We start from the raw sequence: 57,671 nt of genomic DNA, 5'->3' as shown, positions 1-57,671 counted from the left end.
TATCTGGTTGGCCGACGGCGAGGGCACCGGTACATTTTCAATTACAAGCGGTTGTCCAAACTCGTGCACAACCGCGGCCTTCATTGTTTGAGGTATCATATTATAAAGCAAATAGAACAACCATGGTTAAATGAGCCAGTATGCTTACAGCAAAAAGTGCTAAAAGTGTACGGATACTTGCACCGCCCATACCTGCAATTATATTAGAGAAGAATAAGCCAAGGGTTACTGCCAATACCGCTAACGGCGCATCAAAATAGTAAAGCAATACTGCAGGCACCGGTAAAAACAGCACGCCTTGCGCTATTAAGGATACCATGAACCACATGGTGCGGTTAGGCGCTTGTTTATCTGCCCAGGCTGTAAGCTTATTAATTGAAAAACTGTTGTTATTGGCGGCCACTGTGGTTTTCAGTGCAGCGGTAGTATTTGTTAAAGTTGCCATATCATTAATTTTATACAGCAAAGTTGCCCTAAATACTGCTGCCTCGACATGACATCAGACGGTATAAAATGTGATGCTGGGCACCTTTTCAGCTTAGTGGCAAATGCTTACGCCCATGTCTTTTATCAGCGGGCTCAGGTAGGGGATATTCAGCCCGGCGCCGCGTAGTACAAACCATACGCCAAGCAGCAACATGAGGTAGGGCATGGTAAGGTTTATGCGACGGCGTGTGCCCTGGCTTAACAAGCCAATACTTAAGGACATAGCCAGCATCAGGGGCATTGTACCGGCACCAAACCAAAACATAAAAACCCCGGCCTCAATAGGTTTAGCCGTAGTAAGCGCGCCAAACATGGCTATATAAACAAACCCACAAGGTAAAAGCCCGTTAAGCATACCTAAGATAAAATGCCCCGCCCGGTGCCGCACCGCAAAGCCGATCAATTTATGGAGTGGAATCCAGGAAAAGCCTGCCCGGAAGCTTTTGGGGCGCCAAAGGCGCAACAGACCGGCAAAAAATACAATGGCCCCACTTATGATGCTGATTGTTTGCTGTAACCCGGCCAGCCAAAACAACTTGCCTGCGTAGCCCAATAACATGCCTAAAGCTGTGTAAGTAGCAACCCTGCCAATATTATACAACAACTTATCGGCAAACAGCTGCCAGCGGTATCTTGCTGAAGACGGTATGCCGAATGCCAGCGGCCCGCACATACCTACACAATGCACGCTGCCTGCCAGGCCCATCAAAAATGCAGTAAGGTTAACGCCCGTCAACATAAAGCTCCTGCTTAAACAAATACTGTTTGTTATTGCTGCTCCAACTGACTATTGTGTTCCACTGCCCGGGAGCAAGCTTATCGGCAGCCTTAATTGTCGCGATGTTACTGGTGCCGGTAGATAATTCGAAAACGCGATCTTTATCGGCACCAAGGTTACTGATAAATTTGATAGACCCTACTGCAGGTTGCTTAAACTGCACGGTAATAACGCCACCTGTCTGCTTAAATGATGGCTGGGCCTTATCAGCCACCACCAGTTGCTCGCGTTGATAATCCTTATCAAAGGTGAGGCCCTTTTCATAGTATTGATGGTCGTAATCGTCCTCGGGCATTTTAAACATATATACACTAAGGCTTACAATAAACGCCATAAATATCAGCATCCCTATTACCAGTCCTTTTCCCCAATTCATTTTATTAATTATTTACCGGCCCGATAAATGATGTGCTAACCGTTTCCATCACTCTGCCGTTTGTTATCAATTGTAGTTTTATATCCGTTTTAGGCGTTTGGATAGCTGTACCGGGCAGCATCACAAAAAATACCGTTTTAACCGATCCGCCCTTATCAATTTTACCCGGGGCCTGTATGTACTTGATCCTGATTGCCGGATCTGTTGCCCGGATGACAATATTTTTGGCCTGATCAGATTTATTAATGATCTCGGCATTGTAAATATTGCTGATGTACCCACCCGGCTGCTCCTGATAAAGGATGCCCGCACTGCGCATCACGGTCATATCAAGCTCGCTGCGGCTGAAAATAAAATAGCCAAGCACACCAATCAGCACTGCAATTACCACGCTGTAGCCTGCCATACGCCAGGTAAAAGCCGGTTTACGATTCTGGCTGATCATGTTCTCTGAGTAATACCCGATCAGATTAAGCTGCTTATTGATCTTTTGCATCACATCATTACAGGCATCTATGCAGGCCGTGCAGTTGGTACATTCCAGCTGTGTACCTTTACGTATATCTATCCCGGTAGGGCAAACCGCTACACAAAGGTTACAATCAATACAATCACCTTTTACATCCTGCTGCTCATCTTTCCTGATCTTACCGCGCGGCTCACCTCTTACATCGTTATAGGCTACTACAATGGTGTCTTTATCCAGCAAAACCCCCTGTAACCGGCCGTAAGGGCATATTACCGTACATACTATCTCACGCACCTGGCTGTAAACAAAGTAAAATACACCGGTAAAGATCCAGATACTGATAAACCCGATAATGTGTGCCCCGATAGGCTCCGTTACAATTTTCAGCAAATTTTCGCTACCGATGACATAAGCAAGGAATGTGTTAGCGATAAGGAACGAAAGCAGTATAAAGATCAGGTGCTTTGAACCTTTCTTCAGCAGCTTTTCGTTGGTCCACCCGCCTGCATCCAATTTGCGGCGTCTGTTAGCATCGCCCTCAATCCAGATCTCGATCTTACGGAAAACCATTTCCATAAAAATGGTCTGGGGGCATATCCAGCCGCAAAACACCCGACCAAAAACGATAGTAAACAGGGCAATGCAAACCACAAAAACCAGGGTTGCCAGTACAAATAAAAAAATATCCTGCGGCCAGAAAACCTGCCCTAACAGTACAAATTTGCGCTCAATAAAATTTAATAGTAATAACGGCTGACCGTTTATCCTGATAAATGGCCCTGCAAAGAAGAATAGCAAATATACATAGCTTATTGCCGACCGCCATTTGTATAGCTTACCTTTGCGTAAAGCCGGATACAGCCACTGCCTTTTCCCTTGTCCTACTGCTATTGTAGCTGTTCCGTCCATACGTTTACTTTGATGCTAATTTTTCTGCTGTTTCTTTTTCTCCCTGCGGCTCTTTAGCGCCTGCCGGATGACTTCCCTGTAAAGAAAGTATGTAGTTGGCCACATCGGCTATTTGTTTAGGCGATAGCTGTTTCTCCCAGGTAGGCATACCTTTTGCCTGTACACCGTACTTAATTGTTTTAAACACATCGCCAATTTTACCGCCGTGCAACCAGTATTCATCGGTAAGGTTAGGGCCAACCAATCCCTGTGCATTTTCGCCATGGCAAGGGGAGCAGCTTTGTTTAAATACCGATTTACCTTCGGCCAGCATAGCCGGATCTGTAGCCAGCTTTACCGAATTTTCATCAACGCGGTTAGCCGCTTTGCTCAGGTAAATTTTTTTCTCTATCTCGGCCTGGGCCATTTCTGTTTTATACTCGGCGTATTGCAGCTGCCCGGTTCCAAATACGTGGTAAATAAGCAGGTAACTTACCGCAAACACAATGGTAGCGTAAAACAGGTACATGAACCAGGCAGGGGTGGGGTTATCCAGTTCCTGTATGCCATCGTAATCATGCTCAATCAAAATATCCTTTTCCTGAGACAGTGGCTTTAATGAAAGCAGCTTGTTCCAAACTTCACCTTTTTCTTTTTTGGGTTTTTTGGCAGGCTGCAGCTTTTCGGTTATCTCGGCATCTGTTAAGCCCTCAGAGCGTAAAAGCACCCGCGCCAGTACCCTGAAGGTTCTGAGCAAAACCAGCATAACCACAAGGAAGAGCACTAACATGGCGATAATTAAACCATAACCTATGTAGTTTTTGGTTTTGTCAGATAGCATGCTATCGCTTTGAGCAAATGAGCTTTGGCTTAAAAAAGATAAAATAAATAGGGTTAAAGCGCCGCGTTTCATAGTGATAAGTTTTGGGTTGTATCAGTTTCATTTCCATCCAGCGGCAGATCGCTCATGTGCCGGATATGGCTTTTTCCTATCCTGAAGAGCAGGAGCGCCACCACTATAAAAAATACCAGGAAGATGCCCAATGAGCTTAGCAGATATACCTGGTGGCCGTTTATATTTTCTGTGAATTGCTTAAACATGGTTGCTTTATTTATTTGCTGTTTTACTGGTTTTAATATCGGTACCCAGGCGTTGCAGGTAGGCTATAATGGCTACTATCTCTTTATCGTTGGTTACCTTGATCTTGTCTTTGGCAAGGTTTTGAGCTATGGCGCTGGCCTGTTCATTCAGGTCGTGGTTGGCACGCGCTTCATATCCCTCAGGGTACGGAACACCCAGCTTGCGCATAGCGCTTACTTTAGCCGCGGTTGTAGTGGTATCCAGCGTTTGGGTGATCAGCCAGTCGTAATTTGGCATGATACTGCCCGGCGACATCAGGCGCGGGTCCATCAGGTGATTGTAATGCCATGCGTTACCATATTTCTGTCCTTCGCGTGCCAGGTCCGGCCCGGTACGTTTAGAGCCCCACAAGAAAGGGTGATCATATACAAACTCACCGGCCTTGCTGTATTCGCCATAACGTTCAGTTTCAGACCGGAAAGGCCTCACCGTTTGTGAGTGGCAGTTTACGCAACCCTCACGTATATAAATGTCACGGCCTTGCAGCTCCAGTGGTGTATATGGTTTTACACTGGCTATGGTAGGCACATTAGATGATATGGTCATGGTAGGCATCAGCTCTATTATTGATCCGATAAGTATCACTATCAGCGCAAGTATCATCAGTTGTACCGGTTTGCGCTCCAGTTTACGGTGCCAGCCATGCTCGGCAGCTGCGTTAACAGGCTCTAAAGGCATCGCCTCTGCAGCATCGTTGGCAACCAACTTGCCCTGCGCCATGGTGCGCGCCAGGTTATAGGCCATCACAATAACACCCAACAGATACAGCGTACCACCAATAGAGCGCATCACGTGCATCGGGATAATGCGCAGGGTGGTTTCCAGGAAGTTAGGATATTTCAATATCCCTTCCGGTGTAAACTCTTTAAGCATCAACCCTTGTGTAAACCCGGCCCAGTACATTGGTATGGCATAAAACAGTATACCCAATGTGCCTATCCAGAAGTGGAAAGAGGCCATCCTTTTTGAGTATAGCTCGGTCCTGTAAATGCGAGGTATCAGCCAGTAGAGTATGGCAAAGGTCAAAAATCCGTTCCAGCCAAGGGCTCCAACATGTACGTGGGCTACTATCCAGTCGCTGAAGTGGGCAATACCGTTTATTTGTTTGAGCGATAGCATTGGCCCTTCAAAAGTGGCCATACCGTAAGCTGTAAGGCCTACCACCATAAATTTAAGCACCACATCGTCGCGCACCTTATCCCAGGCACCCCGAAGGGTAAGCAAACCATTGATCATTCCGCCCCAGCTTGGTGCTATCAGCATGATAGAAAATACAACGCCTAATGATTGCGCCCAGCCCGGCAGGGTAGTATATAACAAGTGATGCGGGCCAGCCCATATATAAATAAATATCAGCGCCCAAAAGTGCAGGATACTTAATTTATATGAGTAGATAGGGCGGTTAGCCATTTTAGGCAAAAAGTAATACATCATGCCCAGGTATGGCGTGGTTAAAAAGAATGCGACCGCATTGTGCCCGTACCACCATTGTACAAGTGCATCCTGCACCCCGGCGTATACCATATAGCTTTTAAAAGCTGATACAGGCAACTCAAATGAGTTTACAATATGGAGCACCGCTATAGTTACGAATGTGGCAATGTAGAACCAGATGGCCACATACAGGTGCCGTTCGCGACGCTTGATAATGGTACCGAACATGTTTATGCCAAACACCACCCATATCAGGGTTATGGCTATATCAATAGGCCATTCCAGTTCAGCATATTCATGTGAAGTGGTTAAACCCAGGGGCAGGGTAATAACAGCCGATACGATGATCAATTGCCACCCCCAGAAATGGATACGGCTTAACACATCGCTAAACATGCGCGCCTTTAACAGGCGTTGTAACGAGTAATAAACGCCCATAAAAATGGCGTTACCAACAAAGGCAAAAATAACGGCGTTGGTATGTAACGGTCGTACACGGCCAAAGGTGGTGTACTGGTTGCCCATGTTCATGCCGGGTTTAAAAAGCTGGATGGCGACTATAAGGCCCACCGTCATGCCGATAATGCCCCATACAATGGTGGCTATACCGAAATTCCGGACGATTTTGTTGTCATAGTAAAATTTTTCGGGGTGCATAGTGGTCTTGTATTATGGGTGTAAAATTATTCTGAGATCACGGGCTGCAGAATGATCAGGATATGGTAAAATTGTGATAAGGGTCACTTATTCTTTACGGTCTTCAGCATCTTCATCAAGTAAGATCCTGACAGAAGGTGTATACAGGTCGTCGTTCTGTCCGCTGCGCTGCGCCCAGAAAAAAGCGGATAAAAAAGCGAGCGCCAACACTACGCTGCATCCAATTAAAAAGTAAATAATGCTCATGCCAGGTGCCTCCTTTTAGCAGCGATGTGCGTAGCTATTGTAGTAAACGATATAATGGTGGCTGTACTCAACGGCATTAGTATAGCTGCCGTTAGGGGTGATAATTTCCCGGTAACCGCATAACTTAAACCAATGAGGTTGTAGGTAAGGGATATCAGGAATGAAATATGAATAATGGTCACCGTGTTTTTTGAAAACTTCAGAAAGTCGGGCAGTTTACCAAACGACTTACCATCCAGTATGGCGTCGCAGCCGGGCGAAAAGTTGTTTACATTATCGGTAACAGCAATACCCAGGTCGCTTTGCTTTAAGGCGCCTGCATCATTGAGGCCATCGCCTATCATCATTACCTTATTAGCCGGGCTTTGTAAATGCTGTATCAACCTAAGCTTATCCTGCGGCGACTGGTTAAAACTCATGCAGCCCTGCTGTTTAAAATAGGGCAACAGATCGGCCCTTTCATGGTCGTTATCGCCCGAGATCAGGAATAGTTTGTATTCATCGTTTAATTGGGCAACCTTGCTTAATCCGTTGCGGTAATGTTGCTTAAAGGTGAAATAACCCAGGTACTGGCCATCAATCATCAGGTGCACACGTGTAGCACCGGCAGCCTCCTCGTAATCGTTAAACATAAAACTGCCGCTACCTATTAATACATTTTGGTTGCCAATAATAGCGCTGATGCCTTTGCCCGGTATTTCCTGGTAACTGCTTACATCAAGCTTTGCAACATTACCCAGGTATTCGCATATCATCCGCGATAGCGGGTGATTAGAGTTTACACAAGCGCTGTAGGTCAATTGGGTTTCTACGGTGTTTAGTTTACCATTTAGTAAAACACGGTTATCAGCGGCATTGGTTATAGTGCCTGTTTTATCAAACACGACAGATTTTATGCGTGCCAGCTGTTCAACAACCGCGGTGTTTTTCAGGTAAAACAAATTCCTGTCGAATATGCTGAGCGCGGCCGACATGGTAAACGGCGTACTCAAGGCAAGGGCGCAGGGGCAGGCTACAATAAGTACAGCGGTAAATGCTGCAATACCCCTGTTAATATCTGCAGATGCCCAGTAGAGTAAAGCCCCAAAGGCAATCAGCAGCAATACAATGGTGAAATACTTGCTTACCCGCTCGTTAAAAGTTTGCATGCGGTTATCCTGATTGCGTGTAAAGGCTTCGTTATTCCACAATTGAGTGAGGTAACTTTGAGAAACCGGCTTAACTACTTCCAGCTCTATGGCCTCGCTGGTTTGGCGGCCGCCTGCATAAATTATTTCGCCCAGCGTTTTACTTACCGGCACCGATTCGCCGGTAACAAAGCTAAAATCAATCAGGGCCTCGCCTTTCAGAAGGATGGCATCAGCCGGTATTATCTCATTATGCCTCAATAATATCCTTTGGCCAACCTTCAGATCGGCTAATGGCACAGGCTTTTCTCCCGCCCCGGTAAGCACCTGCACAGCAACCGGAAAAAAAGAGCGGTAATCGCGTTCGAAAGAAATATGGTGATAGGTTTTGCGCTGCACAAACTTACCTACCAGCAGGAAGAACACCAGCCCACATAAAGTGTCTGCAAAGCCAGCCCCGGTATGATAAGCTACCTCTAACAACGTGCGCAAAAACAAAACGGCTATGCCCAACGCCAGTGGAAAATCAATGTTAAGTATCTTATTGCGGATGTTATTCCAGGCGGATACAAAATATTCCCAGCCGCTGTAAAATACAACCGGTAAGGAGAACAGCACGTTTAGCCATCCAAAAAAATGTTTAAACGATTGTTCAAACTCAGATAAGCCAAGGTACTCAGGGAAACTAAGCAGCATTACGTTGCCAAAACAAAAACCGGCAACGGCAATACGCTGTACAAGGTTGTCCCTGGTTTGGTTATTCTGCTTTTTTATAACATCCTGCAGGCTGATCAATGGCTCGTAACCGATATCAAAAAGCAGTTCGGCCAGCTGCCGTAAGCTTATCTGCCGCGGGTCGTATTTAACGTTGACCTGTTTTTTCAGAAAGTCGATACGGCTGTATAAAATTCCGGGGTTAAACTTGTTAAGTTTTTCCAGCAGCCAAATACATGAGCTGCAATGTATGTGGGGGATGTACAGGGTTACAATGGTCAGGCTGTCATCTTCATAATCAACCAGCTCTTTGATTATTCCTGCATCATCCAGGTACTCAAAGCGCTTATCAGTACGTAAAAGGGTAGCGCCGGGATGATCGTTAAAAGTATAATAGCTGCAAAGGTTGTTTTCAGATAATATCCTGTAAACGCTTTTACAGCCCTGGCAGCAAAACGTTTTATCTTCAAGCAGGTATCTGGTGGTTAAACACTCGTCGCCGCAATGATAACAGGTTGTTTTTTCAGTAATAATTCTCTCCGTCATCTGCAAATATTTGTTGTTTCAAAACTGCTGGCTTTTGCCTGCCTAAATAATGATGACTGATGTTTGAAAAAGTGACGGTCGTCAGTTTTTGCAAAGCAGCGGGCCGGTACTTTTGGCACATGAGCCACACCTTCCATATACCCGTTTTAGGATTAGGGTTTTCTATAGATACACCGCTTAAAGTAGCCCGCTATGGCATATCGTCAGTCATGTCCATAGTTGATGACGAGTTGATTGAGCGCATGCGCCAATACCATTGCAAAGCCAACGGGCTACCCTATACAGCTATTAAAAAAGGCGAGAATGATCATCGTGCGAGACGCATTACTGCTTATCTGAACCTGGTGAAAGAACTCGCCGACCAGCAGTTTGAATGCCTGAAACAACAGCCTTTCGAAGCAGGGTCAGATCTGTGCCGGTACTTTGAACTTCTGCCAGAAACATCGGTATTAAGGCAGGGCTATGACCTGATGATGGAGTACCCTGAAGGGCAGCGGAAGGACATATTTAAATCTATACTTATAAACAGTATCAAACAAGGTTCCATTGATGTTAACCTGATGGCTAAGGTCGATAAAATGAACTTTGATGCAAATGGTTACTACACAGGTGACGAAAATACCGATGCACTGGCCGCCCTTCGCGGCTATGCACTGAGTAACCTTAACTCGGCCATTGTTTTATCTGCCGGGATGAACCCCAAACTTTACAGCTATTTAGAAAATTTCAGGGATTTTTTCCCGGATGAGAACGGGCATATCAATAAAAGAATCATTTTAAAGGTAAGCGATTTCCGGTCGGCATTTATACAAGCGAAGTTCCTTGCAAAAAAGGGATTGTGGGTATCCGAATTCCGGATTGAGTCGGGCTTAAACTGCGGCGGCCATGCTTTTGCCACCGAGGGCCTACTTTTAGGGCCGATACTCGATGAATTTAAACTACGCCGTACTGAAATGAAAGAAGAGCTTTATGGCCTGTACGATGCCGCCCTGATACAAAAAGAAATTTTTACCACTAAAATTCCGCCACAGCGTATAAGCGTGCAGGGAGGAATAGGAACGGCAGATGAAGACAACTTTTTAAGAGATTATTACGACCTGGATGCTACTGGCTGGGGCAGCCCGTTTTTGATGGTACCTGAAGCTACAAATGTTGACAATGAAACACTGCAGCAACTGGCTGATGCTACCGAAGATGATTTTTATACAAGCAATGCCTCGCCGCTGGGTATACTTTTTAACAATTTTAAAGGTAGTAGTATCAACCAGCTGCGGTTGCAGCGCATAGCCCAAAACCGACCGGGCAGCCCCTGCACCAAAAAATATTTATGCAGTAATACTGAGTTTACTGCTCAACCCATCTGCACAGCTTCGCGCGAATACCAGAATTTAAAACTAAAGCAATTACAAGAACAAGAACTGCCGGAGGCGGCTTACCGGGACGCAGTTGAACATATTACCGAAAAGATATGCCTTTGCGAAGGCCTTTGTTCATCCGCATACCTTAAAAACGATATAACCAAACCAAAGGAAAACAATGCTGTGGCTGTATGCCCCGGGCCTAACGTAGCCTACTTTAAACGGCCCTATTCGCTTGATGAAATGGCAGCGCATATTTATGGCAAAACAGATCTGCTTAAAAACATTAAACGACCCCACCTGTTTTTAAAAGAGCTTGACCTGTATATTACTTATTTAAATAAGGATGCCAGGCAAAACCTGGCCGGTATAACTGATAAAAAACCAAAGCAGCTTCAAAACTTTAAATTACAGTTACTTAAGGGTATCGACTACTACCGAAACCTGTTTACAACGGTGCTTACCAATTTTCCGGATACTATTGATCAATTAAAAGCCTTTGAAGATATTTTAATGAAAGAATTAGCGTTTTAATAAGATGACGGCAATCATTTTTTTGAGGTCGGGCGATCCATAATTTTGAACATAAACCCCAAGGCCATGAAAACCATACGATTTAACTTTAACCACCCGGTGCACGGCAATGCTACTTTAACACCAGTAAATTGCATTGGCAACTCCTGCCAGCGCTTAAAAGTTAATAGCACTACAGACAATGAACTGGAAGTGCCGGTTACTGATTGTAATGCAGGTAAATGGCGCCTAACGCTCGACTGGGAACACGAAGGCCGGATGTTTACCCACCAGGAAGATTTTGAAATAAAGGAATAAGTTTACGATAGTATTGGCCTGATTACTTATATCACAACAACAATGGCATTAATCCTTTAAGCAAAGGATTAATGCCATTGTTTGTCAATCGGCAGTTACCAAACGAATGTCCCTACCGCGCCGGCATCAAGCGAGCAGGTTGCTGCTTTTGATTGATGGCTGATATTAAACGTCGCTTTGTTTTTACCGTTATTAATTACAATTAATACCCTTTTACCTTCCGGAGTTTTAAACGCCGCATTTGCCAGGTCTCCGTTCAAATTCGAAGCAATACGCGTTGAACCGGCCGGTACAAATTTGGAAGCATGGCCAATTATATAGTATGCAACGTTACGGGTAATAATATTCTGTATGGTTATGGCGCCAAGGCATTCTGTACAGCCTCCTGGTGTGTGTGGCAGGTTACCGGCGTCTGCAGCCAGGTTCCACTCAAGCACAGTACGGGCCCAATTGCGTGTTGCCCCAATAATCAGGTTATTGATATGCCAGTTTAAATTGCTGGCAAAGTCGCCTGGGGCGCCAACCCATTGTTCGGTAAAATAAATGTTCTTTTTAGGGAAAGCATTGTGTACCTCGTTAAGCGCCTCAATTTTTCCGCCGTATAAGTGAAATGCAGATCCGTCAACATATTTTCTGGCTTCAGGATCTTTTAATATATCAAGCGGATAGTCGGGCCTGTCGGCGTTATGATCATAAGTGATTATCTTGGTTTTTAATCCTGCTTTGCGGAATGTTGGCCCGAGGTTATTTTTAATGAAGGTTGCCTGCTCTGCAGCTTCCATTACCATGCTTGGGTTGTTCTTAGGGTTCAGGGGTTCATTTTGCGGGGTAATGGCATCCACCGTAATCCCTTTAGCCTTCATTGCCAAAATGTACTTGGTTAAATATTGTGCATACACCTGGTAACAATCCGGCTTTAAACTGCCACCTTTTGACGAGTTATTGGTTTTCATCCATGAAGGCGCTGTCCAGGGGCTACCCAATATTTTGATGCGAGGATTAATAGTCAGTATATCTTTCAATAACAAAATAACACCGGCATCCTTATCCAAACTAAACTTGTTAAGTTTCGGGTCGGTTTCACCGTCAGGCATATCATCGTAAGTAAATACCTCTGCGTTAAGGTCTGATGCGCCTATGCTTATACGCAGGTAACTTACGCCAATGCCATTGCCTTTTGTAGAAAACAGCTCCTGCAACAAACTTTTTTTATCCGCTGCCGGAAGTTTATTGATCAATTCGGCACTTCCGCCTGTTAATGTATAACCAAAGCCATCTATCTGCTGATATTGCCTGCTATCATCAACCGTTATGGTTGGATAACTGTTATCAGCACTGCCAAATGCAATGGCTGGCTGTCTTTGCAGTAAGGCCGATCGGTTGGATTGTGTTATCCATGAATCAATCTTTTTAGTTGTATGATTCTGCCCGTACGATGTGCTGCAGGCCAGCGCAGTAAGTGCTGCAACCGCAATAAAAAATCTTTTAATCATAAAATATCATTTCATTTAAAGCTAAATTAAAAAGGCGGGAATATCCCGCCTTTTTATCAATATCCCGGGTTTTGCGTAAGCGCCGGATTACGGTTACGCTCTGTTTGAGGTATTGGCAACAATTCCTTTTCCTTAGTCATGTTGTAGTTTACCTTTTGGCCGGTAACCAGGTTGGTTTCATTCAATGAGTTCATCACCGTTTCAGCGCGGCCGTAACGAACCAGGTCGTCCCAGCGCTGGCCTTCCTGCGCCAGCTCTAAACGGCGTTCCTTTTCTATAGCCAGTGCCATATCGGCCTGTGTTGTTGCCGGCGTGTTGCCAAGGCCTGCACGCTTACGTATAATGTTTACCTGGGTTGCGGCTTCATCTGTACGGCCTAATGCGTTAAGCGCCTCTGCCTTCAGCAGGATGACATCTCCTAAGCGAAGCATATATTGCCTGCTGGTACTGTTACCGTTTGTAAGGTTACGCTGTTTGTACGGGAACGGCACCCTGCCATTAACGGTTGCCGACCAGTATTCATCCACCCATGGCGCTTGCTCAAATATCATGGTTTGGTTTTTACGTACTACATCACCTTCGTCGTCAAACGCCTTTGCAAGGTCTTTTGAAGGGGTAATGAATTTACGCCATGTAGTATTGGTAATAGATGGAGGTAATAACAACGATGGCGACCAGTTACCGATAGTAGTACCGTTAAACTGGGCTTCTAATATAGACTCCGCGTTGTTGTAATGGTTGCCATCAAAAAGGTCGCTGTAGCTTACCAATGTATAACCAGCAGGGCTGTTAATAACCGCATTGGTATAAGTAAGTACTTTGCTGTAGTCGTGGTCTGGCTTTTGGGCATAAACTTTAGCTAACAGCGCATTGGCCGCTCCTTTAGTCGCCCGGGCTTTGTTAACGCTTGCATCACCACCATAGGTATCAGGCAATGCGGCAACAGCATCGGTAAGGTCGGTGATGATCTGATTGTAAACCTCATCTACCGATGCACGGGGTGTATTGATATCAGATGGCTCGGTAGTGCTTACCGGCACCAACACCAATGGTACACCACCCCAGTTTTTCACCAGCTGAAAGTAATGATAGGCGCGCAAAAACTTGGCTTCGCCTACAATTTGGGTTTTGCGGCTATCCGTTAAACCCGGATCTGTTATTTCTGGTACCCGCTGTATTACGGTGTTAGCTTTTAATATGCCGTTGTATAAATTACTCCAATCACCATAAACCTTACTGTTAGTTGCAGTCAGCCTTAAATTGTCGTACTGAAAAAAGTCGGGATTATCGCCGCCGGCATAGTAGTTATCAGATCTTACATCACTGGTAAATGTATTATCCCAGATATAGTAGTCGGAAGATACGAAAGTATTATAGGCACCAGCAAGCGCTGCTTCGGCCTGCGTTGCCGTGTTGTAAGAGTTATCTACTGTAGCATCAGATATCGGCTGCAAATCAAGCGATTTTTTACATGATGTTGCACTGACAGCCAGCGCGGCTATCAAGGCATATCTTAATATATATTTTGTAGTCATTTTTTGTTGCTTTTAGAATGATGCATTTAAACCAAAAATCAAATTGCGGGTCTGCGGATAAGTACCGTAATCGATACCAAAACCGCCATTGGTAGCAAGGCCGCCGCTTGATGTGAATGCGTTAACTTCCGGATCATAACCAGAATATTTGGTGAACGTTAACAGGTTTTCACCGGTAGCATAAACCCTTATGCTGCCAAGCTTCAGCTTACTGGCGATTGCTTTAGGAAAATTGTAGCTAAGCGTTGCTGTCTTAACCCTTAAGTAAGATCCGTTTTCAACAAAACGGGTAGATATCCTTGAGTTATCTGTATTGTTAACTGACGCCCTTGGGATATCGGTTTCCTGTCCGGGTGCTGTCCACCGCCTTAATACAGCGGTAGATTGATTTTGCGGACCAGTCATACCTTCTGTTTCAATACGAGATGCGTTGAAGATGTCGTTACCCTGCGAACCCTGTAAGAATATATTCAGGCTGAAGTTTTTATAACTGAAGGTGTTGGTTAAACCATATATAAAATCAGGATTAGGGTTGCCTATTATCCGGCGGTCATCGGCAGACGGAGAACTGGTTTTCTCGCCTGCGTTATTTAAATAAAGCGCATTCCCGGTTTGCGGGTCAACTCCTGCATAAACATAGCCATAGAAAACGCCAAGCGGCTGTTGCTCTCTTACTAAAGAAATTTCGCTCCTGCCTGATATAGTATTGCTGAAAAATTGCTGCCCAACCAGATCAATTACGTTGTTGCGGTTAAACGATATATTGAAATCGGTATTCCATGTAAAGTTATCGCCCTGGATGTTTCTTGAGCTTACCATAAACTCTAAACCTTTGTTGCGTAGTTTACCAACGTTTTTGCTTACCACATCATAACCGGTAGATCGTGGAACCGGGTACCCAAGTAAAAGGTCTTTGGTATCTTTTATGTAAGCATCGGCACTAAAGGTTAAACGGTTATTCAATATGGTTAAGTCGATACCGATATTGGTTTGCTGCGTTTCTTCCCACTTAAGATTCCTGTTTTGTATGGTTGATGGATAAGTACCAGGTATTACGTTACCGCCAATAATATAATTGGCTCCGCTGCTAACCTGGCCAAGGTATGAATACACGCTTCCAGACAATCTGTCGTTACCTACCACACCAAAGCCTGCCCGCAATTTTAAATCATTAATAGCGGTAATATCTTTCATGAAGTTTTCTTCAGATATTCTCCAACCGGCAGATACTGAAGGAAAATAACCCCACCTGGTGTTATTACCAAATACCGAAGAAGCATCAGCACGGAAGTTGGCTGTTAACAGGTACTTGCCAGCATAATCATAATTAACACGCCCTATTACCGAATTGTTGAACCGCTCTGATTTATTGTTATATGCAGAACCTATCACTGAACCCGCATTGGTTGTAGGAATGGTATTACCAGAAAATCCGGTTGTTTGGATGTAGGTGTTCTCGTAACGATACTTTTGAGCGATAAAACCACCTAATACGGTAAAGTTATGTTTACCTATGATTTTGTTATAAGTTAAGGTATTATCTGATGTCCAGTAATTTGTTAAGTTAGTTTCATTACGGGCTATACCATTGTTCTGACGGCCGTAAGAAGTCAGGTACGGATCCAGGAAGTAATCATTTACCGCGTTAATGTAGTCGATACCTAAGCTGCTCCTGAATTTCAATTCAGGGGTAAATTTTATCTCGCCATATACATTGCCCAGTAAACGCTGATTTTTGTAAGGCCTGGTAGATCCGTAAATGCTTGCCAGCGGGTTTTCCCATTGCTGAAAAGGGTTGCTGGTATAAGTACCGTTTGCATTAAATATACCGATATTCGGCGGGGTAGTTAATGCGCCCAATACCACACCACCTCCGTTAACATTGGTATTATCGGTGATACTTACATCATTATAACGTGTATAGGCTACATTGGTACCTACGGTAAACCAGTTATTCACCTTCTGGTCAAGGTTAACCTTAAAGTTGGCGCGCTGCATCAACGAGTTTTCTATAACGCCTTTCTGCTGTGTCCAGCCACCAGATATATAGTAATTGGTACCTTCGGTTTTACCAGAAACGGCTAACTGGTAGTTTTGCGAAGCACCGTTTCTGAATATTTCATCCTGCCAGTCGTTATTTGCGGTATACTGGGTCCAATCCGTACTATAACCTAATTCGGTAACCAGTTGGCGGTATTGCTCTGCATTAAGTACGTCAAGCTTTTTTCTAACTGTTGAGATACCTGCGTAGGCAGAAAAATCAACCTTAGGCTTTGCTGTTGTACCGCGCTTGGTAGTGATCAGTACCACACCATTTGAACCTTGCGAACCGTAAATAGCCGCCGAAGATGCATCTTTAAGAACGGAGATAGTTTCAATATCAGCCGGATTTAAAGAGCGGGTATCCTGAGCCGGTACACCGTCAATTACATAAAGGGGATCGGTACTACCCGTTATGGTGTTGGTACCCCTTATTTTGATACTTAGAGAAGCAGAAGGGCTGCCTGATGGCGCTAAAACCTGCACACCGGCAGTTTTACCCTCTATCAGGTTACCTATCTGGGTATTCGGACGCTGATCGAGCTCTTTTTTTCCTATAACAGATACGGCGCCTGTGATATCGCCTTTACGTTGTGTACCGTAACCCACAACAACAACTTCGTTAAGTTGCCTGTTATTCTCTGCAAGCACTACGTTGATATCAGTCCTGCCAGATACCGGCTGCTCTTGTGTGGCAAAGCCCAGATATGAAAAGACCAATGTACTGTTCGCGCCGGTGCTGATGCTAAAAGCTCCGTTAACATCGGTAGCTGCACCGGCATTGCTGTCTTTTACTTTTACACTTACCCCTGGAAGACTTTCTCCCCTGGAATCTTTCACTGTACCTTTTACGGTAATATTCTGGCCATATGCCCAAATATTTGCCAATAGAAATGCACAGAATAAAGTAATTCGTTTTTGCATAATTAAAAATTGAGGTTATTAACTGGTATCGCAGGTTATAAGAAAACCCAACGAGTGGACAAAGGTGGTTGCAATACGGAATATTTGCAAGCAAAATAATTGCTAAATTGCTGAATAACAGACAATTGTAAATAATTTAATACGCTTTACTACCACAATAAATTGATTCAATTAACATTGATAATCAGACAGAAGCGATAACCTGTTTACGCTATTTGCGCAATGCCTGATACGCTAAAATGCCGTATGTTGTGATATATTTTCTTACATTAAGATGGCAAATAGCCGAGGATTTTATTCTAAAACCAATTTGCTCCAACCGCCTTTTGAAGTTTCTTTGAGCTCCTTTTTCCGGCCATCCATCAGCTTTTTTATCTTGTTGCTGTAAGACCAGCAGGTACCTTGCCTGATGTCAAGAATTTCAGATAGCTTATGTGATGATATCTTTCCTTTGGTTGAATATATGAGGAAAAGCAGGTAAAAGGCTTTGGTAATAGGTATACGCGAATTTTGAAAGATGGTATAAGCAATAACAGATTCTTCGTAATCGCATTTGGCACACCGGCGGCTGTGTGGAACGTGGCCTGCAAAATAATGCTCGTTACCGCATTTCCGGCAATGGTAACCTGCATTCCATTTTAGCTGCGCAAGATAAGCGAAACAACTCTCGCTATCAGGGTAGATCTTACTGAACTCACTGAAGTCAACCTCTTCAGACATGATGCGCGACCGGGTGATCTGCACAACATTGGTATGCAGCTCCTCATTATCTTTTTCAAGCAGCACATTCATCCGGGAAATTTCCTCAGACTGCCGAAGCAGTAACCTGTTCTTTTGCTCTAAAGCCACATTCTGAGCTTCTACCAATGTGGTTTGCTCTTTAAGTTCTTTTGTGCGCACTTCAACCAGTTGTTCCAGCTCTTTATTCAGCTTTTGTTCAAGGGCTCGGCTCTTTTTCATCTCCCTGATCATTTGCCTTTGCGCCTTGTCGCGGGTGCGTTTTAACTCGCTTACCTGCACAGCAATAGCAATAGATAAAAAGATCATTTCGGCAATAAAGCTGATGGTTAAACTATAATAAGTGGCTGCCCCGATATTCAACCAATCGAAGTGCAGCATGATCAAAACTTTGTATATAAAGCCAAAGCACAGGCAGCCATAGCCTATAATGAAGTACAAGGCCGGCCGGTATCCTTTGCGGTAAACCACTATACCTGCAGTAAGCGCAAGCACTAACGGGATAAATTCTATGAACTTATAATTGAAAAGATCGCGGTTAAATACAAAGCCGCAGATTAAGAACAATACCCGGCAAAGCAGAACACCAACAATCACCCTATCTAAAACAGGCACTTTAACCGATGTGCGCAACAATGCCCGTGTAAACAATAAACAAAACACACTTATGAGGCATAGCGCTATGGCAAACGCGTATTGGTTAAATGCAGGGGCCGATGGCCATAAATACTGGAAGGCCAATCCATCGGTACACATTTCATACAATCCTATACTAAAAAGGTAAAGGGTGTAATAGAGGTACTGCCTTGACCTTACAGCCATGAACATCAGCAGGTTGTAAAAGCCGAAAATCAGGATCATACCATAAAATATTCCGAAGGAGAAATATTCGTCATTGGCGTATTGTATGAACCAGTTTACCGAGCGCAGCACGATTATGATATCGGCCGGCTGATGGGATTTGATCCTGAAATAGTAAGTCCCTGAAATATCGGCTTGCTTTAACGGTACCTCAAAATTTTTATGATGAACCCGGCGATTGGTAAACTGATAAGCATCTCCAAACCGTTGACTATAATAGCCGCCCTTACCATCGGGCAAATAAGCGGTTATATCATCAATAGTCTGATCAAAAAACTCCAGCAGCCACTGCTTACGCACATCACTCTTTGGTTTTATTGATATCTTATACCAATAAACTCCGTTAAGGATGGTGTTTTGTGGAGTACTGCTTTTGCTTGCGGCAAAAGGCCGGTTCCTGATCTGATCAAAAGAAAGTTTTCCGGAGGCATCATATAAACCCTCTACTTCTTTAAAGGTAAAAATATGCTGAAAATCCGTGTCGCTTATAACCACCGGCTGCTGGGCAGATGCCTGCAGAGGTGCTAAAAAGAACAATAAAATAAACGACACCCAAACACGGCGATATACAACATCCATCAACACAGGCGATATAATACTAAACCTGCAAATATCGGCTTTATTGTTTTTAGAATTCGTTTTATAATGTAAAACTACCGCAAGGTTTATAATAGCCTGTAGTTATGCCTGTTTGTTGTAACATCCGGCGCATTGCCGCGCTATTTCAAGCTCCTCATTAGTGGGCACAACCAATATACGCACTTTCGATTGAGGCAAACTAACATCACGTGTATCCTTCTCTCTAACAGCATTTGTCTCAGTGTTCAGCATGATACCGCAATAGTCCATATCCAGGCATACCATCTGGCGTATCAGGGCATCGTTTTCGCCGACACCGGCAGTAAATACCAGGGCATCCAGGCCGTTTAAGGCTGCTGTATAAGCGCCTATATATTTTTTGATACGGTAAGCATACATTTCATAAGCCAGTTTGGCATCTTCATTACCCGCCTCTATCGCCTTGGTAATATCGCGCATATCACTAAAGCCCGTTAAGCCCAGCATACCGCTTTTTTTATTCAGCAGGTTGCTAACCTGTGCCTCATCATAGCCTAACTGGTTAACCAGGTAAAAAATTACGGTAGGGTCAATACTGCCCGAACGTGTACCCATGATCAAGCCATCCAGCGGGCCAAAGCCCATACTGGTATCAATAGCTTTGCCATTATTGATAGCGCTCATACTGCATCCATTACCTAAATGCACGGTGATCAGCTTTGCATCGGTATGCCCTAAATATTGATAGGCCAGCTCCGACACATATTTATGGCTGGTGCCATGAAAGCCGTACACACGTATGTTTTGCTGGTTATAATAGCTTTTAGGTATGGCATATCTGAAAGCTTTCTCGGGTAGTGTCTGAAAAAACGCGGTATCAAACACGCCGATATGCGTCGCATTTCCAAACACATTTTCGGCTACCTCAATACCCCGATAGGCAGACGGGTTGTGCAGCGGTGCAAGCTGAAAAGTAAGCTTAAGTTTTTCTTTTACCTCTGGTGTTATTACAGTAGTATCAACAAAATACTCCCCGCCGTGCACTATGCGATGGCCAACAAGCTGCACCTCGCCCGTATCCGTAAGTACCCCATTCTGGCTGTCTGTCAGTAAGCGGTTAACAGCTTGCAGGGCCGCGTCATGGTCCGCGATGTCATCCGTTTCCGTTATAACCTGTTCTCGTCCTCCAATGAAAGTTTTATGCGTGATCTGGGCGTTTTCCAAACCGATACGGTCAACCAGTCCGGTGCATACCGGGCTTGGCGATGGCCAGTTGAAAAGTTGATATTTTAAAGAGCTGCTGCCCGAGTTAATAACAAAAATGTACATAAATAAATATTAAGCGGTTTCCTGGCACTGTATGGCAGTAATAATAACGGTATTGAACACATCATCAACGGTACACCCCCTGCTAAGATCGTTTACCGGCTTGTTGAGTCCCTGCAACATAGGGCCAATAGCTAAAGCCCCGGTTTCGCGCTGCACGGCTTTGTAGGTATTGTTGCCGGTATTAAGATCCGGAAAAATAAGCACGCTTGCACGGCCTGCCACCTCCGAGCCCGGCATCTTACTACTGCCCACAACCTGGTCAACAGCCGCGTCGTATTGTATGGGGCCTTCTATTTTCAAGTCGGGCCGTTTTGAGCGCACAATCTCTGTGGCCCTTCTTACTTTTTCCACATCTTCGCCTTCGCCGGATGTTCCTGATGAATAGGATAACATGGCCACTCTTGGCTCAATACCAAACTTTACGCTGCTCTCTGCCGATGAAATAGCGATCTCTGCCAGTTGTTCGGCAGTAGGGTTGGGGTTTACTGCACAATCTCCAAATACGGATACCCTATCCGGCAAGCACATAAAAAACACCGATGATACCACCGAAATGCCGGGCTTAGTCTTAACAAACTGCAATGCCGGCCTGATGGTGTGCTGAGTAGTATGTACGGCGCCCGAAACCATACCATCTGCATATCCTTTATATACCATCATGGTACCAAAATAAGATACATCGGTCATCATATCGCGGGCCATTTCCATGTTCACGTTCTTGTTCTTACGCAACTCATACAGTGTTTCCACATACTCGTTGTAATGCTCGTCTGTAGCAGGGTTTACAATTTTTATCCGGTTCAGGTCAAGCTCGATATTATGTCGCTGAATAAGTGTATTGATCTCCTCGCGGTCGCCAAGCAGTGTAAGGTCAACAATATCCTGCTTTATTAACCTTGCGGCCGCTTTAAGTATGCGTTCGTCGGTCCCCTCGGGCAGTACAATATGTTTTTTATTGCTTTTTGCCCTACTGGTAATCTGGTACTGGAACATCCTTGGCGTTATGCCCGATGGTTTAAATGTTACAATGCGTTTATCCAGATCGGGCAGGTTAACATGGGTATTGAACGTTTCAATAGCCAGTTGGATCTTTTTGGGGTCTACGGCCGATATTTTAGACCGTATGGCACCAACTGCATTGTTCGTTTCAAATGTACCGGTTTGCACCGCAATAATAGGCACTACGGTCTGCAAACCTTCTATAAGCCGGGTAATAGGCTCTTCGGGTTCATATCCGGCGGTAAGTATAATACCTGCTACCTTAGGATAGCTGGATGAAAGATTGGCCTGTAAAGCGCTGATTACGATATCGCCCCTGTCGCCAGGAGTAACTATCAATACATTGTCTTTCAGGTAATTTAAAAAGTTGGGCACCTGCATCGCCCCGGTTACAAAATGATCAACGCGGTTGGTAAGCTGCTCGGCGCCAAACAAAAGTTTGCCGTTCAGTTTTTCGTAAACCTCGCGCATGGATGGGTTTTGCAGGGTTTTATCTGCCGGAATAACAACCAGCATGGTATCAGGGTCAAGCTGCTTCTCTAAAAGCTCCTTTACATCCGCAACGCTGGCTGGCGGTACCTTATTGGTAACAATAGCCAGCACCTTGATCTCCCGGGCTTCAAAATTATTCAATGTGGTTAAAGCGCCGTTTACAATTTGCGCCGTGCTTTTTCCCTCGCCGGATATGACGGCTATCACCGGCGCGCGCAGGTTTTTAGCTATCTGGGCATTCAGGTCAAACTCAAAAGCATTTCCCTCGCCATGGTAATCAGTTCCTTCAACAACTATAAAATCGTATTTTTCTTCCAGGTTCTTATACTTGCGGATGATAATATCCATCATATCGCCTTCGGCTTCCGACTCCATGTGCAGCATAGCTTCCTGCCAGTTGAGCGCATAACTGTCCTCGTAAGCTATAGGCAAATCAAAGTGCGATATAATGGTATCGATATGATCGTCCTTTTTATCAGGCCCTTTCGCGTTGATGACCGGTTTAAAAAAACCTACTTTCTGGGCTTTGCCTAATATCATATTAACAAGCCCTATAGAGATAACAGATTTGCCGCTGTAACCCTCGGTGCTTGCAATAAAAACCGTTTTAATCATAATGGCGAATGTTTGTATGTTATAACACTGTTACAAATAACAGGTTTTTTTATGAGCTAATTACCCAAAAAACAAACATCTATTACCATTGATTATTACATTGCAGGAATCATTACGCCTATTAAATGATCCGTTTAACTGCCGGCACAAGCAAAACAGCCCAGGCCAGTAAAAAGCTGCCGGCTACCCCAAGCGGAGCAACCACTAATAACTTTATCGCCGGATCAACCGCCCAGTTACGCAAAATTAGCGACAAGCCTATCAGCGGCAGCGGGTGCAGAATATAAACGGCAAAAGCCTTTCGGGATAAGATATTTAATATGTACGACGATGTATTCCAATATCGTTTGCCATAAGTTAGTATAGCGGTTATTATAGCAAAGCCTATGCACTGCTCCCAAACAGCATACAGCAGTGCCTGCCAGTGAAACCCGCCGGAATACCAGGCGATGGGCATATTCAGCTTTGTCCTGATGATAAAGAAAACAGGAAAGAACCAAAGCGCGTACAAAGCAACCCGAAGCATCTTTTGGCCGGTTTTGAAACTAAGCTGATGCAACCAATTATTTTTTGATGCCAGGAGCCCGATAATAAATAAGGCGATATATTGTGAGAAGTGGCCGGGTTGAAAGCCTACCGGACGAAGCACCCAACCAACCGGAAGCTTTATCCTTATCAAAAAGCTGATTACACCGATCGCTATTGAAAACAGGAAAATCCCTTTTGTACCTGGTGTTGGTAATGGGGCTTTTGTAAATGGTATAAATAATTTCCTGCCAAAGATATATGCTAGCGTAAATAACAACAGGGCAGCTACAAACCATAACACGCCAAACTCTATCCAGTTATTATAGCCGCTAAGATATTGCCAAAGGCTGATAGGGCTGCCTTCCGCGAAATAATAGACCAGATAACTGAGCACCGGTGAAAATATGAACGAGTAAAATATCAATGGTATGCCCAACCGCACAAGCCTGTCGGTAAAAAAACGAAGAGCCCCTTTGCGATGGTAAGAGGAGTAAGTAAAAAAGCCGCTTAATAAAAAGAAGAAGCCCATAAAAAATGATTGGTTGAGGCTGACAAACATCGTCATGGGGATGAGTGCCCCTACTGTGGCGGTTTGTTCTTTGTAATACCAGCCGCCCGGGGCGCCGTAGCAAACACAGGCATGGTGCAGGATAACAAGTATAGTTAACAGTATCCTGATATTATCAATGTAAAAAAGCTTTTCGGTTTTGGCTTGGGTGGTAATAGTTGGCGGGGTTAAAGCGGGCATGGTTTGATTTTTATGTTGCTGCAAACCTACACTGCGATAAAAGTTAACTAAAGCGGCTTGTTACGAATGGCAAAACTTTGTGATGAGCAACAAATCAACCGGCTGCAACTTCAGCCAGTTGTTCATACAGCTGTTTAAATCGGTCTACCTGCGCCCTTGATACCGGGATGCTTTCGTCTGTTGCATTTAAAGAAAGTGTATAACCCAGGGCATTCCCCGAAACGGCTTTTACCTGTGCTAAGTTGACCAGGTAAGCACGATGGCACCTCAACAAATACGGGCAGCCGGTAAGCTGCGCATCAAATTGCTTTAGCGAAATCCTTTTTAATTCGGTTGTAACTTTAGCATTGCTTAAAACCGTTAACTCGATGTAATTGCCGTCGGCTTTGGCAAATAGCAAATGTTGCGGGTTGAAACTGAAGTCATCCTGCTGCACCTGCGTTTTAATGAACAGGGATGTACCTGCGCTTAAGGCTTCCGGATTATTGCTGTGCATTGCAGCGGTGCCGGGGTAATCATTGTCCCGTCTTTTTTCCCGCTGAAAGTACGAGCTGGCAAAAAGCAAAAAAATGTACAGGAATGTGCCTGCCAGGTAACAGTTCCTGATCTCCTCCCATAAGTAACGTACCGACCAATTGTAGGGATTGTTATAGATAAAGCTCCGCAGTAAAAAACTGGCAATACCGGTTAAAAGAAAAACAACGGCCAGGTGAGCATACTCTCTTGACAGGGTCCATACCCGGGGCTTAAGCTGCTTGTTGTTTACAAAACAAAGTGTAGTGAAATAGACATAGATGATCAGCGATGGGAACAACGCATGAAGCGCGCATATAAAAAAATAGTTGATCCTGTGCTCTGGTTCGTAAACGCCGAATGGCTTAAATAAAAGCAAAAAAACAAACACAAGGCAAAACTGAATAGCCACCGTTTTGCGGATTCCTCCCTGCTTAAATCTAAGCGGATATTCGGCCTCGTTGAATAAATGTTCTTTAATATTGCTGATCGGCATGCTGTCAGATTGCAAAGATGATAAGTTTCATTGTAAATCTGCAACATATCAATGCTTAAAGAACCTTAAAACCCTTACGATACCGCCTAAGCAAAATGGTTTCAATACTCAGTAGCGCCTATGTCAAACGCACTTCCTGCTGGCCTTGTCTTATCATAAAAATCTGTAACAACACCATAGTTAGCTGTATTTAACCCTGCGTTGATAAGCGGCGATGATACCTGCAAATGAAAATCGCCCTGGTTGTAATTTACAAATTTACAGGCGGCCACCTTTGTATTAATATAATTGTTTGATGAAGTAAGCTTAACACTGCTGTTCATCCTGATGATAGCATTGCTGCCTGATGCCCCTATGATAACATTGTTGATAACCACATTCATGGGGATGGTTACCGAATTCATTTTGATGCCCCCAAGCTGCGAGTTAACAATGGTATTATTAACAAACTGAAAATAAGGGCCGGGCGTATAGCGCGAATCTGCAAAAATGCCGTAACTGCCCGAGTTAAGTATGATGTTGTTAAACACCTGGTTATCGCCAAGGCCAAGTACAATAATGCCATTGCCCGGCGCATTGCGTACCAGGTTGCCATAGCATTTGCCGCCTGTACCTTCGCCTATTTGTATCCCGTTGTTCTGGCCGCTGGCAAAAGGCGCCAACCCAGGGTACGACACCCGGTTTTTGTAAACCGCACAATCTGCAACTGCGCTGCCCACCTGTATGCCCTCGCAGCCGGTAGAGTCTATACGGTTATTGTAAATTTGGAGGTTATTTACATCATGCGGCAATACCTTACCGCAACTTACCGATACGCCCTCGGCATAAAAGGAATTGCCTACATAAAAGCCTTCGCCACCGGTTTTGTGCACATAATTATCATGCAGGCTCACGTTCTTCATGGTAAAGTTGCCGCGTTGGGTGGCAACATCGCAGGTAGGGTCGGTTTTGGCCATAATGCCCGCGAAGCCTGCCCCAACCACTTCAACGTTTGATACTTCAAAGTCCGAGCTCAGGTCATCCATTGTCATCCCGATGTTTCCGCCGCTAACGGTGATGCCATAAGTAATATTCGGATCGCCATTTCCACGTACCTCAAAATAACTGCAGTTTTGCGTTTTAAACCCATAAGAAGCAGTGGTTGAAGTAGACAGGATGGCTTTACCGCCTTTATTTACAATGATGATCGGATCTGCCTCTGTGCCTTTAAGATTTTTAAATAATAAGGCGCCCCTTGTACCGGCAGGAATATAAATGATTGCCCCGGCAGGGATGTTGGTACCATCAACATACCATTGCGAGGGCTGTACGGTATAAGTATAGGCAGCCACGGCGTTAACATGGCTTTGCGACGTTGAATCTTTAGCGGCGGTTGTACCGGGCACCTCCGCATCAACCGCTGGTTTAACGCACATGGTGAACGATGACAACACAACAAAACCAATAATTGTGCGGACAAGAGTATTTAAAAAGGTCATAACAGTTATATATAAGTACGGGGTATTGGTTGTTGTACGGTTTTTTTACAAAAATGTTGCTGTAGATTTAGTGATTTACAACTTTGGGTTATACGGCGGAATACTTGGTTTGTATATTATCTAGTATTATATTTAGATAGCATTACAAACCTCACAAATAGATAGCATGACTATACACTTGGCTTATACCGCTCGCTTATGGAAAACAGCAGCAGATATTTTGATAATTTAAACGCGATGTTACGAATGCTTTTTTGATTTATATTTCTCACCACTAGTATTGCCTTTATTGAATTAGGTCGTTATGATATCCATAAATATTATGACGTGAGCAGTTCTTTTTTCCAAAATTATGACGTTAAGCGGCGTTACATTATATTTGTCGTCATTTAACGACACAATGAATTTACGACGAGATATCTTTCAAGCCATTGCTGACCCTACAAGGAGAAATATACTCATCTTGCTGGCTTCACAAACCATCACTGCCGGGATGATAGCAGAAAAGTTTGAAACAGCCAGATCTACTGTTTCTAAGCACATTCAGATACTTGCCGCATGTGATTTGATTGAGGCAAAGCAACAGGGTCGTGAGATATATTATCAACTAAAGATTGACAAAATGCAGGAAGTCGACCTTTGGCTAGATCAAATCAGGATGATTTGGGAGAACCGGTTTGATAACCTGGACAAATACTTAGAAAAAATTCAAAATAAAAACCAATAAGACTATGGGAAATGATGCAAACAGAGAAATGCGAACCACAAGGATTTTTAAAGCGCCCATTGAACTGATGTGGGAAGTCTGGACTGATCCAAAGCACATTATTAACTGGTGGGGGCCAAATGGATTCACAAATACTATTCACAAGATGGAATTCCATGAAGGCGGAGAATGGACTTTAACTATGCACGGGCCAGATGGCACCGATTATGCTAACCGAAGCATCTTTAGGGAAATAATTTTTGAAAAGAAGATAGTGTTTGAGCATTTCAATCCGCATTTTATCACTACTGTTATATTTGAGGCCAAAGGGAACGAAACGCTGATTGATTGGACACTTTTGTTCGATACTGCCGATATGCGAGAAACGGTGATCAAAGCGCATAAAGCAGACGAAGGACAAAAACAAAACTTGAATAAACTTGAAAAGTATCTTTCTGCCAGGTTGAATGAATTAGCATAGTTACTCGTAAATTTAAAAATGTTGTAATGACATTTTATAGCAAGAACAAAATATACAGTGACTTTATGGGTAGTAAAACGCCCTCCACATTACGTAGAGGGCGTTTTTTTTCAGCGGAAAAACACCGCCTATTTTTTGCGTAGCCCCGACGAGAATCGAACTCATATCTAAAGTTTAGGAAACTTCTATTCTATCCGTTGAACTACAGGGCCGGATTTTTTTGAGTACGCAAATTTGCACATTTTACCCGACCCTGCCAATACCTCCGGCATTTAATAAAAATTTATTTAACTATGGCAATTTAGCGTCCTGAGAGGCAAAAGCAACAAAGGCCCCTACAGCTATTGCACCAGCCGCAATCCCAATAGCATTGCTGGCCCCGCTTGCTTTTGAATTAATAAAGTAATCGCCGCGCTGCCGGCTATAGTCAGTCAGCGTATTCGGGTTCCTTGAAGTTTTAATTGAGCGCGATATAAAAAAATGCTGTTCATGCACTACCGGTACCGGCTTATTATCTACCAGTGTGTACATGGTTATATAACTCCTGAAAGCTAAAGGCGTACAGGTAGGTGTAAAATTAGCCGACTTAACGCTGATAAGATGGTCAGAAGTAGCGTCAGCACTGCGCATCCTGGTTTTCAAAAACTCGTTATCCGGAATTTGCAAAAACCCTTTGGTCAGGTAAATGCCGGTATTGTTACTTTCTGCATGCGGCGGTAAAAAAGTGGTTGTTTTTGGCAGGTCGGCAGTTCCGTTGATAGTGCCGGTAGTGTAGGTAGGGTTGGTTGTTATACCATTGTTATAAGTGTTGCGGTATTTGTATGATGCTGTATTGATATCACCGTTAAAAACAACGCTGTTGGTCGCATAACTTGTAGCCCTATCGCCAATTATAAGGGCCGATTTTTGCCAGTCAACATACAGCGGCTGGTTTAATTTGTTATAAATGCTGATACTAACGGGTGCGTTTTCCCCGTAAAAAGAATACGTTATACGCACTGTATCGTTATCAAACTGATAGTCACCGGTTTGCGCGTCCGGCGTTTTATCAACACTGCTAACAACATTTAACTGGTAAGTTTTGCAAGATGAAAATAGTGCGCAGCAAGCGAGGGCAGCAAGTAGAAGCTTTCTCATGATAGTTTGGGTTATGGTTTTTATTTGTCTGACCCAACTATCTGTTAAAAGTTTAAACCTGCATTTGTAACATTCTTATCGCACAACCGATCCGTTAGGCATCTCATCAGCGGGGGCCACAAAGCTCAGCTTGCCTTCGGCATTTTCGGCCATCAGGATCATCCCCTGCGACATGATGCCTTTTATCTCTCTCGGCTCCAGGTTAACCAGAATACTCACTTGTTTGCCAATGATAGCCTCGGGCTCGTAATGCTCTGCAATGCCCGATACAACCGTGCGTTGATCAATACCGGTATCAATAGTAAGCTTTAGCAGCTTTTTGGTTTTGGCTACTTTCTCGGCAGTAAGGATAGTTCCTGTGCGGATGTCCATTCCCACAAAATCATCAAAGGTAATATTTGCTTTTGCAGGTGCCACAGGCGCCTGTTGAGGGGCTACCATAGCTGCGGCTTTTTTATCGGCCAGTTTTTGTATTTGTTTTTCAATGGCTTCATCCTCTACTTTTTCAAACAGTAAAGCCGCTGCATTTAATTGATGACCGTTGGTGAATTCCACTTCCTGGTCAAGCGCTATTGGCGTAACATTCAGCATACCGAATATCTTTTCGGCGGTGCGTGGTAAAAATGGCTGCAGGCAGGTAGCCAGGTGGCCAATCAGCACCAGACTGTTATGCAAGGCATTTTTGGCAGCGGCAGGGTCTGTTTTAATGGTTTTCCACGGCTCCTGTTCTGTTAGGTAGCGGTTACCCAGGCGCGCCATATCCATTACATTCTGCAGGGCCTGCCTAAAGCGGTAGCTCTCCAGGTTTTTGGCCAACTCGTCGTAGTACTGGCCGATCTCGGTGTTAAGGCTTTCGTCAGTCAGTTTTATGCCGCCGGTTTCGCTTTCTACCTTGCCATCAAAAAATTTATGCATCAGTATCATTACGCGGTTTACGTAATTGCCTAAAATGGCTACCAGTTCGTTGTTTACGCGTGCCTGGTAATCTTTCCAGGTGAACTCGCTGTCGCTGGTTTCGGGCAGTATTGATGTCAGCACGTAACGCAATTCATCCTGCTTGCCCGGAAACTCTTCCAGGTATTCGTGCAGCCAAACGGCATGGTTACGTGATGTTGAAAGTTTATCGCCTTCCAAATTTAAAAACTCATTGGCAGGAACATTTTGCGGCAGTACATATTCGCCATGCGCCTTTAATATCGCCGGGAAAATAATGCAGTGGAATACAATATTGTCTTTGCCGATGAAGTGCATCAGGCAGGTATCGTCGGCGTCGTTTGCCTGTTTTTTCCAGTAAAGCTGCCAGTCTTTATTGTTATCAATAGCCCATTGCTTGGTGGCGGATATATAACCAATCGGAGCATCCATCCAAACGTAAAGCTTTTTGCCTTTGGCTTCTTCCAGCGGCACGTCGATACCCCAATCCAAATCGCGGGTCATGGAACGTGGCTGCAGGCCCGATTTCAACCAGGAACGGCACTGTCCAAAAACATTCACTTTCCATTCGCCTTCTTTCTCGTCTATCCATTTTTCCAGCCATGGCTGGTACTTGTCTAACGGCAGATACCAATGTTTGGTTGGTTTTAGCACAGGTGCTTTGCCGCTTAAGGTAGATATAGGGTTGATGAGGTCTGTAGGGTTTAATGATGTGCCGCAGTTTTCGCATTGGTCGCCATAAGCCCTGTCGTTACTGCAAACGGGGCAGGTGCCGGTGATATACCTGTCGGCCAGAAACTGGTCGAAATCTTCATCGTAGTATTGTTCTGAGAACTTCTCAATAAACTCATCTTTCTCGTATAAGTTCAGGAAAAATTCCTGCGAAAGATCATGGTGTATAGCCGATGATGTTCGGTGATAAATATCAAACGACATCCCAAACTCCTCAAAGCTTTCTTTTATCTGCTGATGATACTTATCGATAATAGCCTGTGGGGTAGTCCCTTCTTTCTTTGCCTTGATGGTAATAGCTGCTCCATGCTCGTCAGATCCGCAGATGTACACCACATCTTTTTTTAACAGTCGCAGATAGCGCACAAAAATATCAGCTGGCAAATAAGCGCCGGCAAGGTGCCCGATGTGGAGCGGCCCGTTTGCATAAGGCAGCGCAGAAGTGATGGTGAATCGTTTATATTTATTAAGTTGCGACATTAAACAGCGATGTTTATTAATTTGCAAAGATAAATCTTTTATGTCAGAAAGTCGGGAAGACAGTTGTTGGAATGACCGGAAGACAGAAAGCATTTTTAGTAGCAGCAAACCTGATCTGACTTATGTCTTACGAACGTTCGTGCATCACACCTCCTTACCTGCAAAAAGGCGACAAAATTGCCATCACCTGCCCGGCTAAAAAGCTGCCTATACCTATGACGGATGCAGTGGCTCTGCTGACTTCATGGGGGCTCGAAGTAGTTTTAGGCGATACCGTTAACGCCGAATACTACCAGTTTGCCGGTGATGATAACTTTCGCGCGGCAGACCTGCAACGGTTTATCAATGATGACAGCATAAAAGCGATAATCTGCGCCAGGGGCGGCTATGGCACCATCCGCATGGTAGATCTGGTTGATTTTAGCGCGCTTGCTCAAAACCCTAAATGGCTGGTTGGCTTCAGCGATATCACCTTGCTGCATTCGCACGTTATCAATAACTATGGGCTTGCTTGCATCCATGGGCAGATGCCGTTGAATATTCCGGACGCTTCCAAATACTCATTAGAGACCCTAAAAATGGCGCTCTTTGGCGAGCAGTTGAGTTACAGGATTGGTGCCAACACAATGAACCGCGCGGGGCAGGCAAAGGGTGTATTGGTGGGCGGCAACCTTTCGTTAATGGTGGCCGTATCAGGCTCGGTAAGCGATGTAGCGTATGGAGGCAAGATCTTGTTTCTGGAAGATGTAGGCGAATACCTCTATGCTGCCGACAGGATGCTGCGCTGCCTGAAAAGAGCAGGTAAATTGAAATCTCTTTCAGGACTGATCATTGGCGGCTTCACCGATATGAAGGATAACGATATTCCGTTTGGCCAAACGCTGCCAGAGCTTGTCTTGGACGTTGTGGCAGATTACGATTATCCGGTATGCTTTGATTTCCCGGCAGGCCATATACCTAACAATTGCAGCCTAATATTAGGGCGAACTGTTAACCTTGATGTAAGTGCAGGTGGCGCCCATATCTACTACGATATTCAAACTAAACTATAAAAAATGGCTTATTTAAGTAAACTAAACAATTACCGTAACACGGGTCTGCTTATTATAAGGGTAGGGCTTGGTGCTATGATGATCTATCATGGTTACCCTAAAATTATGGGTGGCCCCGGGTTGTGGGCCAATGTTGGCAGCGCTACGCATTACATCGGTATAAATTTTCTGCCTGCGGTTTGGGGTTTCCTGGCAGCGCTGACAGAGTCATTAGGCGGCTTTTTAATACTGATAGGCCTGGCCTTCAGGCCGGTTGCTTTACTAATGGTAATCAACCTGATAGTGGCGGCCGCTTCTCACCTGGGCGAGGGCGATGGTTTAATGGGCGCCGCACACGCCATTGAGCTGGCTATTGTATTTGCCGGGTTGATATTTGTTGGGCCTGGTAAGTATAGCGTGGATAAAAAATAAAGGCCATAGCAATCCTGCCAGGGCCTTTATCTAACTAATACTAACTAAACTAACTTCTACATCCCTTAACAGGGTTGTGTAAGACTTATTTTTATGAACGGGTTAACTACTCCCTGTAATAAGTGCTGCAAATATCAGATTAAAGTACCGTAATTAAAAATTTGAAGGCTATGCTGTGTAAAAGTTACATTATGGGGATAACTAATTCACCATTTTGCCGCTGATATCAACCGCCCTTGCAAAGGGATTAAAAAACCGGTTGGCCAGCACAGCAAATTCACGGCGGGTAACAGGGCGGTCGGCCTTAAAATCAGATGGGAACTTGTAATACGTCTTCCATGTTTTCTGCAACGCATCGCGCAGGTTTTCCGGATCGCGCAGATTAAGTTCGCTGATGAAAGATATGATATTGTTAACTGTGAATACCTCTCCCGGCTTTTCTTTGTTGAACCAGATAAAGGCCCGGGAATAGATCTCTTCTAAAAAAGGTTTTATTTCAGCAGTATAAACTACCGAATCGGGCACAAACAGCACCTGTGCTTTGTTACCCTGCACTTTTTGTATGCCTTTTAACAAGCCGGTAGCGCCCACCTGTTGTATGGCCCGCCACGCCGGGTCGGTTTGTTTGATATCCGCAAAGGGCATCAGGTATCCTTTAAAGTCAAGTATCTCGTTTTGGATGATCCTTGGTTTAAGGTTTTTGGTAGTTGTCTCAAAAAATGCGCAATAGGCGGCAGTTGCCCCAGCGCCCTGCCCTAAAGTCATTTGCACAGATGGATAAGTAATTCCACCGTTGACGAGGTGCGTTACCGACATAGCTTTCTCTGTGACCAGCAGGTTTTCCTGATCTTTTACTACAATCGCCCCTAATGGAATGGTATACGCCGGGTAAGGCGGATAGTTTATCTTAGGCACCCCAGCTTCGCTATAGTGCTGCCCCGGCACCGCGTCACCAACGGCTATAGATGTACGGTACAACTGAGAGCCGCGCTCGTAAGGCGTATAAACATCATCCAGAACCATGCGCACAACGCCCGCCGCACGCCTGTTTTCGCGGATAAAAGGCATGTATGGCAAATGGTCCGCTGTTTTAAAATCGTCGGTCAAACCAAGGTTTTTATATCCTAATGCTGTTTGCAGGTAATAAATAAGCCCTAATGTATGTAAGCGTGCTTTTCTGAAAGTTTCTGCACGTGTTTCGGGCTTCAGGTCGTCGCTGGTTACCGAGTACTGGCTGGCACAGCCGCCCCAATTGATCATATATTTATCATTTGGCAGCTTTGCCGCGTTTAACAGTCGTTTAACGTCTGTGCCTTTAATGCAGTTATAAACGGCAGGGTTGTATCCTTCAGGTTTGGTGATTGTCCGGTCGGTATTCCGGCCGTAGTCTTTCAAAATAGCAATGTAGCTAATGTCCTCTATCTGGTTTGTGGCATTCTCAGGCGCCGGCGCTTCTTTGGTATCGGCGCGGTTATCAAACCCAGCTGTCATCAAAACCCCGGCTTTACTTACAATATCGCCTAATTCAGTAGCATCTATCAAAACTTTAGCTTTTATAGTAACCGTTTCTTTATTTTGCAGAATTGTTACTTCCCATCCCGTCCCGTTCTTTTTTACATCAGTAAAGGCTGTGTTCAGTTTAACCGTCAGGTTTTTTACCGTGTCAGTAATTTTTTTCAGGATGTTAGCGCCAGTACCAGGCTCAAAAGCCAGGATGGCATTGTAAGTGGTATCATACCCAAGCCTTAGCTTATAATAATCCTTAACATGCTGCCTGAATTCTCCATAAATGCCTGATGGAAAGTTCCTGTTGGCATCCAGTACGCACATCCCACCGGCTGTCATGCTGCCACCAAGCCAGGGGCCTGTTTCTATCAGCATAGTGCTCACTTTACTGCGCGCGCTTTGTATAGCGGCCGCAACGCCGCTTGCCCCGCCCCCAATTATCAATACATCGATTTTTATCGTTTCGGCGTAACTGCCTGAAAACTTTAACAGCAAAAAAAACAGAAGCAACTTTTTTATCATGGGCGAAGCAAAATACCACTAAAACGCTAATTTAGCCCGAATACTTATCCAAGTACAAAAATATATTATACCATATGGCTTTAACAGATGAACAAATGCGCTACCCGATAGGGAAATTCATAGCGCCGGTTTCCTATACCGATCAGGATTTCAGGCACTGGATACATGATATCTCCACGTTGCCCGGAAGGATCAGGGAAGCAATTATCGGTTTAACTTATGAGCAGCTGGACACACAATACCGTACAGGCGGGTGGACCTTAAGGCAGGTTGTGCACCACCTGGCCGACAGCCACATGAATGCGCTTTGCCGCATTAAGCTGGCGCTTACAGAAGATAACCCGACAATAAAACCTTATGAAGAAGCGGCATGGGCCATACAGCCTGATTATCGCCTGCCGGTAGAACCCTCGCTTAAAATGCTGGAAGGGATACATCAGCACATGGTGGCCTTGTATGAAAGCTTTACCGAAGACCAATGGGACCGCACCTTCGTACACCCGGCATCAGGGGCTACTATATCGCTTAAACGCAACCTGGCTACGTACGCATGGCACGGCAATCATCATTTGGCTCATCTTACAGAAACAATAAAAAAATTCAGATAGTTACATTTTCCCATGGAATCCATCAGCTGGAATGATTTTGAAAAAGTAGAACTAAGGGTAGGGACTATACTTGAAGTATCGGATTTTCCGGAGGCGCGCAAACCAGCCTACAAATTGAAGGTTGATTTCGGGCCTTTTGGAATAAAGCAAAGCAGCGCTCAGATCACAAAGCATTACACGAAAGAAGAATTGCCCGGGCGGCAGATACTTGGCGTTGTTAATTTCCCCAGGAAGCAGATCGCCAATTTCATGTCGGAGTTTTTGGTGACCGGCCTTGCTGATGAAAATGGCGACATTGTACTGGCTGCGGTTGATAAACCGGTGCCAAACGGCAGTAAACTGATCTGATATGGAAGTTTTAAATTGGCTGATAGGGCCGCAGTTGATCGGCTTGATTTTTATAGCAGCTGCTGCGATACAAAAGCGCTATCCGCCAAAAGAGATCAATGCTTTGTATGGTTACCGTACTAAACTATCTATGTCCAATCAGCAAAATTGGGACGAGGGGAACCGCTACTCAACCCGCTTATTGCTTAAGTGCGGACAAATACTGTTACTTACAGGCATCTTTATCACACCGCTTATGCAGCACATTAGCAATGTAAATGTGCGCATGATAATTAGTGTGAGTATGATAGTTTCAGGCGCAATTACAACGGTTGTTCTGCTTCATTATTTAACCGAAAGGCATTTAAAAACCACTTTTATAAATAAGACCGAATGAGATATATCACTTTTGGCGATGACCAGCCTGCCATTTCTCCTGATGAGTATTTCATGAACGAGGCGCTGAAGGAAGCCCGGGCGGCATTGAAAGAGGATGAGATTCCGATTGGGGCGGTAGTAGTTTGCAAGGGCAAAATAATAGGGCGGGGGCATAACCTTACCGAGCGCCTTAATGATGTATCTGCCCATGCAGAAATGCAGGCGCTTACCGCCGCTGCCAATTTTATCGGCGGGAAATACCTGCCTGAATGCACGCTGTATGTAACGCTTGAGCCTTGTGTAATGTGCGCCGGGGCAAGTTACTGGTTCCAGATAGGGCGTATTGTGTTTGGCGCCTATGATACGCGTATGGGCTTTGGCCGCTTAAACCAAAGTATTACTCATCCCAAAACACTGATAACCGGAGGCATCCATCAAAATGAATGCGCGCAACTGGTAAAGGATTTTTTTAAAAGCAAAAGAAAAAAGTAGCAAGGCGCATTGCAGCACCGACGCCAAGGCCCTTTAGATTAGCGGGGTGATATCATTAGTAAAAACTTGTTATTGTTAGGGTGTGGATGTATCAAAGCTTACTATTGATGCCCACTTACATTTAATCAATGTCTCCAAAACATTTAGCAACAACCAAAACGGTTTTGTATCCTTTTAGCATGGATGAAAAAACACGGTAAGATATCGGATCTGACAAAGGCAATAATAACCTTTTAACATACAGGTATGTATTCTATCAAACTGGCCATGTATCTCAACGAAATCAATGTCTCTTTTGCCATGTTTTCCGCACTTCAAATTAAGCAATCCATTGCAATCAGGAGAGGTAAAATTAATCAGGCAAATGCGCCGAGAATTGCAGAATCTACCTGGCTGTACCGGGAAACGTTGCAGGCATTTGCAATTATAGAAGGCCGTTGAAGTTATAAATAAGACAACGTTTTTTCAAAATTATAATCGTTGTTACGTACTTTAATAAAAAAATGAATCATGTTTCATTTATACGAGTAATTTTCAATTAGCATATAACAATTTATGGAGATCAAGGTCAAGTTAGACACAATAATACTTTACGTTCAAAGTGTTGACAGGTTAAAGTCCTTTTATACTAATGTTTTCAATCTGGAAATAGTTGAAGAATATGAGTCCAAATGGACACTTTTAAACACAGGTAATTGCATGATAGGCCTTCATCAAATTGGTGACAAATATTTGAATGCAAGTGAAGGTTCATTCAAGTTTGATAACAATACTAAAATCGTTTTTGAAATAAATGAAGACATTAATGAGGTTAGGAAGGATTTAATTAGTCAAAATGTAGTTATGAGGGAAATAAAAACTTTTGACAACTATGATTACTGGCTGTGCGATGGAGAAGACCCTGAAGGAAATGTGTTTCAGTTTAAGCAAAAAAAGCAGTAATATATTTGAGCGTTTTTATTTGCTTTTTTTTTAGAACACGGGCTGTTACCAAATCATTAAATGACATTTCTTTAGAACAATTAGCGCTTTGTAACCTTATATTTGCTACATCACGATTTGTTTAACCCATTAAAATCAAATATTATGGCATTTACACTACCGGCGTTACCATACGCAACAGATGCTTTGGAACCACACATTGACAAAGCCACTATGGAAATTCACCATGGCAAACATCACCAGGCTTATGTTACCAACTTAAACAAAGCATTGGAAGGCAAACCAGAGGCTGATGGTAAGATAGAAGACATCATCAAAAATATTTCTAAATATCCGGCAGCGGTTCGCAATAATGGCGGTGGCCACTACAACCACTCCTTGTTCTGGACGCTATTATCGCCAAGCGGCGGCGGCGAACCTACAGGCGCTTTGGCTGATTCTATAAAAAGCACATTTGGCTCGTTTGCCGATCTTAAAACCAAGGTTTCTGAAGCGGGTGCAACCCGTTTTGGTTCTGGCTGGGCATGGTTAATTGTTACCGCTGATAAAAAATTAGCCGTTACTTCAACCCCTAACCAGGATAGCCCTTTAATGGATATCGCCGAAGTAAAAGGTACGCCTATCTTAGGTATAGACGTTTGGGAACATGCTTATTACCTGAAATACCAAAATCGCAGACCAGATTACCTTGCAGCAATCTGGAATGTTATCAACTGGAACCATGTAGCTGAGTTATATACCAAAGCTATCGCTTAATTAAGCGCATTATACTTTCAAAAAGCGGCAGGATAAACAATCCGCCGCTTTTTTTATTAAATAACTATGTATTCAGGTGTTTTAAAAGCAACAGCACATGAAACTTGTAGTTGCTATAACAGGGATGTAGATTGACAAGAAATGAAAGCATTAGTATTAGAATCTGCCGAAAACCCGGTAGTTATAAAAGAGGTTGATAAACCCGTAGCCGGCCCGGGTGAAGTACTGGTACAAATAAAGGCCGCGGCACTGAACCGCCGCGACTGGTGGATCACCCAAGGCAAGTATGCAGGCATCAAATATCCAACAATTTTGGGTGCCGATGGTGCAGGCATAGTAGCTGAAGCAGGCGAAGGAACTGAGGAATGGCTGGGAAAAGAGGTGATCATCAACCCATCACACAATTGGGGTGAGCACGCCGCGTTTCAATCCAAAGAGTTTAAAATTTTAGGTCTGCCGGATGATGGTACCATGGCCGAGTATGTGTTGGTAAAAGCAGAATACCTATACCTTAAACCCTCGCATTTAACCTGGGAACAGGCCGCCGCTATTCCATTAGCCGGCCTGACGGCTTACCGGGCACTTTATACCAAGGCAGGTATAAAAAAGGGCGATAAGGTACTGATTGTAGGCGTTGGCGCGGGCACCGGTACTTTTTTGCTTCAATGGGCTTTGGCTGCAGGGGCAGAAGTTTTTGTAACATCAGGCACAAGTGAAAAAATACAGCAGGCCAAAGCGCTTGGCGCTGCTGCCGGCGTAAATTACAAAGCACAAGACTGGGCGCAGGAGTTAAAGCATCTGGCAGGTGGTTTCGATATTGTGGTTGATAGCGCCTTAGGGCCTGATTTTGCCAAGATACCCGACCTTTGCAACCCCGGGGCACGCATTGTATTTTTTGGCGGCACGGCCGGCAATATCCCTGAAATAAATGCCCGCCCAATTTTCTGGAAGCAGATACAGATACTGGGCACCACCATGGGTACTCAGGATGAGTTCAAAGCCATGCTGGATATGGTGAATGAGCATAAAATCATTCCGGTGGTTGATGAAGTTTACCCGTTAGATAATGCTAAGGCAGCATTTCAAAAAATGGGTGAAGCAAAACAATTTGGTAAAATAGTATTGAGTATTGCATAGATGCTGCATTTAAGAATTGATGGAATAAAGTGGGAAACGCCTGATACCGCTACTTTTTACCTGGTGGAGCAATTCGGGCGAAACATACCCTATAAGGCCGGGCAGTTTATTACCCTGATTTTTAACCATCATGCCGAAGAGATACGCCGCTCATATTCGCTAAGTTCATCGCCGGATGACGACCGGCTTGCGATCACCGTTAAAAGAGTACCCAATGGTGAAATCTCCCGCTTTTTACTGGCGAAAACCAAAGTCGGCGACCTGCTTGTGGCTACGGAACCTGCCGGGATATTCACCGTTACCAATTATGAGCAGCCTAAAGACATTATATTTTTTGCTGCCGGAAGCGGCATTACGCCGGTTTTTTCGATCATTAAGTATGTTTTAAACCGGCCGGGCCAAAGCCGGCTACACCTGATCTACAGCAGTCAGCAACGCCAATCAGCATTATTTTATAATGAGCTTAATGATCTGGCGCATTTGTTCCCTGACAGATTGAACATCAATTACCTTATCAGCAATGAAGCCATGCGCATGACAAACACAATAGTTGAGCGGCTGGTAAACGAACAGATACATTACGATAAAACCGCCGCCGAATTTTACCTCTGCGGCCCGTTTGCGTATATGCGTACCATCCGCCTTACGCTCCATTATATGGGCATAGCCGACCGGCGCATTCACCGCGAAAACTTTGTACTGGAGACGGTTCCCGTAACGCGCAGCCAAACCACTTATCCCCCTCAAAACATACGCGTTAAATTCAATAATGAAGTACATAACCTAATAGCAGGCGAAAATCAGTCTATACTGCAGGCAGCGCTCCAAAACAATGTGATGCTACCTTATAGCTGCCGCAATGGTATATGTTCTGCCTGTGTGGCCCGTTGCAAAAGTGGAAAGGTTGAGATGGTTAAAAACGAGGTATTAACAGATGATGACCTTGCCAACGGATGGATACTCACCTGCACTGGCCATGCTTTAACAGATAATGTAGAGATAGATTATCCTCAAAAGTAAGCTCAAGCACATCGCATAAAAAAGCCCCCGCTTTATCAGCGGAGGCTTATTGATATTTAAAAGCTTATAATTTATTACAGCTTACGTTTAACTTCAACGTTCTCGTATGCTTCAACTATGTCGCCTACCTCAATATTATTGTAGTTGGCAATGTTTAAGCCGCACTCGTAGCCCTGGTTAACCTCTTTAACGTCGTCTTTAAAGCGCTTAAGTGATGCCAGTTCGCCGGTATGCACAACCACGCCATCACGAATAATGCGGATCTTGCTGTTACGGTTGATCTTACCATCCAGCACCATACAGCCTGCAATGGTGCCCACTTTGCTGATCTTGAAGGTTTCACGTATCTCTACATTCGCAACAATCTTCTCTTCAAAGGTTGGTGCAAGCATACCTTCCATCGCTAATTTAATCTCATTGATAGCATCATAGATGATAGAGTATAGCCTGATGTCGATCTCCTCCTGCTCGGCCAGTTTACGGGCACCTGTTGATGGGCGTACCTGGAAACCGACGATGATAGCGTCTGACGCTGTTGCAAGCAATACGTCCGACTCGGATATCTGGCCAACAGCTTTAGAGATAATATTAACCTGTATCTGCTCGGTAGACAGTTTCAGTAATGAATCTGATAACGCCTCGATAGAACCATCCACGTCACCTTTAACAATAATGTTAAGCTCTTTGAAGTTACCTACCGCTAAACGACGGCCAATTTCATCAAGCGTGATGTGTTTTTGTGTACGTAAACCCTGCTCACGCTGTAACTGTAAGCGTTTGTTGGCAATTTCACGTGCTTCCGGTTCGCTGTCAAGCGCATTGAACTTGTCGCCTGCGGTTGGAGCGCCCTGCATACCTAACACCTGTACCGGTGTTGATGGGCCTGCCGACTCAACCCGCTGGCCACGCTCGTTGGTCAAAGCTTTAACACGGCCGCTGTAGCAACCGGCTAATATCGGGTCGCCTACTCTTAAACGGCCGGCCTGTACAAGTACGGTAGTTACAATACCACGGCCTTTGTCAAGGGCGGCTTCAATTACGGTACCTACTGCACGTTTATTAGGGTTGGCTTTAAGCTCAAGCAACTCAGCCTCAAGTAATACTTTTTCTAACAGCAGATCGACATTTAAGCCTGTCTTAGCTGATATCTCCTGCGTTTGATATTTACCGCCCCACTCTTCAACCAAAATGTTCATGGTTGAAAGCTGCTCACGCACTTTGTCTGCGTTAGCGCCAGGCTTATCAATTTTATTGAAAGCGAATATGATAGGTGCACCTGCTGCCTGCGCGTGGTTTATGGCCTCGCGGGTTTGCGGCATCACGCTATCGTCTGCCGCGATAACAATAATAACAATATCTGTTACCTGGGCACCCCTTGCACGCATCGCGGTAAACGCTTCGTGACCAGGTGTATCCAGGAAGGTGATCTTCCCTTTATTATCAGGCAATGTAACCTCGTAAGCACCAATGTGCTGGGTTATACCACCGGCCTCTCCGCCAATTACGTTTGATTTACGGATAAAGTCAAGCAATGATGTTTTACCGTGGTCAACGTGGCCCATTATGGTTACAATAGGCGAGCGTGGCACAAGGTCTGCCGGATCATCTTCCTGATCAAGGTTGGCTTCTTCATCCTGCGGTTTAACAAACTCTACCTGGTAGCCAAATTCATCGGCAACGATAGATAAAGTTTCAGCATCCAAACGCTGGTTAATGGATACGAACATACCCAGGCTCATACATGTAGAGATGATCTGTGTTACAGAAACATCCATCATCGATGCCAGTTCGTTCGCTGTTACAAATTCAGTAACCCTCAATACCTTTGATTGAAGTTCCTGCTCCATTGCCAGTTCTTCGGCACTTGCAGCAACGTCATCACGTTTTTGACGACGGAACTTGGCACGCTGGGCAAACTTACCCGACTTACCTGCACCGCTTAAGCGTGCAAGTGTTGCCTTGATCTGGTCTTGTATATCTTTTTCTGATGGCTCCTCTTTAGGGCCGGCAGGCGGCGCATTACGGTTACCTCTAAAATCGGGGCGGTTGTTGCCACCCTGCGGTTGTGGCGGGCGGTTCCTGAAATCCGGACGGTTTGGGTTTATGGTGCCGCTTGGCGGTTGTTGTTGCTGGCCACCACCTTCTTTGCGTTTACGTTTACGCTTATGGTCGGCTGCATTGCCGGCCGCGTTAGATGATGCTACCGGGCCACCACGCTTTGGCTGGTTAACCGGCAACTGTATCTTACCTACTATTTTAGGCCCCGAAAGGCGCTCGGCATTGGCGCGTATAACCTCATCTTCCTGCTCATCTGTATTAGCTTCTGCAAGAGTAGTTGCATTTGTATCCGCAGCAGCAGCTACAGGCGGCTGTACTTTTTCCTCAACAGGCGCCGGTTTTTCGGCGGCCACAGGCTCTGCCGGTTTTGGCGCTTCCTGGGGCTTTTCTGCAACAGGTTCCGGCTTTGGCGCTTCTGGTACGGGGGCAGGTACTGGTGCGGGCTTCTCTTCAACCGGCTCTGGCTTTGGCGCCTCGGCGGGTTTTTGAGTTGCTGCCTGCTTACCGCTAAGATTATTAAGATCTATTTTCCCTACTATCTTAACGCCCGGTAAAGCTTCACTACGGTCTTCCCTGTTTTGCGCAGGTTCGGCCGGGGCCGGTTTTTCAACCGGAGGCGAAGCAAAATTGCCGGCGTTTTTTATCAGTATTTCCTCATTCTCAAAATCCCTGGAACGGCGAGGCTCAACAGGTTTTTCTGTAACCTGTGAAGTTTCATCCTTCCTGATCTTGCCAATACTGATCTGTTTGGCCTCCTCCTTAATAACTTTATCAGCAGCAAATTCCTTCAAAAGTACGCTGTACATGTCGCTATCTAACTTGGCCATGGGTTGCTTTTCTACCTTGTAACCCTTAGACGCAAGAAAGTCGACAATGGTACCCATACCAATGTTCAGTTCCTTTACTGCTTTAATTAATTTAATGGATTTGTCTTCTGACATTTATTATACTTTCTCTGCTAATAATCGCAAAAATACGATTTTTAATTTGTTATTCGGTTTTATTCAAACTCGGCCTGCAGAATTGACAAAACTTCTTTTATGGTTTCTTCTTCCAGGTCTGTTCGTTTAACTAATTCGCCTACCGACAGGGCCAATACTGATTTAGCCGTATCCAAACCAATCCGTTTGAATTCGTCAAGAATCCAACTGTCAATTTCGTCTGAAAATTCTTCAATGTCCACATCCTCATCGTGTTCATCGGCCTCACGGTACACATCAATTTCATACCCTGTCAATTTACCTGCCAATTTTATATTATGGCCGCCTCGACCGATAGCTAATGATACCTGATCGGGCTTTAAATATACAGCGGCGGTCTTTTTCTCATCATCCAGCTTAATTGATGTGATCTTAGCCGGCGACAAAGCGCGCTGAATGTATAGCTGAATATTATTAGTGTAGTTAATTACATCAATGTTTTCGTTCTTTAGCTCGCGCACAATACCGTGTATACGCGAACCTTTCATGCCCACGCAGGCACCTACCGGGTCTATACGGTCGTCATACGATTCAACGGCAACCTTAGCTCTTTCGCCCGGTTCGCGAACGATTTTTTTAATCGTGATCAATCCGTCAAATATCTCGGGTACTTCAAGCTCAAACAGGCGCTGTAAAAACTCAGGCGCGGTACGTGATATGATGATCTTAGGGTTGCTGTTCATCATGTCAACCTTGCTTACAACCGCACGTACGCTATCGCCTTTTTTGAAATAATCGGCTGGTATCTGCTCGGTTTTTGGCAATAATAACTCATTTCCTTCATCATCCAAAACCAGCGTTTCTTTTTTCCACACCTGGTAAACCTCTCCGGTTACAATTTCTCCAACGCGGTCTTTATATTTTTTAAATATCTCGTCTTTTTCCAGCTCCAGAATTTTTGATACCAAAGTCTGGCGGGCGGCTAAAATGGCACGGCGGCCAAAGCTTTCCAAAGTTATCTGCTCAATAAAATCGTCGCCAACTTCCAGGTCGGGGTCAACTTTATGGGCCTCTGCCAGTTCAATCTCCAGATCATCATCCTCAGAGAAGCCGTCTTCCATAACGGTACGTGTCCGCCAGATCTCCAGGTCACCGTTATCTGTGTTCACAATTACATCGCAATTTTCGTCGGTGCCGTATTTTTTCCTGATCATGCTCCGGAAAACGTCTTCCAGCACACTCATCATTGTCGGGCGGTCAATGTTCTTGAAATCTTTAAACTCCTGAAAAGAATCAATTAGATTAATATTGCTCATCTTCTCTTTTTACTTGAATGATATTAAAACCTTTGTTTCTGTTATTTTATCTGTCGGGATAGTGCTTTCAATAATTTCCGCCTTTTTCCCTTTTTGTTTAATCGTTTCTTCTATGCTAATGGCTTCCTCTCCTGCCGCAAGCAGTTTTCCCTCGCGCTTGGTGCCATCATCCATTTTTATGCTTAATAGCCTGCCAATATTTTTGGTGTACTGCCTTGTCAGCGTAAGCGGTGTATCTATACCCGGCGACGAAACCTCTAAATTATAGGCGTTTTCTATCACGTTCTCTTCTTCCAGATGAAAACCTACATGCCTGCTTATGGCAGCACAATCGGCTATACCTATCCCGTTATCACCGTCAACTAAAATGGTCAGCTTTCCGTTGGCCTGCATTTTAACATCTACCAAAAACAGGGTGGGCATATCGGCTATTTTTTCTTCAACCAGTTCTGCTACTCTCTTTTCAATATTCATTATCGTTATGTTTTTGTCCGGCCGATTAAGCCGCGAAAAAATTGATCGATAAAATAAAAGAGGGGACAAACCGCCCCCTCTTTTTAATTTCAATGCAAATGTAATATATTTCTTGCTTTTTTCAAAGTGTTAGGGCTTAAAAATCAAATCAATAAATTGCACGTTGCCTACTCTGGCCTGCCCTTTTATATATTCGGCAAGCGATATTCCCTTTCCTAACCTATATTTTCTGACGAAATAGGTTTTACCTTTAACGAAAGGCGTATCCGGTGTAAAAATCACTGTACTGTCCTGAACCGCGTATTTGCCCGGCTGTACGGGCTGATAGTTCTTTAGGTCCGTATCAGCAGGCATTGCATACACCGCGACAAGACTTTGCCATACGGCGTTATCACTGTCGCGGGATATTTCGTTGATGATTAACTTATCCAAACCATTAAATTGAAGCGAACGATGATTATCACTCAGCTTTATTTTAATATCGCTACTGTTATGTTGGGATGATGAACAACCAAATGAAAACAATAGCAAAATGAATATCGATAGTTTCATTTGCATATTAACTTTTTGTGCCAAACCAAATCCTTATTGCAAAACAGTATAAATTAAAAATTATGATACAATTATTTCCCCTTCAGCGTTTCTTCAAACAATTTGTAAATACGTTTATACTCGTCCGTCCAACTGCTGGGTTGTTCAAAGCCATGGTCTTCAACAGGATAAGGCGCAAGCTCCCAGTTCTCTTTGTGCAGCTCGATCAGTTTCTGGCTTAAACGAACGATATCCTGGAAGTTTACATTCTGGTCTATCATCCCATGGCACATCAATAAGCGCCCTTTTAGTCCGTCTGCAAAATAAATCGGCGAGCTTTGCCGGTAGGCCTTTTCATCGGTATAGGGCTCGTTTAAGATGTTTGATGTGTAACCGTGGTTATAATGTGCCCAATCTGTTACTGAGCGCAATGCTGCACCGCTGGCGAAAACCCCGGGCTGGGTAAACATGGCCATCAGTGTCATGAACCCGCCGTACGAGCCGCCATACATACCTATATGCTTTGGGTTTACACCGTATTTTTCAACCAGTAATCTTGCGCCGTCAACCTGGTCGGTAAGGTCCGTACCGCCCATGTGCCTGTAAATGCCGGTGCGGATATCGCGCCCGTAACCCGAGCTGGCCGTATAATCGATATCCATTACCGTGTAACCGTTATCAACCAGCATATTGTTAAACATATACTCCCTGAAATAGCTGCTCCACCAGTAATGCACATTTTGCAGGTAGCCCGCCCCATGCACAAATATCACGGCAGGCTTTGCAGGGTCGGCATTTTGAGGCACATAAACCCGCGCGTAGATGTCTTTACCCAGGCGGTTTTTAAAACTGATCACCTGCGGCTCTCTCCACGGATAGGAATTAAACTCGGGCGTGGTTGAGGATGTAACCTTTATCGCCTTTGCACCGGGCTGATTAGGCTGTATATAAAGTTCCCAGGGTTTGTTGGAGTAAGAGTAGCGTATAGCAAGCCATTTTTCATCGGGAGAAAGGTCTACCTCGTTCCCACCTTTCATACCTGTAATTTTAACGGGAGTGCCACCGGTAACAGGCACTTTGTAGAAATGCGTAATACCGGGGTGCTCGATATTGGCGGTAAAGTAAAAGGTTTTCTTATCGTTTGATAGCTGCAGTGTTTGCACCTCCCATTTACCTGATGTGATTTGCTTTTTATTGCGGCTTATAACATCTGCAAGGTATAAATGCGAGTATCCGCTTGCCTCGCTCTGGTAATAAAAATGCGTATTATCCGCCCACCCTAAACTGCTGCTGCCAAACCACGCGCCGGTACCGGGACCACCAATCCAGGCATCGTCGTGCTGGCGGTCGAGCAGGGTGAGTTTGCCTGTTTGCGGGTTAAGCAGCATCAGCCAGCGGTCTTTGTTATCCTGCGCGTCAACGTTAACAACCGCATATTTACCATCGGGGCTCCAGAAAGGGCCGGTAATGTCAGCCTTTCTGTCGCTGTTCTCTTTTTTTAGCGCGGCCAGTTTATCCGGATAATCTTTATAAAAGGCTGGTATATCCTTAATTCCCGGTATGGTTTTAATATTAATCGCGTATACCGAGTCTCGCTGGGTATCAAAGATATAAAACGCTGACTCAGGCCGTGGAGCCCCTACTTTTGTACGGTTCGGGATATCCTCGGTAAAGCCGGTAGTGGTTACATAGTTAGGCACAATGGTTGCTTGCGCTCCCTCCACCGGGGATGTTAGCCTGTAGGTGATGTACCTGCCATCCGGACTAAGCTGCTGCATGTTTACCCTTTTGTTACCAATTGCTATTTCTTTAAGCTTATCTGGTTGCTCGTCCGCCCGCTCTGCCGAATCCAGCCTGCGGTCTTTATCTTTAATAATGTCAAATAACTCCAGCTGCTGTTTTTTTAACCATTCGGCCTGCTCTGTATCTTTCGGCTTTTTCTTGCTACCGGCTTCCTTTACAAAACGGGTTAACTGAACAGTCTGGCCCGAATTATATTTGATTGCGTACAAATCATTCCCACTGGTGTAAATTATCCGGCTGTCATCGCCGGTAAAAGCAGGGTTGCTTTCTGTGGCTACGGTGTTTGTCAGTTGTATCGTCTTCCCAGATGGTGCCTGCAGCAAAAAGATATCGCCGTTTTTTTCATAAACCTTAAGTGTGCGGGTTTTATTCCACTTACCGTCCGCAGGTATCATAGCGCGGCGTTCGTCGGCATTTACTTTCACCGGCTTCAGATTGGTTGGTGTGATGCTGAACAAACCGTTACGTTCTGCTTGATCAGGGTTCCAGTCGAAATAGATCTTTTTGCTGTCGTCGCTCCAATGTATGTTTGTTGGGGATATACCCATCCACTTAGGGTCGCGCATGATTTTTTCAACCGAAAGCGGACCAAGATTTTGAGCAATTGCAGATGTAGTAACTGATAAAAGAGATAAGATTAAAAGTTTTTTCATTATGAAACCGGTGATACAACCTGCAAGTTAACAGTTTGCATCATAACACACATGATGTTTTCTAACAAACAGCACTATCAACCGGTAGTTCAAAACAAAAAAGACGCTGATGCGCGCCTTTAATTGGTTAAGGTATTCAACTTTTCCCATGATCACGTTTTCATGCATCCAGGGCTTAAAACAGGTGTTTATGTGGTGACAATGTTTTGCCACCTAAATTTTCATCAGCCTGATCAACAACAAATTATGCGTGTTCACGATGTTCACTTGTGTGTTCGTGAACATTACAAATACAAAGGGCTTTATAGATAAGCAAGTTATCAGGAAACGTTACGCGGTAAAAGCATCAAGCGCATTTTCGATGCGTATGACCGTTTCACTTTCGCCCAGTAATTTAGCGATATCAAATACATGAGGGCCAAATTTACCGCCCACGAGCATTATACGGAAAGGCAGCATCACGTCGCCTGGCTTCAGGGCTTTTTGTTCGGCAAGCGCCTTAAACCTTACCTCTAACTCAGCCGCATTGTAAGTTTCGGCACCACTTAATATCGATATAAACTCTTTAAAAAAAGCTGTTTTGGCCTCGTTCCATTTGGGCTTTACCGCGTTAAGATCGTATTCGGCTGGCTGTTTAAAAAAGTAGGATGACTGCTGTACAAAATCGCCAAGCAGCGTACATCTATCTTTTACCAGGTCTATCACTTTAAGCAGATAGGATTCATCTGTTATAGCAATACCGGCGTCCTTCAGGGCCTGAGCTACATTAAGCTTTAGGGTTTCGGCAGATGAGCGTTTGATCCATTCGGCATTGAACCATTTGGCTTTTTCAAAATCAAACTTCGCCCCGGCTTTGCTAACGCGGTCGATTGAAAACTTTTCGATCAGTTCATCAAGCGAAAAGATTTCCTGGTCGGTGCCGTCATTCCAGCCTAACAGCGCCAGCAGGTTTAAAAACGCCTCCGGCAAAAATCCAAGCTCACGAAAGCCTGGTGTTAACTCGTTACTTTTTGCATCAAACCAGTTCATGGCATATACCGGGAACCCTAAACGGGCGCCATCACGTTTGCTTAATTTGCCATGTCCATCGGGTTTTAAGATCAACGGTAAATGGGCCCATTCCGGCATATCGGCTTTCCAGCCTAAAACCTCCCATAAACGGATATGAACAGGCGCGCTTGGCAGCCATTCTTCACCCCTGAAAGCATGGGTTATCTTCATCAAATAATCATCAACCACAACAGCCAGATGATAAGTTGGCATGCCATCGGCTTTCAATAACACTTTGTCATCAACCACGTTGCTGTCAAAAGTAACACGGCCGCGAATCATGTCGTCAAAAGCAATGGTTTCATCTTCCGGCATTTTTATGCGGATAACATGCGGAGTACCATTATGCAGCAATTGTTCTACCTCATGCAATGGCAGGCTTAGTGAGTTTCGCATTTCATGCCTGTAAGCATGGCTGTACTGAAAGTTTGGCACATCTTTTCTTTTCTGCTCCAATTCTGCAGCAGTGTCAAAGGCGTAATAAGCATAACCTTGTTCCACAAGCCTTTCTGCATACTCGCGGTAAAGCGGTTTACGTTCGCTTTGGCGGTAGGGTGCAAATGGGCCGCCTTTATCCGGGCTTTCGTTGGGTGTTAAGCCGCACCAGACAAGGCAATCGCTGATATATTGCTCAGCACCTTCAACATACCGGGTTTGGTCGGTATCTTCAATACGCAGAACAAAATCACCATTATTTTTCTTCGCGAAAAGATAATTAAACAATACTGTACGCACACCACCCAGGTGTAAGCCACCTGTTGGGCTGGGCGCAAAACGTACTCTCACTTTTTTTTCTGACATGATGAGGAAATTAATCCTTGTGTTAAGGATATAACGTTATTGCTGTATGTTTATATAGAGAGGATCTCTACAATTTTTAAAAGATTAGGGTTGATCTCTTCCACATGTTTGCACGCATGCTCAAATGGGGTGTAGTTAATTTCACTATGAACAATCCCTATCATCTCATTGCGGCGGCCGTCGCGCAAGGCTTCAACCGCGGCAACACCCATACGGCTGGCCAGCACCCTATCCATACATGAAGGGCGGCCGCCACGTTGTATGTGGCCTAAAATAGAAACCCGGGTATCATAATGCGGAAAACGCTCTTTGACCTGGCGGCCAATCTCAAACGCGCCACCTGCATCATCACCCTCGGCAACTATTACAATCTTAGAAAGCTTGTCTTTACGACCGGTTTCTAAGCGCTCACAAAGCGCGCCGATGTTGGTTTCAGTTTCCGGGATAACTATAGCCTCGGCACCTGAAGCAATACCTGTACGCAAAGCGATAAGCCCTGAGTCGCGCCCCATTACTTCGATAATAAATACACGGTCGTGCGACTCTGCAGTATCCCTGATCTTATCAACAGCGTCAATAACCGTATTGATAGCGGTATCATAACCAATTGTAAAATCGGTACCTACAAGGTCGTTATCTATAGTGCCCGGAAGGCCTATAACAGGTATATCATACTCATTCCCAAAAATGCGGGCACCGGTAAAAGTGCCATCACCACCTATAGCAACAAGTGCATCAACACCATGAGTTTTTAATTGATCGTAGGCTAATTTACGTCCTTCAGGTGTTCTGAATTGTTCGCTGCGGGCGGTTTTTAAAATAGTGCCCCCGCGCTGAATTATATTAGCGACAGATTTGCGGTCCATAGCAAACAATTCGCCGTTTATCATACCTTCATATCCACGGCGGATACCGGTAACTTCTATACCATAGTAATAAGCAGAACGAACAACCGCACGAATAGCGGCATTCATTCCCGGCGCGTCGCCGCCGGATGTAAAAAGTCCTATATTTTTTATTTGCGTCATTTTTTAAAGGGCGCTATAAGTTCATAAGTGTGCGGGATTCTCTATCAATCACATGTATTAAATGTGGCTTTGTAAAGTTTCCGCGAAGTTACATTATTTTTTTACTTAGTGCTATTTTTATAGGCAGCTATTCCACTGTCTAAAAATTTAATAAACTCTGATATGTTTGAGTTTGCACCTTGCGGAGGGACAAGCGTTTCGCCCTTTTCGTTTATGATAACGTAATAGGGTTGAGCATTTGAATTATATTTACTTATCTCAAAATCAAGCCATTTTCCGCCAATAGTAGTGATTTTCTTGCCTGATACTGTTGATATGAATTGTTCGTTTTGGGGCAACTCTGTTTTATCGTCAATAACCAGTTGCAGCATCACAAACTCGTTTTGCAGGCGCTTAAACACCTCCGGGTCTGGAAATACGTTTTGTTCCATTTGCCTGCAGTTTACGCAATTCCATCCTGTAAAATCAATCATTATAGGCTTATGCAGTTGTTTTGATACTTCCACCGCCTGGTCATAATCATACCAGTCGTCAATGCCTTTTACCTTTGGCAGGCGCTTAAATATTTCTTCGTACTTTTTTTCACCTACAGTGGCAGTATTCGTACCTGCAGATACTGTGGTTGTTGAAACACCTCCTGCCGAAAGATCAAAATCCTGTGTACTTAAAGGTGGCAGCAATGCACTGATGGATTTTAATGGCGCTCCCCACAACCCAGGTATCATATAAACTGTGAAGGCAAATGCCGCCATTGCAAAGAAAGTACGCGTAACAGTAAGATGACTAACATCGCTATCATGAGAAAATTTAATCTTCCCTATAAGGTATAAACTCATTAACAAGCCTATTGCTATCCAAATGGATAATACCACTTCGCGGTCAATTATATTCCAGTGGTAAGCCAGGTCTACGTTTGATAAAAATTTTAAAGCAAATGCAATTTCAATAAAGCCTAAGATAACCTTAACGCTATTTAACCAGCCGCCAGATTTTGGTAAACTTTTTAACGCAGATGGAAACATTGCAAAAATTGTGAAAGGAAGCGCTATGGCCAGGGCAAAACCAAACATCAATATGGCAGGGCCAAGGCGCTCGCCTTTGATAAAGGCATTTGCTAACACTCCGCCAATAGCGGGGCCTGTACATGAAAAGGATACCACTACTAAAGTGGCAGCCATAAAAAATATTCCCGCAAACCCTCCTTTATCTGAGTTTGCATCAAGCTTATTAGCTAATGAACTTGGTAGCGTTATTTCAAAGGCACCAAGAAACGATGCACCAAAAACCAACAGCATCAAAAAGAAAAAGAAATTAAATATTCCGTTAGTGGCAAGCCCGTTTAATGCGGCGGGGCCAAAAACAATTGTGATCAGCAAGCCAAAAAAAACATAAATAAATATGATGGAGAGGCCATATAAACATGATTGCCAGATAGCGTTTGCGCGCGTTCCGCCTCTTTTTGTAAAAAAGCTTACTGTTAAGGGCAACATCGGATATACGCATGGCAATAAAAAGGCAGCAAATCCGCCCAAAAAGCCGATAATGAATAGTTGCCAAAGACTGGCGTTGCTGTCTTTTGAATTGCCAACTGCTTTATTTAAAGCAACCTTAGTTTTACTAACAGAATCCGCCTTTATTTTTGCTATTGAGTCGGTTTTAGCTTTTTGAGCCGCCAATTGCTGACTTGCCGATGGTGCTTCTGTAAACTCTACATCGCCGGTTGATATGGTATCAGCCGAGGGTTGCATAGCCTTTGCCTGTGGCACAAACAGCCACGAAGCAATAATCAACAGTAAAACAGAAATAGATCGGAACAAGAGGCCGCGGCCTTTAACTGGTGTCATTTATGCAGAATAAGATACTTATTTTATGGCTACGCTAAATTCAACCTCATCTGGCGGAAGGCACTTAGAATCATTACAGGTCATGAACTCTACCTTACCTTTAACTAAGGTAGCTTTGGCTGATTTAAGTTTTACTTTTTGCTGAAATATAACTGCGTTCTCAAAGTATCCTACATTCATATTAAATACCTTTTCAAACTTGGTGATGGGTTTTGGCTCAGAGGGTTTACCAGTAACTGTAAAATCTTTTGAGGGAGTAAACGTAAATTCGGTTTTAACCGGGCCGCCTTCTTTAACCGTTTGCGAATAAATATGCCATCCTGGATCGATGGTAGCCTTAGCCAGCACAACCGCTTCTGTAGCGCTGATCTTTTTGGCGGCAAAAGCCCAGGTTACGTGTGTTTCTATTTGTGCTTTTGCCCCTATAGTTATAAAAAGAGCGGTTAATGCTAAAAATAATTTTTTCATTTTAATCATCTAAAAATTCAATTTCCTTTAAATTATAGGTGTATTCCTGTCCGTCATGTTCAACCATCAGCAAACCGCCTGGCTGCACATTTTTTATAATACCTTCAAACTTCTTTTCATTAGACTTATACCAGTGCCTTTCGTTTAAACGATATAGTCGGCTAATATATAAATCCCTTACAAACTGTAATTTGCCGGCTTTAAGCTGCAGGTAATATGCCTCAATGCGGTTGCAAATTTCGGCTAATATATATTGTAAATCATAATCCTTCTGTAATATCTTTTTCAGAGATGTTGCATTTACCGCCCCGGGATGAAAATTTTCCTGATTAATGTTAATACCAATACCAACTACCGCATGCTTTATCTGCGCCCCCTGCAATATATTTTCAATAAGCATGCCTCCAAGCTTTTTATCCTGGTAGTAAACATCATTGGGCCATTTTATTTTAAGGCTGTCACGCAACAGGGGGTATAAAGCGTCATATACACCCATACTCACGGCACGGGTCAGGTCAAATTGTTGTTGCGCCGATAAAAACGTTGGGTTAAGCAAAATGCTAAAAGTTAAATTTTTACCGGGTTCTGCATGCCAGGTATTTTCTCGCTGTCCGCGGCCCGCATATTGGTCTTCTGCCATAATGACCGTTCCCTCTGGTAATGGCTTGGAATTTGACAAAGAATTTTTGAGAAAAGTATTTGTAGAGTCAACTTCTTTCAGGACGACTAAATTTTGTCCAACAAATAATCCTGAAAATATGTTATTTTGCAACGTATAATATTATTAAACTTAAAATCGTTCAAAACTAAATCTTTTTAATGGTAAAAAGTAAAGTGATAAATGAATCCGCTTACATTTCTGAGCTGGCTATACACGGCATGCAGGAGAAAAAGGGGAATGATCTGGTAAGGCTTGATCTTAGAAATATAAATAGTTCGGTAGCAGATTACTTTGTAGTTTGCCATGCCGATTCTACCACGCAGGTAAAGGCAATTGCAAACAGTGTTGAAGAAGAAATTTATAAAGCGCTTAATCTTGAGCCCTGGCGCAAAGAAGGGCTTGAGTATGGCGAGTGGATTTTGCTTGATTATGTAGATGTGGTTATCCACATTTTCCGGACAGATAAACGCGAATTTTATGGCGTTGAGGAATTATGGGGCGATGCTGAAATTAAAAGCTATAAAAGCGCTTAAACAAAGCTCAAAAGAGTACCCTGTTGTAAATTATTGAATTAGCTTATTGAGCTTCACCAAGAAGAAATGGAAATAAAAGATAAAAGATCCGATGGTCCTAAGCCTTTACGTAAGGCTCCAAATAAAAAACAAACGCCAAAGCCCCCTAAATTTAATTTAATGTGGCTATATGCCGTTTTAATTATTGGTTTACTGGTAATCCCTACCTTATGGGCTGGCAATAACGGTAAACAAATAGATTTTCAAACCTTTAACAATACAATGTTAAAGGCGCATGACGTTGATCATATAGTAGCCTATAAAAGCGGCGACCTGGTAATGGCCGAGGTTTACATTAAAAAAGACAGCCTTAGCAAACCTAAATATGCCGATGTAAACAAACCACAACGCGGCCTTAGCATGAGTAATGATGGCCCGCAGTTTTATTTTACCGATGCCAGCTACGAAAGTTTAAAACAATCTTTAACTGCAGCAGAAAAAGATCTGCCAGACACTGAAAAAACTCCTGTTAAATATGAGCAGGGTAAAGAAAACCTGTTAAGCAATTGGTTAGTGCAGTGTATAATTATGGCGGTATTGCTTGTTGGCGTATGGCTGTTTATAATGCGCCGCATGAGCGGCGGTACAGGCGGTGGCCCGGGCGGACAGATCTTTAACATCGGCAAATCAAAAGCTACCTTGTTTGATAAAGAGGCTCAGGTAAGCGTTACCTTTAATGATGTTGCCGGCCTTGAAGAGGCTAAGCAGGAAGTTATGGAAATTGTGGATTTTCTGAAAAATCCAAAAAAATACACCAACCTGGGTGGTAAAATACCTAAAGGCGCCCTTTTAGTAGGATCGCCGGGTACCGGTAAAACCCTGCTGGCAAAAGCTGTTGCCGGAGAAGCACAGGTACCTTTCTTCTCTCTTTCAGGCTCCGACTTTGTGGAGATGTTTGTGGGTGTGGGTGCATCCCGTGTGCGCGACTTGTTCCGCCAGGCAAAAGATAAGGCCCCTTGTATTATTTTTATTGATGAGATTGATGCTATAGGCCGTGCCCGTGGCAAAAACAACATTGTAGGTGGCAATGACGAGCGTGAGAATACGCTTAACCAGCTATTGGTAGAAATGGATGGTTTTGGTACAGACTCGGGCATTATTATTCTTGCAGCTACCAACCGCCCGGATGTTTTAGACTCGGCGCTATTACGCCCGGGCCGTTTTGACCGCCAGGTATCTATTGATAAACCCGATCTGGTTGGCCGCGAACAGATATTTAAAGTACACTTAAAACCTGTAAAACTGGCAGATGGCGTTGACGCTAAAAAATTATCTGCACAAACCCCGGGTTTTGCAGGTGCCGAAATTGCCAATGTTTGTAACGAGGCCGCACTTATTGCCGCCCGTAAAAACAAAGAGGCTGTAGATATGCAGGATTTTCAGGATGCTATAGACCGTGTTATAGGTGGTTTAGAGAAAAAGAATAAAATCATTTCTCCTGAAGAAAAACGCATTGTTGCCTATCACGAGGCCGGCCATGCTATTGCAGGCTGGTTTTTAGAACATGCCGATCCATTGGTGAAAGTTTCAATTGTTCCTCGTGGGGTAGCAGCATTAGGCTACGCGCAATATTTACCAAAAGAGCAGTTTTTATATACAACCGAGCAACTGCTTGATGGGATGCGCATGACAATGGGGGGCCGCGTTGCAGAGGATATTACATTTGGCAAGATATCCACAGGTGCGCAGAATGACCTTGAGCGTATAACTAAGCTGGCTTATGCCATGGTTACCATTTATGGCATGAACGACAAGGTAGGCAATGTATCTTTTAATGATACCCAGGGAGAGTATCAGTTCAATAAGCCATACTCAGAAAAAACATCCGAGCTGATTGATAACGAAGTGAGGTCGCTGATCAATGATGTTTACCAAAGCACCAAACAATTATTAACAGAGAAACGCGAAGGGCTGGAAAAACTGGCCAATAAACTCATTGAAAAGGAAATTCTCTTCCAATCGGACCTGGAGGAAATCTTAGGAAAACGCCCGTTTGATAACCGCACAACTTACGATGAGTTTGTGAATGGGCCGGGCGAGTCGGATCAGGACCCTGCAGCCCAGGGATTGGTTCATGAAGGTGTTGTTGATCACTCGGGCACTTTCAACCGCAATCCGGAAGAAACAGATACTGTAAAAGAATAACTTTTAAGATTAAAGTATAAAGTCGTAAGTCTGATAAAGGCTTGCGACTTTATACTTTAATCTTTTTACTTTCGATTTGATATGAGGGACATCACTACATCTAAAGAAAAGCTTTTAAAAAAAGTGCGTAAGGCGCTTTTAGAAAAACGTGATAATCCGTATCCCAATCTGGAAGATATGCCAATGTATCCTCCCTCGGATGAGCTCCCGGAAGTGATGTTTGCCGAGAACTTTGGGAATGCAAGCGGGCAGTTTGTTTTTTGCGAGGACGAGGTACAATTCATAGAGAACCTGCTTGAGCTGGCCGAGGAGCGTAAATGGCATAAGATTTATTGCTGGGAACAACCCCTGCAGGACTTACTGAAACTTTATGAGTACCCATTTTTTGAAACTGATAAAGATTTTGAACAGGCAGAAGTTGGCTTTACGCTTTGTGAAGCTTTAATAGCACGTAGTGGTACTATCCTGTTATCAAATGCCAATGCAGCCGGCCGCAGGCTAAGCATTTATCCTCCGGTGCATATTGTTTTGGCTTACACGTCGCAAATTGTACCTGATTTTAAAGATGGGTTTAGGCTGTTAAAAGAAAAGTACGGCAAAAATATACCATCCATGATAACCCATGTTACCGGCCCCAGCCGCACGGCCGATATTGAAAAAACGCTGGTTTTGGGTGCGCACGGCCCCAAAGAGCTTTTTGTATTTTTACTTGACGGCTGATGTATTCACGATAATAATTTTAAAAAAAACGACGTATGTAATACATACGCCGTTACGGTTGTGATAAGGTTTAGGTTTAGATTTTAATATTTACCGGAACCTGTTATGGTTACGTTTTCCTCCTCGATGGGATCATAAAGGTTGATCGAGAAATTAAAAGAATTGCTGCTGGTTTTAGTTACCGTACCAGATGTGGAGTAATACACGTTATTGCCTGAATAAATTGTACATATAGCATATAAACTGGATGAGAAAGCTACATCCTCATCATCAAAATTAACAACCTGGGTTGTACCGCTGCTCCCTTTTGGCATATTGTACATAGCGAAAACAGCTGTGCCGGATGATGTGGTTATCAGCACATCTATATTACCGCTTACGCCGCTGGTGGCAGGTATAGAAGTACAGATCCCGCTGTACTCGTTACCCTTTAATTTGAAGGATCCTTTACCCGGATCGTTACCTCCGTCATCGCTGCTGTCTTTTTTACATGCACCCAGAAATAATACAGCCAAAACAATAGCGAAGGCTTTAATAAACGCGTTACGTTTAAGTGTTTTCATTTGTGTGATTTAGTTTAAGGTTTGTTAAAAGTAATATGTATTTAAT

51 protein-coding genes and 1 tRNA gene (1 of these 52 cut by a window edge) are annotated in these 57,671 nt (G+C 44.1%); 18 read left to right on the top strand and 34 right to left on the bottom strand.

Features of this window, described 5'->3' with window-relative positions; genetic code table 11:
• From adhP to ACFQZX_RS18335, 10 genes are all read right to left on the bottom strand, one after another.
• Positions 1 to 99, bottom strand: partial view of an alcohol dehydrogenase AdhP gene (gene adhP, locus ACFQZX_RS18380; protein WP_377118153.1) — the start only. 936 nt of this gene lie to the left of the window's left edge; 99 of the gene's 1,035 nt are visible here — the first part of the coding sequence; the start codon lies at positions 97 to 99; the stop codon falls past the left edge of the window.
• A gap of 1 nt (position 100) precedes the next feature.
• Positions 101 to 445 (bottom strand): hypothetical protein, encoded by a 345-nt coding sequence (locus ACFQZX_RS18375; RefSeq protein WP_377118151.1) that lies wholly within the window; start codon positions 443 to 445, stop codon positions 101 to 103.
• Between the two features lie 93 nt (positions 446 to 538).
• The gene (locus ACFQZX_RS18370; RefSeq protein ID WP_377118149.1) at positions 539 to 1,225 is read right to left on the bottom strand and encodes a sulfite exporter TauE/SafE family protein; all 687 of its coding nucleotides are present in this window, start codon (positions 1,223 to 1,225) and stop codon (positions 539 to 541) included.
• Complete coding sequence (locus ACFQZX_RS18365; protein WP_377118146.1) at positions 1,209 to 1,640, bottom strand: FixH family protein; 432 nt, start codon at positions 1,638 to 1,640, stop codon at positions 1,209 to 1,211. The genes ACFQZX_RS18370 and ACFQZX_RS18365 overlap by 17 nt, the downstream gene beginning before the upstream one ends.
• Before the next feature lie 4 nt (positions 1,641 to 1,644).
• Entirely contained in the window at positions 1,645 to 3,018 is a 1,374-nt protein-coding gene (gene ccoG, locus ACFQZX_RS18360; protein WP_377118144.1) for a cytochrome c oxidase accessory protein CcoG, read from the bottom strand.
• Between the two features lie 4 nt (positions 3,019 to 3,022).
• Positions 3,023 to 3,910, bottom strand: coding sequence for a cbb3-type cytochrome c oxidase N-terminal domain-containing protein (locus ACFQZX_RS18355; RefSeq protein ID WP_377118142.1), 888 nt, complete (start codon positions 3,908 to 3,910; stop codon positions 3,023 to 3,025).
• The gene (locus ACFQZX_RS18350) at positions 3,907 to 4,098 is read right to left on the bottom strand and encodes a hypothetical protein (RefSeq protein WP_377118140.1); all 192 of its coding nucleotides are present in this window, start codon (positions 4,096 to 4,098) and stop codon (positions 3,907 to 3,909) included. The genes ACFQZX_RS18355 and ACFQZX_RS18350 overlap by 4 nt, the downstream gene beginning before the upstream one ends.
• Positions 4,099 to 4,105: 7 nt before the next feature.
• Positions 4,106 to 6,229 carry a cytochrome-c oxidase, cbb3-type subunit I gene (gene ccoN, locus ACFQZX_RS18345; RefSeq protein ID WP_377118138.1) on the bottom strand — a complete coding sequence of 708 codons (2,124 nt, stop codon included), beginning with the start codon at positions 6,227 to 6,229 and terminating at the stop codon, positions 4,106 to 4,108.
• An 87-nt stretch (positions 6,230 to 6,316) separates the two neighbouring features.
• A complete protein-coding gene (ccoS, locus tag ACFQZX_RS18340) occupies positions 6,317 to 6,475 on the bottom strand; it encodes a cbb3-type cytochrome oxidase assembly protein CcoS (protein ID WP_377118135.1) in 159 nt (52 codons plus the stop codon).
• Positions 6,472 to 8,862, bottom strand: a complete 2,391-nt coding sequence (locus ACFQZX_RS18335; RefSeq protein ID WP_377118133.1) for a heavy metal translocating P-type ATPase — start codon at positions 8,860 to 8,862, stop codon at positions 6,472 to 6,474. Before ACFQZX_RS18335 ends, ccoS begins: the two co-directional genes overlap by 4 nt.
• A 119-nt stretch (positions 8,863 to 8,981) precedes the next feature.
• Here ACFQZX_RS18335 and ACFQZX_RS18330 point away from each other — a divergent pair, with 119 nt between their 5' ends.
• Positions 8,982 to 10,754, top strand: a complete 1,773-nt coding sequence (locus tag ACFQZX_RS18330) for a hypothetical protein (RefSeq protein ID WP_377118131.1) — start codon at positions 8,982 to 8,984, stop codon at positions 10,752 to 10,754.
• A 66-nt stretch (positions 10,755 to 10,820) separates the two neighbouring features.
• On the top strand, positions 10,821 to 11,051 hold the full coding sequence (locus ACFQZX_RS18325) for a hypothetical protein (protein WP_377118129.1): 231 nt from the start codon (positions 10,821 to 10,823) through the stop codon (positions 11,049 to 11,051).
• A gap of 95 nt (positions 11,052 to 11,146) precedes the next feature.
• Here ACFQZX_RS18325 and ACFQZX_RS18320 read toward each other — a convergent pair whose 3' ends face one another.
• From ACFQZX_RS18320 to ACFQZX_RS18280, 9 genes are all read right to left on the bottom strand, one after another.
• The gene (locus ACFQZX_RS18320) at positions 11,147 to 12,544 is read right to left on the bottom strand and encodes a glycoside hydrolase family 30 protein (protein ID WP_377118127.1); all 1,398 of its coding nucleotides are present in this window, start codon (positions 12,542 to 12,544) and stop codon (positions 11,147 to 11,149) included.
• 56 nt (positions 12,545 to 12,600) lie between these two features.
• A complete protein-coding gene (locus tag ACFQZX_RS18315) occupies positions 12,601 to 14,079 on the bottom strand; it encodes a RagB/SusD family nutrient uptake outer membrane protein (protein WP_377118125.1) in 1,479 nt (492 codons plus the stop codon).
• 12 nt (positions 14,080 to 14,091) lie between these two features.
• Positions 14,092 to 17,043 (bottom strand): SusC/RagA family TonB-linked outer membrane protein, encoded by a 2,952-nt coding sequence (locus tag ACFQZX_RS18310; RefSeq protein ID WP_377118123.1) that lies wholly within the window; start codon positions 17,041 to 17,043, stop codon positions 14,092 to 14,094.
• A 294-nt stretch (positions 17,044 to 17,337) separates the two neighbouring features.
• A complete protein-coding gene (locus tag ACFQZX_RS18305) occupies positions 17,338 to 19,221 on the bottom strand; it encodes a 7TM diverse intracellular signaling domain-containing protein (RefSeq protein WP_377118121.1) in 1,884 nt (627 codons plus the stop codon).
• A 102-nt stretch (positions 19,222 to 19,323) separates the two neighbouring features.
• Positions 19,324 to 20,529 (bottom strand): acetate/propionate family kinase, encoded by a 1,206-nt coding sequence (locus ACFQZX_RS18300; RefSeq protein ID WP_377118119.1) that lies wholly within the window; start codon positions 20,527 to 20,529, stop codon positions 19,324 to 19,326.
• Positions 20,530 to 20,538: 9 nt separating this feature from the next.
• Positions 20,539 to 22,635 carry a phosphate acetyltransferase gene (gene pta / locus ACFQZX_RS18295; RefSeq protein WP_377118117.1) on the bottom strand — a complete coding sequence of 699 codons (2,097 nt, stop codon included), beginning with the start codon at positions 22,633 to 22,635 and terminating at the stop codon, positions 20,539 to 20,541.
• A 121-nt stretch (positions 22,636 to 22,756) separates the two neighbouring features.
• Positions 22,757 to 23,911: an acyltransferase family protein gene (locus tag ACFQZX_RS18290; protein WP_377118115.1), complete on the bottom strand. Its 1,155-nt coding sequence runs from the start codon at positions 23,909 to 23,911 to the stop codon at positions 22,757 to 22,759.
• A 94-nt stretch (positions 23,912 to 24,005) separates the two neighbouring features.
• On the bottom strand, positions 24,006 to 24,920 hold the full coding sequence (locus ACFQZX_RS18285; RefSeq protein WP_377118113.1) for a LytTR family transcriptional regulator DNA-binding domain-containing protein: 915 nt from the start codon (positions 24,918 to 24,920) through the stop codon (positions 24,006 to 24,008).
• Positions 24,921 to 25,021: 101 nt separating this feature from the next.
• The gene (locus tag ACFQZX_RS18280; RefSeq protein WP_377118111.1) at positions 25,022 to 26,398 is read right to left on the bottom strand and encodes a right-handed parallel beta-helix repeat-containing protein; all 1,377 of its coding nucleotides are present in this window, start codon (positions 26,396 to 26,398) and stop codon (positions 25,022 to 25,024) included.
• A 400-nt stretch (positions 26,399 to 26,798) separates the two neighbouring features.
• Here ACFQZX_RS18280 and ACFQZX_RS18275 point away from each other — a divergent pair, with 400 nt between their 5' ends.
• Positions 26,799 to 27,125 (top strand): ArsR/SmtB family transcription factor, encoded by a 327-nt coding sequence (locus ACFQZX_RS18275; protein ID WP_377118109.1) that lies wholly within the window; start codon positions 26,799 to 26,801, stop codon positions 27,123 to 27,125.
• Positions 27,126 to 27,129: 4 nt separating this feature from the next.
• Positions 27,130 to 27,585: an SRPBCC family protein gene (locus ACFQZX_RS18270; RefSeq protein WP_377118107.1), complete on the top strand. Its 456-nt coding sequence runs from the start codon at positions 27,130 to 27,132 to the stop codon at positions 27,583 to 27,585.
• Between the two features lie 140 nt (positions 27,586 to 27,725).
• Here ACFQZX_RS18270 and ACFQZX_RS18265 read toward each other — a convergent pair.
• From ACFQZX_RS18265 to metG, 3 genes are all read right to left on the bottom strand, one after another.
• Positions 27,726 to 27,797 (bottom strand) — tRNA-Arg (locus ACFQZX_RS18265).
• 79 nt (positions 27,798 to 27,876) lie between these two features.
• Positions 27,877 to 28,722 (bottom strand): hypothetical protein, encoded by an 846-nt coding sequence (locus ACFQZX_RS18260; protein WP_377118105.1) that lies wholly within the window; start codon positions 28,720 to 28,722, stop codon positions 27,877 to 27,879.
• Positions 28,723 to 28,797: 75 nt separating this feature from the next.
• Positions 28,798 to 30,867 (bottom strand): methionine--tRNA ligase, encoded by a 2,070-nt coding sequence (gene metG, locus ACFQZX_RS18255; RefSeq protein WP_377118103.1) that lies wholly within the window; start codon positions 30,865 to 30,867, stop codon positions 28,798 to 28,800.
• Between the two features lie 122 nt (positions 30,868 to 30,989).
• On the opposite strand from metG, the gene ACFQZX_RS18250 reads away from it, so the two are divergent.
• A complete protein-coding gene (locus tag ACFQZX_RS18250) occupies positions 30,990 to 31,919 on the top strand; it encodes a S66 peptidase family protein (RefSeq protein WP_377118101.1) in 930 nt (309 codons plus the stop codon).
• Positions 31,920 to 31,922: 3 nt separating this feature from the next.
• Positions 31,923 to 32,330, top strand: coding sequence for a DoxX family protein (locus tag ACFQZX_RS18245; protein WP_377118099.1), 408 nt, complete (start codon positions 31,923 to 31,925; stop codon positions 32,328 to 32,330).
• Between the two features lie 201 nt (positions 32,331 to 32,531).
• Here ACFQZX_RS18245 and ACFQZX_RS18240 read toward each other — a convergent pair whose 3' ends face one another.
• Entirely contained in the window at positions 32,532 to 34,358 is a 1,827-nt protein-coding gene (locus tag ACFQZX_RS18240) for an FAD-dependent oxidoreductase (RefSeq protein ID WP_377118097.1), read from the bottom strand.
• Positions 34,359 to 34,432: 74 nt separating this feature from the next.
• Here ACFQZX_RS18240 and ACFQZX_RS18235 point away from each other — a divergent pair, with 74 nt between their 5' ends.
• The 9 genes from ACFQZX_RS18235 to ACFQZX_RS18195 all read left to right on the top strand — a co-directional run bounded on the left by ACFQZX_RS18235 (position 34,433) and on the right by ACFQZX_RS18195 (position 40,018).
• A complete protein-coding gene (locus tag ACFQZX_RS18235; RefSeq protein WP_377118095.1) occupies positions 34,433 to 34,966 on the top strand; it encodes a YfiT family bacillithiol transferase in 534 nt (177 codons plus the stop codon).
• A 12-nt stretch (positions 34,967 to 34,978) separates the two neighbouring features.
• A complete protein-coding gene (locus tag ACFQZX_RS18230) occupies positions 34,979 to 35,314 on the top strand; it encodes a tRNA-binding protein (RefSeq protein WP_377118093.1) in 336 nt (111 codons plus the stop codon).
• A gap of 1 nt (position 35,315) precedes the next feature.
• Positions 35,316 to 35,690, top strand: coding sequence for an SdpI family protein (locus ACFQZX_RS18225; protein ID WP_377118091.1), 375 nt, complete (start codon positions 35,316 to 35,318; stop codon positions 35,688 to 35,690).
• Positions 35,687 to 36,163, top strand: coding sequence for a nucleoside deaminase (locus tag ACFQZX_RS18220; RefSeq protein WP_377118089.1), 477 nt, complete (start codon positions 35,687 to 35,689; stop codon positions 36,161 to 36,163). The genes ACFQZX_RS18225 and ACFQZX_RS18220 overlap by 4 nt, the downstream gene beginning before the upstream one ends.
• A gap of 246 nt (positions 36,164 to 36,409) precedes the next feature.
• On the top strand, positions 36,410 to 36,604 hold the full coding sequence (locus ACFQZX_RS18215; RefSeq protein WP_377118087.1) for a hypothetical protein: 195 nt from the start codon (positions 36,410 to 36,412) through the stop codon (positions 36,602 to 36,604).
• A gap of 114 nt (positions 36,605 to 36,718) precedes the next feature.
• Positions 36,719 to 37,105 carry a VOC family protein gene (locus ACFQZX_RS18210; protein ID WP_377118085.1) on the top strand — a complete coding sequence of 129 codons (387 nt, stop codon included), beginning with the start codon at positions 36,719 to 36,721 and terminating at the stop codon, positions 37,103 to 37,105.
• A gap of 144 nt (positions 37,106 to 37,249) precedes the next feature.
• On the top strand, positions 37,250 to 37,861 hold the full coding sequence (locus ACFQZX_RS18205; protein ID WP_377118084.1) for a superoxide dismutase: 612 nt from the start codon (positions 37,250 to 37,252) through the stop codon (positions 37,859 to 37,861).
• Positions 37,862 to 38,002: 141 nt separating this feature from the next.
• Complete coding sequence (locus ACFQZX_RS18200; RefSeq protein WP_377118083.1) at positions 38,003 to 38,998, top strand: quinone oxidoreductase family protein; 996 nt, start codon at positions 38,003 to 38,005, stop codon at positions 38,996 to 38,998.
• On the top strand, positions 38,999 to 40,018 hold the full coding sequence (locus ACFQZX_RS18195; protein ID WP_377118082.1) for a 2Fe-2S iron-sulfur cluster-binding protein: 1,020 nt from the start codon (positions 38,999 to 39,001) through the stop codon (positions 40,016 to 40,018).
• Between the two features lie 74 nt (positions 40,019 to 40,092).
• Here the strand turns inward: ACFQZX_RS18195 and infB are convergent, their stop codons facing one another.
• The 10 genes from infB to ACFQZX_RS18145 all read right to left on the bottom strand — a co-directional run bounded on the left by infB (position 40,093) and on the right by ACFQZX_RS18145 (position 53,736).
• Entirely contained in the window at positions 40,093 to 43,017 is a 2,925-nt protein-coding gene (infB, locus tag ACFQZX_RS18190) for a translation initiation factor IF-2 (RefSeq protein WP_377118080.1), read from the bottom strand.
• Between the two features lie 59 nt (positions 43,018 to 43,076).
• Entirely contained in the window at positions 43,077 to 44,312 is a 1,236-nt protein-coding gene (gene nusA / locus ACFQZX_RS18185) for a transcription termination factor NusA (protein ID WP_377118078.1), read from the bottom strand.
• A 9-nt stretch (positions 44,313 to 44,321) separates the two neighbouring features.
• Complete coding sequence (gene rimP, locus ACFQZX_RS18180) at positions 44,322 to 44,786, bottom strand: ribosome assembly cofactor RimP (RefSeq protein WP_377118076.1); 465 nt, start codon at positions 44,784 to 44,786, stop codon at positions 44,322 to 44,324.
• Between the two features lie 129 nt (positions 44,787 to 44,915).
• A complete protein-coding gene (locus ACFQZX_RS18175; RefSeq protein WP_377118074.1) occupies positions 44,916 to 45,338 on the bottom strand; it encodes a hypothetical protein in 423 nt (140 codons plus the stop codon).
• Between the two features lie 71 nt (positions 45,339 to 45,409).
• Positions 45,410 to 47,773 (bottom strand): S9 family peptidase, encoded by a 2,364-nt coding sequence (locus tag ACFQZX_RS18170; protein ID WP_377118072.1) that lies wholly within the window; start codon positions 47,771 to 47,773, stop codon positions 45,410 to 45,412.
• Positions 47,774 to 48,103: 330 nt separating this feature from the next.
• Positions 48,104 to 49,624 (bottom strand): glutamate--tRNA ligase, encoded by a 1,521-nt coding sequence (gltX, locus tag ACFQZX_RS18165; RefSeq protein WP_377118070.1) that lies wholly within the window; start codon positions 49,622 to 49,624, stop codon positions 48,104 to 48,106.
• A gap of 50 nt (positions 49,625 to 49,674) precedes the next feature.
• The gene (gene pfkA, locus ACFQZX_RS18160) at positions 49,675 to 50,652 is read right to left on the bottom strand and encodes a 6-phosphofructokinase (RefSeq protein ID WP_377118068.1); all 978 of its coding nucleotides are present in this window, start codon (positions 50,650 to 50,652) and stop codon (positions 49,675 to 49,677) included.
• Positions 50,653 to 50,753: 101 nt separating this feature from the next.
• Positions 50,754 to 52,496, bottom strand: coding sequence for a protein-disulfide reductase DsbD family protein (locus tag ACFQZX_RS18155; RefSeq protein ID WP_377118066.1), 1,743 nt, complete (start codon positions 52,494 to 52,496; stop codon positions 50,754 to 50,756).
• 18 nt (positions 52,497 to 52,514) lie between these two features.
• Positions 52,515 to 52,964: a protein-disulfide reductase DsbD N-terminal domain-containing protein gene (locus ACFQZX_RS18150; protein ID WP_377118064.1), complete on the bottom strand. Its 450-nt coding sequence runs from the start codon at positions 52,962 to 52,964 to the stop codon at positions 52,515 to 52,517.
• Position 52,965: 1 nt separating this feature from the next.
• Positions 52,966 to 53,736 (bottom strand): biotin--[acetyl-CoA-carboxylase] ligase, encoded by a 771-nt coding sequence (locus ACFQZX_RS18145; RefSeq protein ID WP_377118062.1) that lies wholly within the window; start codon positions 53,734 to 53,736, stop codon positions 52,966 to 52,968.
• A 47-nt stretch (positions 53,737 to 53,783) separates the two neighbouring features.
• Here ACFQZX_RS18145 and rsfS point away from each other — a divergent pair, with 47 nt between their 5' ends.
• The 3 genes from rsfS (at position 53,784) to ACFQZX_RS18130 (ending at position 57,062) form a co-directional block, all read left to right on the top strand.
• The gene (rsfS, locus tag ACFQZX_RS18140; RefSeq protein ID WP_377118060.1) at positions 53,784 to 54,158 is read left to right on the top strand and encodes a ribosome silencing factor; all 375 of its coding nucleotides are present in this window, start codon (positions 53,784 to 53,786) and stop codon (positions 54,156 to 54,158) included.
• Between the two features lie 66 nt (positions 54,159 to 54,224).
• On the top strand, positions 54,225 to 56,342 hold the full coding sequence (gene ftsH, locus ACFQZX_RS18135; protein WP_377118058.1) for an ATP-dependent zinc metalloprotease FtsH: 2,118 nt from the start codon (positions 54,225 to 54,227) through the stop codon (positions 56,340 to 56,342).
• A gap of 81 nt (positions 56,343 to 56,423) precedes the next feature.
• Positions 56,424 to 57,062: a LutC/YkgG family protein gene (locus ACFQZX_RS18130; protein ID WP_377118056.1), complete on the top strand. Its 639-nt coding sequence runs from the start codon at positions 56,424 to 56,426 to the stop codon at positions 57,060 to 57,062.
• An 83-nt stretch (positions 57,063 to 57,145) separates the two neighbouring features.
• Here ACFQZX_RS18130 and ACFQZX_RS18125 read toward each other — a convergent pair whose 3' ends face one another.
• On the bottom strand, positions 57,146 to 57,625 hold the full coding sequence (locus ACFQZX_RS18125; protein ID WP_377118054.1) for a hypothetical protein: 480 nt from the start codon (positions 57,623 to 57,625) through the stop codon (positions 57,146 to 57,148).
• Positions 57,626 to 57,671 lie beyond the last annotated feature (46 nt).

The organism is Mucilaginibacter litoreus (genome assembly GCF_042676805.1).
In the GTDB taxonomy this organism is placed as follows: domain Bacteria; phylum Bacteroidota; class Bacteroidia; order Sphingobacteriales; family Sphingobacteriaceae; genus Mucilaginibacter; species Mucilaginibacter litoreus.
The sequence above is the reverse complement of the archived record's forward strand: the minus strand, read 5'-3'. Positions and strand labels throughout refer to the sequence as shown.

Coding starts and splice junctions, on each gene's coding strand:
- pta (WP_377118117.1), bottom strand. CDS start 22,635: ATGATTAAAACGGTTTTTATTGCAAGCACCGAGGGTTACAGCGGCAAA.
- ftsH (WP_377118058.1), top strand. CDS start 54,225: ATGGAAATAAAAGATAAAAGATCCGATGGTCCTAAGCCTTTACGTAAG.
- ACFQZX_RS18335 (WP_377118133.1), bottom strand. CDS start 8,862: ATGACGGAGAGAATTATTACTGAAAAAACAACCTGTTATCATTGCGGC.
- ACFQZX_RS18365 (WP_377118146.1), bottom strand. CDS start 1,640: ATGAATTGGGGAAAAGGACTGGTAATAGGGATGCTGATATTTATGGCG.
- ACFQZX_RS18155 (WP_377118066.1), bottom strand. CDS start 52,496: ATGACACCAGTTAAAGGCCGCGGCCTCTTGTTCCGATCTATTTCTGTT.
- ACFQZX_RS18195 (WP_377118082.1), top strand. CDS start 38,999: ATGCTGCATTTAAGAATTGATGGAATAAAGTGGGAAACGCCTGATACC.
- pfkA (WP_377118068.1), bottom strand. CDS start 50,652: ATGACGCAAATAAAAAATATAGGACTTTTTACATCCGGCGGCGACGCG.
- ACFQZX_RS18170 (WP_377118072.1), bottom strand. CDS start 47,773: ATGAAAAAACTTTTAATCTTATCTCTTTTATCAGTTACTACATCTGCA.
- infB (WP_377118080.1), bottom strand. CDS start 43,017: ATGTCAGAAGACAAATCCATTAAATTAATTAAAGCAGTAAAGGAACTG.
- ACFQZX_RS18285 (WP_377118113.1), bottom strand. CDS start 24,920: ATGCCGATCAGCAATATTAAAGAACATTTATTCAACGAGGCCGAATAT.
- ACFQZX_RS18230 (WP_377118093.1), top strand. CDS start 34,979: ATGGAATCCATCAGCTGGAATGATTTTGAAAAAGTAGAACTAAGGGTA.
- ACFQZX_RS18245 (WP_377118099.1), top strand. CDS start 31,923: ATGGCTTATTTAAGTAAACTAAACAATTACCGTAACACGGGTCTGCTT.
- ACFQZX_RS18350 (WP_377118140.1), bottom strand. CDS start 4,098: ATGTTTAAGCAATTCACAGAAAATATAAACGGCCACCAGGTATATCTG.
- ACFQZX_RS18375 (WP_377118151.1), bottom strand. CDS start 445: ATGGCAACTTTAACAAATACTACCGCTGCACTGAAAACCACAGTGGCC.
- ACFQZX_RS18320 (WP_377118127.1), bottom strand. CDS start 12,544: ATGATTAAAAGATTTTTTATTGCGGTTGCAGCACTTACTGCGCTGGCC.
- ACFQZX_RS18290 (WP_377118115.1), bottom strand. CDS start 23,911: ATGCCCGCTTTAACCCCGCCAACTATTACCACCCAAGCCAAAACCGAA.
- nusA (WP_377118078.1), bottom strand. CDS start 44,312: ATGAGCAATATTAATCTAATTGATTCTTTTCAGGAGTTTAAAGATTTC.
- ACFQZX_RS18220 (WP_377118089.1), top strand. CDS start 35,687: ATGAGATATATCACTTTTGGCGATGACCAGCCTGCCATTTCTCCTGAT.
- ACFQZX_RS18240 (WP_377118097.1), bottom strand. CDS start 34,358: ATGATAAAAAAGTTGCTTCTGTTTTTTTTGCTGTTAAAGTTTTCAGGC.
- ACFQZX_RS18200 (WP_377118083.1), top strand. CDS start 38,003: ATGAAAGCATTAGTATTAGAATCTGCCGAAAACCCGGTAGTTATAAAA.
- ACFQZX_RS18305 (WP_377118121.1), bottom strand. CDS start 19,221: ATGGATGTTGTATATCGCCGTGTTTGGGTGTCGTTTATTTTATTGTTC.
- ACFQZX_RS18235 (WP_377118095.1), top strand. CDS start 34,433: ATGGCTTTAACAGATGAACAAATGCGCTACCCGATAGGGAAATTCATA.
- ACFQZX_RS18150 (WP_377118064.1), bottom strand. CDS start 52,964: ATGAAAAAATTATTTTTAGCATTAACCGCTCTTTTTATAACTATAGGG.
- ACFQZX_RS18130 (WP_377118056.1), top strand. CDS start 56,424: ATGAGGGACATCACTACATCTAAAGAAAAGCTTTTAAAAAAAGTGCGT.
- ACFQZX_RS18330 (WP_377118131.1), top strand. CDS start 8,982: ATGAGCCACACCTTCCATATACCCGTTTTAGGATTAGGGTTTTCTATA.
- ACFQZX_RS18275 (WP_377118109.1), top strand. CDS start 26,799: ATGAATTTACGACGAGATATCTTTCAAGCCATTGCTGACCCTACAAGG.
- ACFQZX_RS18280 (WP_377118111.1), bottom strand. CDS start 26,398: ATGACCTTTTTAAATACTCTTGTCCGCACAATTATTGGTTTTGTTGTG.
- ACFQZX_RS18210 (WP_377118085.1), top strand. CDS start 36,719: ATGGAGATCAAGGTCAAGTTAGACACAATAATACTTTACGTTCAAAGT.
- ACFQZX_RS18370 (WP_377118149.1), bottom strand. CDS start 1,225: ATGTTGACGGGCGTTAACCTTACTGCATTTTTGATGGGCCTGGCAGGC.
- ACFQZX_RS18270 (WP_377118107.1), top strand. CDS start 27,130: ATGGGAAATGATGCAAACAGAGAAATGCGAACCACAAGGATTTTTAAA.
- ccoN (WP_377118138.1), bottom strand. CDS start 6,229: ATGCACCCCGAAAAATTTTACTATGACAACAAAATCGTCCGGAATTTC.
- ACFQZX_RS18325 (WP_377118129.1), top strand. CDS start 10,821: ATGAAAACCATACGATTTAACTTTAACCACCCGGTGCACGGCAATGCT.
- ACFQZX_RS18225 (WP_377118091.1), top strand. CDS start 35,316: ATGGAAGTTTTAAATTGGCTGATAGGGCCGCAGTTGATCGGCTTGATT.
- ACFQZX_RS18250 (WP_377118101.1), top strand. CDS start 30,990: ATGTCTTACGAACGTTCGTGCATCACACCTCCTTACCTGCAAAAAGGC.
- gltX (WP_377118070.1), bottom strand. CDS start 49,624: ATGTCAGAAAAAAAAGTGAGAGTACGTTTTGCGCCCAGCCCAACAGGT.
- ACFQZX_RS18260 (WP_377118105.1), bottom strand. CDS start 28,722: ATGAGAAAGCTTCTACTTGCTGCCCTCGCTTGCTGCGCACTATTTTCA.
- ccoS (WP_377118135.1), bottom strand. CDS start 6,475: ATGAGCATTATTTACTTTTTAATTGGATGCAGCGTAGTGTTGGCGCTC.
- ACFQZX_RS18215 (WP_377118087.1), top strand. CDS start 36,410: ATGTATTCTATCAAACTGGCCATGTATCTCAACGAAATCAATGTCTCT.
- ACFQZX_RS18125 (WP_377118054.1), bottom strand. CDS start 57,625: ATGAAAACACTTAAACGTAACGCGTTTATTAAAGCCTTCGCTATTGTT.
- ACFQZX_RS18175 (WP_377118074.1), bottom strand. CDS start 45,338: ATGAAACTATCGATATTCATTTTGCTATTGTTTTCATTTGGTTGTTCA.
- rimP (WP_377118076.1), bottom strand. CDS start 44,786: ATGAATATTGAAAAGAGAGTAGCAGAACTGGTTGAAGAAAAAATAGCC.
- metG (WP_377118103.1), bottom strand. CDS start 30,867: ATGTCGCAACTTAATAAATATAAACGATTCACCATCACTTCTGCGCTG.
- ccoG (WP_377118144.1), bottom strand. CDS start 3,018: ATGGACGGAACAGCTACAATAGCAGTAGGACAAGGGAAAAGGCAGTGG.
- ACFQZX_RS18300 (WP_377118119.1), bottom strand. CDS start 20,529: ATGTACATTTTTGTTATTAACTCGGGCAGCAGCTCTTTAAAATATCAA.
- ACFQZX_RS18315 (WP_377118125.1), bottom strand. CDS start 14,079: ATGACTACAAAATATATATTAAGATATGCCTTGATAGCCGCGCTGGCT.
- ACFQZX_RS18310 (WP_377118123.1), bottom strand. CDS start 17,043: ATGCAAAAACGAATTACTTTATTCTGTGCATTTCTATTGGCAAATATT.
- ACFQZX_RS18355 (WP_377118142.1), bottom strand. CDS start 3,910: ATGAAACGCGGCGCTTTAACCCTATTTATTTTATCTTTTTTAAGCCAA.
- rsfS (WP_377118060.1), top strand. CDS start 53,784: ATGGTAAAAAGTAAAGTGATAAATGAATCCGCTTACATTTCTGAGCTG.
- ACFQZX_RS18205 (WP_377118084.1), top strand. CDS start 37,250: ATGGCATTTACACTACCGGCGTTACCATACGCAACAGATGCTTTGGAA.